This window comes from Candidatus Phytoplasma sp. AldY-WA1, from assembly GCF_020312115.2.
In the GTDB taxonomy this organism is placed as follows: Bacteria; Bacillota_I; Bacilli_A; order Acholeplasmatales; family Acholeplasmataceae; genus Phytoplasma; species Phytoplasma vitis.
Map to the genome: position 1 here is coordinate 1 of NZ_JAHRHX020000003.1, position 41,435 is coordinate 41,435.

A 41,435-nucleotide genomic window follows, 5' to 3' on the forward strand; every position below is an offset into this window, starting at 1 on the left:
ATTAAAATCTAGGATTTGCATTTTACTTTCTATATTATCTTCTTTGATTTCTTTTTTATTGTTATATGTGTCAATCCATTTTTGTTTTATTTTTTCCCATTCTTTTTCTTTTTTTATTCTTTTTGTCTTTTGTTTAATAAAACCATCATCTTTAAACCATCCTAAAAAAGTAGCATTTGTTTTGTTATGTGGAATACCTGATTCAAAAATTAAAATATTAGTAATCACTCCTGCTATTCCATGAAAAAGTTCCTTTGGACAAGAAAAACTTGCTAATAAAGTGTGATTTTTTAAAATTTCTTCTTTAACATTATTGACAGCTTTAGAATTACCAGTAGCAGAAGCTTGTACGATGGCGACCACTTTTCCCTTAGGAGTTATCAGTTCTAAAGATTTTTGAATAAATCTTAATTGTTCGGATGCTTCATTATAAGGAGGATTTAAAAAAGCTACAGTTGGTCTGTAATCTTTAAAATTCTCAGTTGTATATTCAAAACAATTTCCTTGATGAATATTAGTATGGCCATCACCGTGCATCATCATATTAACAGTTGCGTGTAACCACATATCATTTCTTTTTTCAATTCCTAATAATTGTTTTGTTTTAATTTTTTTTATTTCTTCTTCGTTTTGGGATTTTTGACACATATATTTCATAGCTGCAATTAAAAAACCACCTGTGCCACAACACGGATCTAAAACGATATCCGTATTTTGAATATTAATTAATTCACAAAAAAAATCAGTAATATGAGTTGGAGTCAAAACTAATCCAGTTTTCTTATCTTCGGTGGCATATTTAATAAATTCACGATAAAATTCACCCATAATATCCCAGTTATCATTTATCAAAGGTATAATTTTCTCATTTAATTCTTTCAAAAAATAATTTAAATTAGTATTTTTTTGTATAATTCCATAACTATCTACTTCGTCTTCGGATATCCAAACATTATTAGAAAGTAATCTATCATAATAAGAACAAATAGTTTCAACTTTATTTGAATCAAATTTTGACTTTAAATTATATTTAACGCGATCAATAATATATTCTTTTAAACATTCATTATTACCATTACCATTATAATTTTCCGAATTAATACTTTTTTCTGAAAGTGCTATCAAAAAACAACCAATTAAAACTGGTCTTTCTGATTCAGGGATTGACATTTGATGTAATTTATCATTAAACGATTTAATAATACATTTTAAATTATTGTCAACTTTAATATTAGTTGATTTAGATATCAATTTTTTCATATTTTGATATGTTAATAATTTAGTATATATCTTAGGGAATGGCTTTTTATGATTTTTAATCCACAAACGACCTTCAATTAAAATTCTTTGAGGATTTTGTCCTGATATACCATAATAAAAAACATTAAATGATTCTTTTAATTTAAAAGCATATTTTTTTTCTGCAACTTCTAAAGCTTGTGTTTGTTTTTTAGAATCGGCTTTGCATTCAATAACAATAATAATATTGTCAGTGTTATTTTTAAAATAAATAATAAAATCAGCTCTAACATTTCCTAATATTTTTTTAATTAATTTGTCACTACTAATTTGTTCATCAACATAAACTTTGTCTTTATCAAAAGTTTTATTAATTAAATCTCTAGTAATTTTTTCAGTCAATCTTTCATTCACTTTTTTATTTTCCTTTATTTATCATAAGTTTTTTTAATAATATGTTTATTATGATGATTAAGTAATTTTAGTATAATAACTTCAGATTCATCTTTAAAAGAGTTACCTTGAGGTTCAACTATTTCACAATCACAAACTAAATCTAATTAAAGTTTTTTTGTCAATGATGTCATTATCTTCAATAAATTTTTATTTGTTTAATGATAATATTAAAAGACGCATTTTTTCATCATTAGAATTAAAAGTCAATTCAGATATTGTAAATATATCATTATAATACCTCTATTAATTATTTTTCATACGTTTGACTGTTTGAATGCATATTGTTAAATATTCATTTAGTTTTTTAAAAGTATTTTTAGTGTAATAAGAATATTTTATTTTAAAAATAAATGAGTTGAAATATCCATTCCATTTGAGTTAACTTTTGCTTCATATGAAATATTAATCAAATGGTCATATTTATTTGGATCAAAGTTAGGGTATAAAATTGTTAAAAGAATTTTATTTGCGTTATTACCGTCATATCTATCTACTGTAAAAACAGGCATTTTATCTATTAATTGAAATTTGTATATTCTTTGTTTTACAAAATATTTACTTGCGACATAAATAGATACGATGACAACGGATAAACAAATAAAAATATTAGAAATAGTCATAATTTTTTTTATTTTGTATTTTTCATTTCAAAAATTTTATCTTTTATTTTTTTATTTTATCTTCTATAATTGATAATATTTTTTTTATACAATTACAATTATTACAAAAAAAAAAAAAAAACAAATTTAATGAGATTGTCTCAATTTTGTTTGAAAATCACTTAAATTGTAAATTAAAATACTGTTTATAATAATTTTAAGAATAATTTTATAATATCTCCTTCAAATTTCATCCTTAAAGTGTCATCAACTTTCTCTCGAATTTTTTAAATAAATAAGTCCTTTTGATGATGAGGAGTTTACACCTTCTCTGCGATTATCTTAATCTTGAAATAGTTTCTTGACTAATTAATTCGTCTTAATCCGTTTTCATGACTGTTACAATTGGATAAATTGTATCATTATATTGTATCTTTTGCCCTCAAAAATTAAATATTTTTTTTAAAAAAGAAAAAACCCAGTCATTTAATGACTGGGTTTTATTATATTAAATAATTTTTTTTGATTTTAATAAGAATCAAAATTATAAAAGTCAGTTAATTGCTTAATAATTCTAATTATTTTCAAGGTTTTGATATCATTATGAAAATCTTTATTATAATTAAAATAATTTTGTAATTCTTTTTCATCAAAATTACTACTAAAAAAAATTGGCAAGTTATGTTCATAACGATAATATAAAAGAGGCAAAAAAATATCATCTCTAAAAAAAATATTCATATTTTCAGAACCAAAATCATCTAAAATTAAACAAGGAATATTTTTTAAATAATTAAATTTACTTTCTAAAATATCGCTATTATTCCAAGTATTTTTAAATTGTCTTGTTAGATCAGGCATAAAAATAAATAATACAGGAATATTTTTTTTAATTAAATTTTTAGCTAAACCTTTAAGAAGAAAAGTTTTCCCTGTACCAAATTTTCCGTGAAAATAACATCCTTTTTTGATATTATAGAAATTTTTAATTATATTTTTTATTTGCATCAAAGCTTTTTCTTTATTTGGAAAATTTTGTGTTTCAAAATTTTTTAATTCAATATTATTTAAATTTAAATTTTGATGAAATAAAATATTTTTTTGGTATAAATTATTTTCTAAATTAATTTGTTTAGATTTGGAAGTTTCTTTGTAAATAATTGAAATATAAGGTTTTGTTTTTAAAATCATTTGATAACCAAAATAATTTTTTTGATCTTTGTTTTGTAAATAATTATAAACTGTAATAACATCTTCATCATTTATTTTTAAATTTTTAGTTTCTTCATGTTGTTTAACGAATGCTTTAATTTTTTGAAAATCTAATTTTTCGAAAGTAGACATTATATTTAAACACCTTTTTAATCATCCAAACCTAATTCTTTTTCTACTTCATCTAACCATTTAGGACGATTTTGTTTATAGGTTTGTGTATTTTGAAATTTATTATCTTCCATTAAAAAATCATATGCTGTTTCTGCCGAAATAATTCCTTTTTTAGACCATGAATTTAAAATAGTTTTAAAATAATTAAAAGTAGGAATAAAGTTTTTATTTGTATTTTTTTTTATTTTTAAAACATACATAAGTAAAGCATTAATAACTCCAATATCGGTATTTGTTTGTTCTATTAATTTAAAAGCTATATCAATTAAATCAGAATAAATATGAGCACTTGTAGCAAAATTTTTTATAATTCTATTTGGTTCTGTATTTTTTAAGTAAAGAATCATTTCATTTTCTTCATTTATACTAGGAACATTAGTTAATGTTATTTTTTTAAAATATTTTCTAGTTAAAATTATTTTTAAATCATTTAAATCTATATTTTCATTATTTTTATTAATAAAAGTTTTTTGATATAAAGATGCCATTTCTTCAGGTTTTAGACCATAAACAAAACTTAATTTCGTAATATATTCAATACTTTTCCATTCTAATAAAAAAGGTTTTTTGAAACGTTGTGGTAATTTTTCGATAAAAATTTCATAATTAAAATATTTTTGTAATGAAGAGGAGGATTTGTTATTTTTTAAATGTTGAAAATTATTAATTGTTTTTGGTAGATTTATTTTTTGAAAACAATAAATATCTGAAAAATTTTTACTTATATTTTCATAATTTTCTAATATTTTTGGTTCTTCTTCGCTAGCAAAAAAATTATTTAATTGCGAATAAAGTTCTTCTCCTATTTCACTTAATAAATATTGATTTAAAATCGGATCTTGAAAAAAATTAATATAGTTTAAAGGAGATTTTAAAAAATAAAGTTTTTCTTTTTCTTTATTTTCGAAAGTTTGTAATAAATTAATTGCTTCAAGTTTTTCTTTATATTTAATAAAAGTATCTTCATCAATATTTAATAAATCAAATAAAAATTGGTGATTATAATTAAATTTTGATTTATGATTTTGATTTAAAAAATAAAAAGTATTATAAAGACTTAAAGCTCCTAAACCTATTAAAGGTTGATAAAGTAAATGTAAAATTTTTTGTTCCTCATTATTCAAAGTATAATTGTTTTTGATATTAAATTTTTGTAATGTAAACAAAAAAACACCTCTTTTTATTTATAATAGTTGTTAATTGTGTTTTTGGCATTGAGAACAAAAATAAGAACTTCTTCCACCTATTTTTATTTTGTTAATTTTATTTTTGCATAAAGAACAATTTTCTTTATCTTTTTTATAAACTAAAAGTTGGTTTTGATAAGAACCTTTAACCCCTAAAGCTTCAAAACTACTAATAGAAGTACCACCATAAGAAATTGCATTTTTTAATATTTTTTTTGCTGTTGAGATAATGATTTCTACTTGTTTTAAAGTTAAAGAATCTGTTTTTGTTTCAGGATGAATTTTAGCCAAAAATAAAATTTCACTAGCATAAATATTACCAATTCCCGATATTACTCTTTGATCTAATAAAATTTTTTTAATCACTGTTTTCTTTTTATGAATTTTGTTAAAAAGAGTTAAAGCTTCTATTGAAAACGGATCTTGAGCTAATTGATTTAATCCACTTTCTTCTAAATATGTTTCTTTTTTGTATAAATGAAAACGGCCAAATTTTCTAAAATCATAATATCGGAAGATTTTATTATTATTTAAAAATATTCGAAAATTTTCATATTTGTGGATTGTCTTACATTCTTCTAAAGTATGAATATATATCTTACCCTCCATCCGAAAATGTCCTACTAAAACCCAATCGGAGCTTAAAAAAAATAATAAAAATTTACCTTTTCTTTGAATATCTAAAAAAGTTTTTTGTTCGAGATTATCCAAATTATGAATACTTTGTAATGAAGGTTGGTGAAAAATTTCTATTTTTTCTATTCGAGAATCAATTATTTTTTTTCTTAAATTACGAATTGTAATTTCTACTTCTGGTAATTCTGGCATTTTTTCACTTATTTTCATCAATTTTTTATAATATTAAATTTTTTTAATAAAAAAAGAAAACCATCTATAAATGAGATAGTTTACAATATAAATTAAAAATTAAAGCAGAAAACTAAAAATTTTTTATTTTTCTGCTGCTTGTCTAAATTTATAAACTGTTAAAATATATTTATTTCCAGAAGATTCTTCCATTTCTAATTTACTTTTAATAATTTGAATAATTTGTTCTGGTTGCAAAAAAAACTCTGGATTATCTTCATCAATATGATCAAATTTAATTAATACTTCTGGTAAATAATAATCTTTGTTTTCAAAATTAAATTGAAAATTTTCAAAAAACCATTCTCTTTTTTTATTTTTATTGTTTTGCGCAATATATCTATTCTGAATTTCGATATTAAAACTATTTAAAAAAATAGGTTTTTTGAACTTATTATATCTTTCCTTAACATCCATAATCAAAAATATAAACTCTCTTCATTTTAGTTTTCTAAAAAAATAAATCAATATATGAATATTATATAAAAATATATAAATTATTTTAAATATAAAATAAAAGTAATTTTATATTTTTTATACTGTTAAAATAATAGGAATTATAATTGGGTTTCTCAAAGTTAAGTCATAAATTTTAGGAGTTATAAAATCAACAATAATCTTTTTTAATTGATTTTTATTTATTTTGTCATTTTTATATAAATAATCTTCTATTATTTTTTTAATTTCAAAAGAAAATTTTTTCATTAATTCTTTGTTGCTTTTCATGTAAATAAAACCACGTGAAAAAATAATTGGGAAATTTAATATTTTATTATATTTTAAATTAATGCTTGCAATAATAGAAAATAAACCCTCTTCGCTCAAAATTTTTCTTTCTTTTAATACACAATTACTAAGATCGTCTGTTCCTGATTCATCAATAAAAATATTATTTGCTACAATTTGATTATCTAATTTTTTAACAGATTGTTCATTTATACCAACTACATCTCCGTTATCTAAAATAAAAATATTTTCGGATTTAATACCACAATCAATAGCTAATTTTTTATGAGTCATTAACATTATATGCGATCCGTGTACAGGAATAAAAAATTTAGGTTTAACTAAATTTAATAATAATTTTAAATCGTTTTGGCTCGCATGTCCTGAGGCATGAGTATTAACAACGTCTCCATGAACAATAACATCTACATCCATTTTAAAAAGTAAATCTAAAACTTTATTTATACTATCTTGATTACCAGGGATTGGAGAAGAAGAGAAAATAACTGTGTCTTTTTTAAATAATCTAATTTGTCTATGAATTCCATGCGCCATTCTACTAAGAGCAGCCAATGGTTCTCCTTGTGATCCAGTACAAATTAAGGTAATATTGTGATATTGTTCTATATTATTTCCATTTACAATTGTATCTTTTGGAATATTTAAATAACCATTTTTAATTCCGTTTTCAACAGCTTTTTCCATACTACGTCCGAAAATAGCAATTTTTCTTTTTGTTAAAATACTAGCTTCAATAATTTGTTTAATACGATAAAAATTAGAAGCAAAAGTAACGATTATAATTCTTCCTTTAATTTTATAAAATAGTTGATCGATAGTTTTTCTTATTTCGTTTTCTGAAGGAATACTTTCTTTATTTTGTGCATTTGTAGAATCAGACAAAAGACATAAAATATTTTTTTTATTTAATTCGACAAGTTTATCATATTCTGCTAAAGGTCCAACAGGTGTATTATCAATTTTAAAATCTCCTGTATAAAAAATAATTCTATCTTTATTATTGAATACTATACCAAAAGTATCAGGAATAGAGTGATTCATTCTTATGAAAGAAATTTCTGTATTTCCAAATTTAAATTTAGAATCATTATTGTATTTTGTCATGATGCGTATATATTTATGTAATTTATGTTCGATTAATTTGGATTCAATTAAATTGAATGCTATACCACAAACAAATATATTATTAATTTTAATTTTTTTTAATAAAAAAGGAATACCGCCAATATGATCTTCGTGGCCATGTGTAATAAAAAGACCCACAATTCTATGTTCGTTTTGCAATAAATATTCATAATTAGGAATAACATAATTAATACCTAAAAAAGAATCTCCAAAAAAAGAAATACCTGAATCAATGATAAATATTTTTTGTTCGATTTCTAGAATATACATATTTTTTCCGACTTCACCTAGACCTCCTAGAGCGTAAAAAAATATATCAAAATTTTCTAATTCAGGATTTTTATTTAATAAATCCATTTGTTTATTTCCTTTGTAAATTTTATGAGTTTTGATTTTAAATTTATGAATTAATAGTTATTAAAATAGGTATGATAATTGGTTTTTTTTGTGTTTTTTTAAAAATTAATTTTGATAATTCTTCTTTTAAATAATTTTTAAAATCACTCCATTTGGTTTGTTTATTTTTTGTTAAAAAATCTTCAATTAATTTAGAGAAAAAAAATTTTAATTCTGATACTAATGAAGTAATTTTCATTTTATCTAAAAAACCTTTATGAATTAATTCTATATTATTACCTACATTTTTTTTAAATCTTAAATCTAAATTACAAGCTATTATAATAACACCATCATTAGCTAATAATTCACGATCCTTTATAATGTAATCGTTGCCTTCTAATACTGGTGTTCCATCAATTAAAAATTCTCCTAATTTGTTAAAGAAATTTTTATTAATATAAGGAGCATTTTTAAAATTAAAAGTCCAATTATCAGAATTTTCAAGCATAAAAATTTTATTTTCAGGAAAATCAAAATTTTTAGCAATTTTTTTCATTTGGTATTGGTGACGATATTCTCCTGAAATTGGCAAAAGATATTTAGGTTTTAATAAATGTAAAATTAACTTGAAATTTTCTTCATAATTATAAGAAGCTGTTAATAAATCTTTTACTAATAAGTCAACAACAAAACCATTACGAGCTAAAGAATCTAGGGTTTTAGTTTGAATTTTATCAATACCAGTTATTTCAATCGATAATAATAAAATTTTATCTTGAGGATGTAATACCATTAATCGATCTGTTTTTTTGGACATTCTTTGTAAGCGATAAAGAGGTTCAAAACGTTTTCCGACTATAATTACTACTAAATTTTTATATTTTAAATAATCTTGCATTCCTTTTAAATTTACTAAAAAACCGTTAGGAATTTTTAAATATCCTTTTTGAATAGCAATATCTACAATTTTTTCATTTTTTCTTCCTAATAAAGCTATTTTTAAATTAAATTCTACTGCGATATCAATAATTAATTGAATTTTTAGTAAATCTGGAATTAAAAAAGAAATAATAATATTATTTTGGATACTTGCAAAATAACTACTTAGAGAATATTCTAAAACTTCGCTTTTGTCTTGTTTTGCAATATGGAAAGCTCCTTGAGAAGCGATCATTAATGCTAGAACTTTTTTAGAATTTAATTTAGATAAAGCTAAAAAATTAGTTTGAAATTTTGGATTTTTAGATTGTAAAAAGTGCATTTCACTAATATATACTAGATAACCTTCAGATGTTTCAAAAGATAAACCTAAAGTTTCTGGTAAAAAATCAGCTACTCCGAAAAAATTTACTTTTGTATCTATGAAATCAATTTCAGAATTTTCATTTACTGTTTTAAAATCTAATTTTGATACATCTAAATTTTTATGATTTTCTAAATTAGATTTTATAATATTTATAACAAAATCAGAAGCATAAATAGGAGCTTGTAAATATTCAATTAAATAAGGAAGAGAACCAGAATGAGTTTCAAAAGCGGACGTTACAAAAACACCTTTAATTTTTTTTTTTATTTTTTCTAAAGCGGTATACTCAGGAATTATAGAATCTATCCCGCTCATAGAAATATTAGGATATTTTAATCCTGAGTCTAAAACAAAATAAGAGGAATCGATTCTTAATAAATATAAATTTTTTCCATTTTCGCCTATTCCTCCTAATACAGAAAAACCAATTTCTTGCATATGCAATAAAACTCCTAATAAAAAATTTTTTATAATATAAAATATTATTAGTTTGTTATGAATAAAAAAACTGACAATATTTTAAAAAAATATAGAGAAAGTAAAATATAAAAATGCTAAAATATCCTTTTCAGAAAAAAAACATAAATAAAGCTAATTTAGGTAGTAATTTAGAAAGAGATATTAATTTAACTAATCTTTTTTATCAAGACAAAAAAATTGCTTTAATTTATAAAAACGAAATACCGATCAAAGTCGTTAAAGTTGATTATTCTTCTAGACAAAGAGCTAAAATTATTGAAGCTTATTATCATTCAAAATCTTTACCTGATTATCAAGGGCTTTATCGTGGAAAATATTTATGTTTTGATGTTAAAGAAACTAATAATAAAACTAATTTTTCTTTATCTAATATACCTCAACATCAAATACAAAAATTACAACTTATAGAACAATTTAATGGAATCGCTTTTTTTATTATTCATTTTAAAGTTAAAAATAAATATTTTTATCTTCCAATTAATTTTTTGAATAATTATATCAAAAATTCTAAAATGAAAAGTATTAATTATAAAATTTTTGAAGAAAATTTATATCAAATTCCTTTAGCTTATTCACCTAGAATAAATTATTTGAAAATAGTAGATAATTTCATATAATAATTTACAAATTAATAAAATTTATAAATTAAAATAAAAAAATTTCATTTTCTTTAACAAATTTTTTTATAAAAAAAATACAAATACTAATAATTAAATTAGTTATTATAATTGAAAAAAAGAAATATAAAAAAATAGCTATATTGCCCCTGTCATCATGACCATGGAAAATATGTTCTAAAATAGGATTAGAATTTGTTTTGGGGTAAAATATAAAACTAAATACAGCATAAGAAATAATTTGAATAACTGTAATCAATAACAAACTATTTACAATATCTTTATTTTTACATAAATTATTAGAATTACTTGATCGAAACAAACCTGTTAAAGAGCAAGCAATATAAGGAATTATAAATAAAAATAATAAAATGCTTATTATTAGTGTTTTATCATGACTTATTGCTTTTAATAAACTATATTCCTGAAAAATATGTGAACTTTCTAAAATAATATGTATAAGAACAAATAACAAATTAGACAAAATACTATATTTAAAACCAAAAAAAAACCCTATTAATAAAAGCGGTAATAATTCTAATTTTATTAAAGAGTTTTGACAATTAATACCAATGGGTTTAGTTATTATAAACTCCATAATTAAAGACATGGATATAAGAAAGGAAATTATAATTATTTTTCTTAATGAAATTTTATTCATTTTTTTAATTATTTCCTTTCTTAAATGTATAAAGTACTTATTAATATTTTTTATTACAGTTTAAAAAATTCAACTTATATTATTAAATTAAAACAGAATCATATATTTAAATTCAATAAATAATTTATTATTATTTTTTGAATTTAAATATTATTCTTTTATATTATTTTTTACTAAAAAATTAAAATAATTTCATAAATTTTTTAAAAAAAATTATATTTTATAAGATAGAATTATATTTTTCAATTTCTTAAATATTATAACAAATATAATGATAAATATAAAATAAATCGCTAATTTATTTATTTTTTATAAATGATGAATTAAATTTTAAAAGTTTTTTATGTTTCGGCCATTTTGAATTTAGAATTAATCTATATATTCAATTTTTTTCATATAGATAATATTAATAGTTTTTTTATTTCCATAGTGTTTTAAAAAAATGTAAATGTTTTTTTAATTTATTTTTAATGACTAATTCTTGTTTTTGATTTTATTTTTATTATAATCCGTAGTGTTTCAAAAAGTTAAGGTTTATTCTTTTTTCATGATAAAAATAATTCGCCCTACAATATATAGACCGCCGAAATCGAAAAGACTAGTTAAAACAAACTAGTTTTTTTTATTTATAAAAATAAATTTTTGACCTTATTTTATTTTTATTATCATATTTAAGATAATTATAATTAATCAATTTAATATGTGATTTTTTATAATATTATAAAAAAAAGACCCTCTGACGGGTCTTAATTTTATAATAAAATTATTAATTTTTAATTACTTAATAATAAATTTAGAAATTTTATTTTTTTATTTAATGATATTATTGTAAATTTAAAACAATTTTATTAATTCTTTTTCGAATAGCGGTTGTTTTAGTTGCTAAAGTTACTAATTTTGGAAATAAATCAGAATCCCTTAAAGAATAAAGAATGGGTTTATTAAATAATTTATAATCTAAAGCTTCTTGTGATAAAAAAGGCATTTTACGATGGTATTGAATAAAATTATTTGGTCTATTGCTTTCATTATAAATATCTTTACTGTCTTCTAGTTTTTGATAGTTTAAATGAAGTTCCATTAATTCTTGACCTAAAATTAATAAATCTTTTTGATTTTTTTTTGTTAAATATGGGATAGTTGGCAAATTTCTTTTTAAAAAATTTTTTGCTTTTTCTTTATAATCTGTGTGATGGAATAAAGCATATAAAATGGCCATCCATTCTTTTCGATTATAAGGTTCTTTAGGGATTAAATCAGTCATAGCATAACATTTAATATTATAAAGTAAACCTCTATCAGGAATTCTATTAACCACTAAACATTCAAAAAAATCTAAATTATAACTAATACAAAGTGAAATATTTTCTTCTTGATAATATTGATCTTGTTTATCAATTTTATAAATTATTAAAGGTTCTAAATATAAATATTTTTCTTCGAAAGGTCTTCTCATAGCTGTTGTAATTTTATTTTCATCAAATGAAATAGGTTTATTTTTTAAACAGTTATCTTTTAATTTGTAATGCCACTTAATAACATCGGGATTATCAATTATTTTTTTTTCTAGACGACATTTTTCATAAAAATCAATAAATTTTTTAATTTTTGATTTTAATATATTCAAATTTTTGTCATAAACAAATTCAGTGCAACCACTTTCTAAGCCATTTTTTCTTGTTTCAAAATAAAAACCTTTTTCATTTTCATTTTTGGTTTTTATATCTTTTACAGTTAAAGCTTGCCATGTTTGAGGTACTATTTCTGGTTTATTAAACCACATACCATTTTGATCTAATTCAATTTCTTCAAAAAAATCATCGACTTTAAAATCGTTTTTAAAGTTTTTAAAATGGTTTTTTAAATGTTCATATTTTTGTTCACTAGTTTTTAAACCATCAGGAACTTCGTGATAATAAGTTTTTGATTCTTCTTTTTGATTATCTATATCTTTAAAACACAATAATAAAACTACTCCTTGTGTGTTACCTTTTTGAGTTTCAGTTACGAAAATATTGGCACCTTCTTTTTCAGGGAAAGATACTCTTATTCCTTTAGCTCCTTTTAAATTTACAAGATAAATTTTTTGACATTCTTTAGTTAAACTGCGGCGAAATCCTTCTACACTTTCAGTTAAAAAAGAATTAGGTAAAACCATCGCTATCCAACCTCTGTCAATATGGTCTAAGCTCCAACGAACGAATCGACGATACATATTATATAAACTTTGTATACTTCTTCCTTTTTCACTTTGTTTAATAAAAGTTTCTTTTATCTCATCATCAACCCAATATTCTTGTTTATCATAATCTAAATTTGGATAATCTTTTTTTCTATACGATATTTTTGTTTTTCCTTCGTCCTTTTGTTGGCTTGTTTTCCAAGGAGGATTAGTTATAATAATAGTAAATTCTTCATTTCCTTTGCTTTGTTCTGCTATAAAATTTGAGCTTTTACTTTCGTTTTTTAAAGTATCACCCCAATGAATATATTTCGGTGGTTCATCTTTTTTAGCTGCGATAGTTATTTTAAAAACACTAATCATAAAAGCAAGAAAATGAATTTCGCGCATATGAAGATAATCATCATAAAATTTATTAATTGTTTCTTTTTCTTTTAATATTTTTTGAATAAAATGAACAATAAAAGAAGCTGTGCCAGAAGAAGGATCAATCACGTGATAAGGATCATTTTTAGGGTTTCTAGGGTCTAAGTTAGGGTCTAATTTAAGTAAAAGATCCCATAAAAACTCTACTACCCAAACAGGAGTATACCACATGCCATTTTCTAAAGTTAGTTTAGGATCAGTTTCTTTTAAAAGATCATTATAAATTTGATTAAAAATATGTCCTTTATCATCGATACTTTTATATTCAAAATTTAAAGTTTTATAAAAAGAATCAATCGTTGGTTTTACTTTTTCTTTAACTTGTTCATAAACAACTAATTTTTTTAAAAGAACATCTAATTCTGTAAATAAAGAACATTTCACTTCATAAATTTTTTGTAAAATAGGATAAAATAAAATATATTGTGATAAAATATCTACAGTTTGATTATCTTCTAACTGTTTTTCATCAATGTTTAAAATAGTACCAAACATTTCTTTTATTTCGGCCAAAATATTATCTTGATTGTCTTTTTGAATAATATCTTTAATATTTTTTAAAGTATTTTTAATTTCTAAAACTAAATTATGCCAAGAAAAACCATTGTATTTAACCACTTCAGAAATCAAATATTTGTATACAAAATCAATATTTGCTTGATCTTTTGTGTTATCATTGGTTTTGTTTTTTGATACCGATAAAGAACTATTAGTTAATTCATTTGGTGAGTTATCAATTTTCTTTTTTAGTTTGTCTAGATTATTACGAACACTACTATCACCAATAAAAATATATTTTAAAATCTTTAAAAAATTCTTATTATTTTCAAAAGAAATATTTCTCATAAAAGAACTGTCATCATTATTTTCAAAGGGCAATAAAATAATGTTTGCTTTTTTATTAGGATTATGAGGATCTTTTCTTAAAATACGTCCTATGGCTTGAGTAATTTCTAAAGCAGAATTTTTATGATCAAAAAAAACAACAGTATTACAACCAGGAATATCTACCCCTTCAGTTAAACAACGACAATTCCATAATACAAATGATTTTTCACCAATTAATTTATCTAATTTCTCTTTTCTTTCGCAAGGCGTCATTGATCCTGCAATATAATCAGTTTCAATAATAACATTTGAATCACTTTTAGATCGGTTTTTTAAATTATTTATAATGTTTTCCATAAATAAAGATGCTTTTTTAGCTTTATTTTTTATATTGCTATTTACAAAAGCGATAACAGAATTTTTTTGATCTGAATTATTTTCAATAGTTTTAATAATACCTACTATTTTAGCGATATTTCTTAATCTTTCTTGCTTGAAAAATTTTTCTTTACGATATAAATAATCTTCTTCTGTTTCCTTTGCATTTTTTTTAAGCAAACTATTATCAATCAATTCATTCATTATATTTTTATCTTCGTCTTTTAAATTTTCTTCAATTTCTTTTAATTCATCGATATCTGGTAATCTAGAAATATTAATGTCATAATCGCATAAAATATTTTTTTTAATAGCAGTACCTAAATCTAAAGAATAAAAGATCTCTCCGAAAATGTCTTTATTACTCATATCAATGAATTCATCTTTATTTTTTTTGTTACTCAACAAAATTTTAACAGTAGCAGTCATAAACAAAGCTTTTTTGTTTTTTATATTTTCGTGTAAATTTTGAAATAAATTTTTTTCTTTTTCATTTATTTTGGATTCATAAGTCATATGATGAGCTTCATCACAAATAATTAAATCAGCTTCAGGTAAAAATCCTTTTTTTTGACTATCTGCCAATCTATCATGAGATTGATAAGTACAAAAAAACATAATATATTTATAATTTTTTTGAATATCTGAATTAAGGGGATTATCTAAAAAATTGCTAAAATCCATTATATCAGTTGTAAAAAGATCTTCTTGTTCGGCTTTTTTAATAATTTTGTCCTCTTGACTACAAATAGGAATAATTAAAATATCAGAATCATTAAAATAAAGAGCGCTTTGTTCTAATAAATTAATCCAAGGAACAAAATAAAAAACAATACCTCCGTCTGGTAATAATGATTTCATAATATGTTTAGAAACAAAAGTTTTCCCAGTACCACAAGCCATTTCTAATAATCCACGATTATTATTTTTATAATGTTCCTTTGCTTCTGTGACAGCTTCTTCTTGATAATCACGTAGTTTGTGCTTATTTAAATTAGATAATTCATCATTAATAACAACATTGTTAAAAATATGTACGTTTTTTTCTTTTAATTTTTTTTCAGCTTCATCCGTTAAAGAACCTGTACCAAAATTAAGAAAAATACCACCATTGTATTGTGGTTTATCTAAAATTTCTAAAAAAGTACATAAAGAAGGCGTATCAATTTTTGTGTCTTTGTTTTTAACTTGAATGGCTATTTTTTTCGAACCCAAATCAGCTTCAAAATCAATTCCTTTTGCTCCTGTTTTAGCTTGTTTAATATTTGTTAAAAATCTTAGTAAAGGATTTTGTTGTAACCATTTTAGACAATCTTGTTCACCACTAAAACCTTTTATATTATTATAATTTTTTAATTTTGTCATATATTTATGTTCCTTTTAATAGCGTATCGCACTGTTATAAATTTTTGTAAATAAATTCATTTTTAATACCGAAAAGACTAGTTAAAACAAACTAGTCTTTTTTTATTAGAATTTTTAAAAATATGCATAGCTCAAAAAAAATTTACATTTTTTTATAACACTGCGACTATTAATTAATTATTAATTAATAACTAATTGTAATTATAGACAAAAAAAAAAAAAAACAATTTTTACATTCAGTTTTTTTGTTTATAAGGTATCGAATTAATTTTTATAATGATAAAATAATCTTTTTTATAAAAAAAATATCTTAATTATAATAATTTTTAATTATTATAATTTAAAGTTATTTATTTATATTTTCGCTTGATAATAAAAAGATATATTAATAATAATAAAAATAATTCAAAATAACATGATTCAATTTTGAATAAACGCTGCCTAAAATTACTAATTTTAAAAATTCTTTTGACTAAAAACAAAAAAAGACTAATTAAAACAAACTAGTCTTTTTGTTTTGAGTAAAACGAGGTTTTAAAAATATGCATAGTTAAAAAAACATTTACATTTTTTTTAGAACAGTGCGTAGTACACAAATTTATAATCTGCGGATTTTTATAAATAACAATAACAATAAAAATAAAATAGACTATTCGAAAGATAATTTATTTTTTTATTTGAAAATTAATTTTCAATTATGGGACATATTTTTAATAAAAAGTATTGTTTTTTATTAATTTATTTATTATAAAATATAAACATTGTTTTGAATATTTTTTTAATTTGAATTTGATTCTATATACGATATTTGATTAATTTAGCTCAAAAAATATTTATTTTAAAATTATATATAGTAGTTTTGAATTAGAAAAAATAATATTATTTTAAAAAAATGTTTAAATTATATAAAAAACATTTATAATATTTTTGGTGGTTTTTAATAAAATCACTTTATAGTTAAAATAAAAAAATAAAAAATAAAAAAATAAAAAAATAAAAAAATAAAAAAATAAAAAAATAAAAAAATAAAAAAATAAAAAAATAAATTAGTAAATGAGGTTTATATAATAATTAATAAAAATTATAATTTTATAAAATTTGGTTCTAAATTGTTTATTGTTGCATTTGTATTTACGTTTTTGATTTTTTATGCTTCTGTTTTTGCTTTGACTAAAACATATTCAAATTCTCCAATTACGAATTCTAATGATATTATCCCAACTAATAATGTTATTTCTGAAAACGACAAATTAAATGAAGAAGAAAATAACAAATTACATGAAGAAAATCGTTCATATGAAAATGAAAATTTATCTGAAAGTTCATCTGAAGAAGAAATAGAAAAAGATAAACCGTTATTAAATAACAAAAATACACAAAATAATAAAATCGGATTAAAACAAATATTCAAAAAATTCAAAACAAAAAAAGATCCAAAATAAATATAAATTATAAAAGAATATTAAATTAAAATATAGAATTTATTTTAATCGTTCTTGTTTTATCTTCTCAAGAAAATAAATAATAAAATAAAATTTAATTTTTTTAAAAAAAAGAATTTCTAAAAGAGGTTCTTTTTTTTAAAAAAATTAATAATTTTAATAAATTTTTAATTTCAAATGTTATAAAAAAATATTTTAATTGATTATATTATTAAAAATATTTTTTAGTTGTGGTCATAATGCTTTTTAATTTAAAAAAATGATTTTAAATATTTGATTAATAATCGTAAATAAACTATAATATGAGTAGAATAAAGTATTGATTTTAAATAAGTGTTTGAATTTGTAAATTTATTTTTTAAAATTATTTTTTATTCTCAGTGTTTATTAAATTTTTTTAAAAAAATTTAATTTTTGTAATTATTTTATTTTAATATTAATAATAAAGAAATATTATTTTAATTATATTTTATGTTAAATTATGTTAGAATTGTTTATGTAATAATTACAAAATTATATTTTTATTATTTATTTATTTTGGTAGCATTTCAAAAAAACACAAAATGTTTTTTTATATTTTTGTATTTATAAATCAAGATTAGGCCCGTTGGAGAAACGGTTAACTCACATGCCTTTCACGCATGCATTCACGGGTTCGAATCCCGTACGGGTCACCAATAATAATATACTAAAAAAAACACCCATAGCTTAATTGGATAGAGCATCTGACTACGGATCAGAAGATTAGGGGTTCGAATCCTCTTGGGTGTGCCATTTGTTTGCTTAATTTTTTATATAATTATTAAGCGGGAAGTAGCTTAGCTTGGTATAGCGCCTGGTTTGGGACCAGGAGGTCGCGGGTTCAAATCCTGTCTTCCCGACCATTATATAAAATAAGCGAATGTCGTATAATGGCCATTACCTTAGCCTTCCAAGCTAAAGATGTGGGTTCGATTCCCATCATTCGCTCCATAAAAATTTAAATATATTAAATTTTTTAAAAATAAATATAAGTATATTCAAATTTTGATTTTAATAAAAAAAAATATAATTCAAATAAATAAAATATTATATTTTTATTTTAATTATATTTTTTTTTATGAATTAGATTATAAATTATATTGACATTTTAATGTTATTTTTATATAATTATATTATAAATTTTAAGATTATTTTTTAAAATGATGTTAATATTATTTTGTTTTTTTATATAAAAAAATAGGTTTAATTGAAAGTTATTAAATTAATTATAGATACAAAATTATCTAGGTAGGGAAGAGTTATATATTTATGGCTGATACTATAAATCAAAATGAAGAGTTAAAATTCAATAATAAAACTTTTTCTATTAATAAAAAACAAGTAGTTCAAAAATGGTATTTAGTTGATGTCAAAGGAAAAGTTTTAGGTAGATGTGCCACTAAAATTGCTAGTATTTTAAAAGGCAAAGCTAAAACTCATTACACTCCGAATGTTGATAACGGTGACTATGTTGCTGTTATTAACGCGTCTAAAATTCATTTAACAGGGAAAAAATGGCAAAAAAAAGTCTATTATAGACATTCAAATTATCCAGGTGGATTGTCTAAAATAACTGCTGGTGAAATGATGAAAAAATTTCCTACTCGTGTTGTTGAAAAAGCTATTTTCGGAATGTTACCACATACTAAATTAGGAAATCAAATGCGTAAGAAATTGTTTGTTTATCCTAATGAATCACATAGACATGAATCACAAAAACCAAAAATTTTAGAGGTATAATTTGTAATGAATAAAAATCAATATTTTGGCTTAGGAAGACGTAAAAGTTCGGTTGCAAGAGTAATTTTAGTTTCAGGTTCTGGGAATATTAAGATAAATAAAAGAGATTTTGTTGATTATATTCCTTCTAAGGACATTCGTCTTGAAACTATTAAGCCTTTAAAATTAACTAAAACTTTAGAAAAATATGATATTGTCGCTAATGTTTATGGCGGAGGAATAACATCTCAAGCGGGAGCGATTCTTTTAGGGATAGCTAGATCTTTAGTCGAAGCAGAACCTAGTTTAAGAGTTATTTTGAAAAAATCTGGATTATTAACTAGAGATTCTCGTTGTGTAGAACGTAAAAAATATGGTTTAAAAAAAGCTCGTCGTGCTCCTCAATTTTCAAAACGTTAATTTTTTATTTATATTTTTCAACTTTGAAAGAGTTTTTTTTACTATAAAAAAGACTCTTTTTTTTATTTAAATATATGCTTGGTATTTTTAAAATATTCAATTTTTTCAGGTTAAGGATTCTATAAATATGAAAGAAATAAGATTACGTTACGCCCCGAGTCCTACTGGTTTTTTACATATTGGAAATGCTAGAACAGCTTTGTTTAATTATTTATTTGCCTGTCGTTATAAAGGTAAATTTATTATTAGGATCGAAGATACTGATTTAAAACGTAATATAAAAGAAAGTGAATCAGATCAATTAGAACAATTAAAATGGTTAGGTTTAGTTTGGGATGAAGGACCAGATTTAAAAGGGCCATTGGGGCCTTATAGACAATCAGAAAGAATATCTATTTATCAAAAATATACTCAGATTTTATTAGATAAAAAGTTAGCTTACAAAGAATATCAAGGAAATAATGATAAATTTGTAGTCCGTTTTAAAGTTCCTTCGAATACTTTATATGAATTTAATGATATCATAAGAGGCAAATTATCTTTTGAAAGTGATCAAATAGAAGATTGGATTATAATTAAGGAAAACGGATTCCCTACTTATAATTATGCTGTTGTTATAGATGATTATTTAATGAAAATATCTCATGTTTTAAGAGGAGAAGAACATATTACCAATACTCCTAAGCAAATAATGATTTATGAAGCTTTTGGATGGGATATTCCTATTTTCGGTCATATATCTTTGATTTTAAATAAAAATAAAAAAAAATTAAGCAAAAGAGATGTTGATATAGTTCAATTTATTAAAAAGTATATTGATTTAGGTTTTTTACCTAAAGCTTTATTTAATTTTTTATTTTTTTTAGGTTTCGCTCCGAAAACTAATAAAACTGTTCTTTCGACTGAAGAAATGATTTCTCTTTTTGATAATACAAGATTCGTTAAAGCGCCAGCCGTTTTCGATGATCAAAAATTATTTTTTATTAATAATCAATATTTAAAAAAAATGTCTTTAAAGTATATAGTTGAAAAAAGTAAAATTTTTTTTGAAGAGAAAAAAATTTTTTTAGAAGATGAATATTTAGAGAAAATAATTATTTTATTCAGAGATAGAATGAATTATATTCAAGAAATTGTAAATTTATATTTAGAATTTTTTGAAGAAAACAAACAAATAGATAATGAAATTATACCTATGATAAAAGAAATAGAAGATTTTTCTGTAATTAAAATTTTAAAAGATTTATTTGTAAAATTAGAAATTTTTCAATCATCTTTTATAGAACAGCTTATTAATAAATTCAGCGACTTAACTAATTTAAAAGGAAAAAAACTTTTTTTAACTTTGAGAATAGCTTGTACTGGAAAGCTACATGGTCCTCACTTGTTAACGTATTTAGAATTGTTAGGTAAACAAAATATTTTAAATAATATTCAAAAATTATTAAATTTCAATTATTAAATATAAATAGAATAAAAAGGATTTTATCTTGAAAATTTATAATTCTTTAACTAATCAAAAAGAAAAATTTTATTCATTAGAAAAAAAAAAAATAAATATTTATGTTTGTGGCCCTACAGTATATGAACATTTGCATATAGGAAATATAAGGTCTTTGATTTTTTTTGATCTTGTTAAAAAATATTTTTCTATTTTAGGTTATGAAGTTCGTTTAATAGTAAATATTACGGATATTGATGATAAAATTATTCAAAAAGCAATAGATAATGAAGTTTCTGAAACACAGATATCTCAAAAATATACAAAACATTTTTTAAATTTATTATCGAAATTAGAAATTACAACAATAGATCAACATCCTTTAGTAACTGATTATATTCCAGAAATAATATCATATATAGAGAAATTAACTCAAAAAGGATATACATATATTATAAATGAAGGAATTTATTTTAAATCGAACTTAATTCCTCATTATAGTTTATTAAGTGATCAAAATTTAACAAAATTAAAAAAAAATTCTAGAAATATAATATTAGATTTTCAAAAAAAAAATAAAGAAGATTTTATTTTATGGAAAAAAACTAAAGTCGGAATTAAATATGATAGTCCTTGGTTTCCTGGAAGACCAGGATGGCACACAGAATGTGTTGTAATGATTAATAGTATCTTTAAAAATACTATAGATATTCATGGTGGAGGAATTGATTTAAAATTTCCACATCATACTAATGAACAAGCTCAATTTTGGGCTATAGAACAAAAAAAATTAGCTAATTTTTTTATTCATATAGGATATGTCGAATATAATAAAAATAAAATGAGTAAATCTTTAGGAAATGTTATTTTAGCGAAAGATTTATTAAATAAATTTGATCCAAATGTTATTAAAATGTTTTTTTTATCTTATCATTATTTACAACCTATTCATTATAATAATAATTTAATAAAAGAAATTAAAGTAAAATATGATAAAATATTTTATACTTTAAATAAGAATAATTTTCAATTAATTTTAAATAAAATTTTTATTAAAGGTGTTGATTCGTTTTATATTGATAAATTTCATTCTTTAATGTCAAATGATTTTGATACTCCTAACATTTTAACTTTAATTGAGGAATTATTAAAAAAAATAAATAAAACCACTGAATTAGAATATTTAGCTAGATTGCAAAATACATTAATTTATTTATTTAAAAGTTTAAATATTAATATTGTTTTAAAAAATGTTACCGAACAACAAATTAAAATTTATTATTTATGGATTGAAAAACATAAAAAAAAGGATTTTTCTGAATCTGATGTTTTAAGAAATATTTTAAAAAAAGATATGCTAATTTAAAAAAATATATTTTTTAAATTTTTCTTATTATACAATAAGTATATAGTTAAAGATGGTATATATAATATGATTAATCAAAAGAAAGATAATCAAATGGAAAGAAATAATTTTTTATTTGGTATCAAAGGACTCAGTTCAGAAGAAGTAGAACAAAAAATAAAAAATAAACAAAATAATGTATTAATAAAAAATATTAATAAAAGTATTTTAGGAATTATTTTAAGCAATGTCTTTACTTTTTTTAATTTTTTATTATTTATAATTACTTGTCTTATTATTCATATAGGACATTATGAACAATTATTTTTTTTGTTTATCAATATGTTAAATGTTTCTATAAATATTTTTCAAGAAGTTAAGGCTAAAAAAACTTTAGATAAAATTTCTATATTAAAATTTAACCATACCAAGGTTATTAGAAATGGTTTTTTAACCGAAACATTAATTGAAAATGTTGTTATTGATGATGTTCTTTTTTTGGAATTAGGTTCTCAAATTGTTGCCGATTCTAAAATAACAAAAGGATTTTTAGAAGTTGATGAATCCCTTTTAACAGGAGAATCTGGTTCTATTTTTAAAAAAGAAGGAGATGTTTTATATTCTGGAAGTTATGTTTTAAGTGGAAATGCTTGTGCTAAAGTTTTTTGTGTAGGTCCTGAAATGTATATTTCTAAATTAACAAAAGAAGCGAAAAAATATAAAAAAATTAAAACACCTTTAATTCAAAATTTATCTTTATTAATTTTGTTTATTTTTTGTTTATTGATTCCGATGTCTTCGATTTTATATTTTTTTCCTAAAACAATTCTTATCAACGAAGAGTCATTTGTTTTAGGTTTATGTGGTTTTGTTTTAGGTACACTTCCTTCTGGATTGTTTCTTTTAACTAGTACTACTTTATTTGTTAGTTTCATTAAATTAGCTAAAAAACAAGCTTATATGAAAGAACTTTTTGGGATTGAAATGTTAGCTAGAATAGATGTCCTTTGTTTAGATAAAACAGGAACTATTACAGATGGCACTATGAAAGTAAAAAATGTTTTAAAATGCAAAGATTCTAATTTATTTCCTGAAGATTTGTTTTTTAATATTATTAATGCTTTTCCTCAAAATAATCCGACTCAAAAAGCTTTATATCAAGCATTTTGTTCTTTGCCGATAAAAAATCAAAAAAAAAATATTTATAAAATTCTAAAAACCAAACCTTTTTCTAGTATTAATAAATATAGCGCGGTAGAGATAGATAAAATGGGTACTTTTGTTTTAGGCGCTCCTGAATTTATTTTAAAAAAACAATTTAGTGAAATTAAAAATGATTTTCAAAAAGAAACTAAATTAGGATATCGAGTTTTACTTTTGGCTCAAACTGATACTTTATTAGATAATATTAATGATAATACTAATTATAAAATTATGTTTTTGATTTCTTTAGAAGAACAAATTAAAGAAGATGCTTTTGATATTATTAATTATTTTATTCAAAACGGTATTAGTGTAAAAATTATTTCAGGAGATAATTTGGAGACAATATCTTATATTGCTAAGAAATTGAATATTATTAAAACCTCAAAACAATCGATTAATTTAATTAATTTAGAATCAAATGAATTAGATGATGTTTCTTCGAAATATAATGTATTTGGAAGATCTACTCCAACACAAAAAAAAATAATTATTCAAAATTTAAAAAAACAAAATCATAAAGTAGCGATGATAGGCGACGGTGTTAATGATATTTTAGCCTTTAAAGAAGCAGATGTATCAATTGCTATGGCTTCAGGAAATGAAGCTTGTAAAAATACTGCTAATTTAATTTTGCTTGATTCTCAATTTCATTCTTTAACTCAAGTAGTTACTGAAGGAAGAAGAGTTATTAATAATTTACAAAAAATTTCTATTTTGTTTTTGACTAAAACAATTGTATCTTTTTTATTAGCGTTTGTCGTTATATTTTGGAACTTTTATTATTGGTATACTAGCAATGAAATGATTCTTCCTTTTCCTTTAAAACCATTACAATTTAATTTAGTTGATACTTTTTTTATTGGCATTCCATCTTTCTTTTTAGCTTTAGAAATGAATAATAAAAAAGTAAATAAATCTTTTTTTAGAATTATTTTGCGACAAGCTTTTCCTTATTCTTTATTAATGGCTTTGTTTTATTTTTCTTTAATATATGTAGTTCCATTAGAAAAATATGAAATAGTTAACATTTCGTCTTTATTAAATATATTTATCGCTTGCGTCTTTTTTAATTTGTTAATATATAGTTGTATTCCTTTTAATAAATGGAAAAAAATATTAATTTGTATAGTTTTTTCTGGTTTTATTTTGAGTTTTTTATTTCTTAAATTTTATTTAAAATGTATATAATTAATTTAATTTTTTATCTAAAGAAAGATTTATAAAAAATGATAGTTTATGGAAAAAATGTAATTAAAGAAGTTATCAAAAACAAAAGGTTCATTCATGAATTATATGTAAATTATAAAATGAAAGATAAATTTTTTTTAGATTTTTTAAATCAAAATAATATTGAATATAAATTTGTAGATAAACATCAATTAAATGAAAAAGCAAATAGTTTTGAACATCAAGGTGTGGTAGCAAAAGTTGAAGATTATAAATATCATAATTTATTTTCTTTTTTAGATTCTGATTCTTTTTATTCTAATAAATTTAAAAGATTTTTAATTTTAGATGAAATTCATGATCCACATAATTTTGGTGCTATTTTAAGAACTATGGAAGCGTTACAATTTGATGGCATTATTATATCTCAAAAAAATCAGGTTCTTTTAAACGGAGCTGTAGCTAAAGCATCTAGCGGAGCATTAGAATATGTTAATATTTTTTTAGTAGATAATTTATTTAAAACTATTATTTATTTACAAAGTAAAGATATTGTTGTTATCGGTACTGATTCAAAAGCTGATTTAAATTTAAATAAATTAAACACAAATTGTTCTCTTGCTATTGTTTTAGGAAACGAAGGGAAAGGAATACGTCCTTTATTAAAACAAAAATGTAATTTTTTAATGAAGATACCTATGAAAGGTCGTATTAATTCTCTTAATGTAAGTGTAGCTGCCGCTTTGATAATGTATACATTACAAAATAAAAATTAATTTGTTAATTTTATAAATAATTTATATGTTAAAATATTTAAAGTTAATAATTTATTTTATTATCATTTTTTGAAGGAAGATTGATTAATTTAGAGATAATGAAAAAAAATATTTTAATTTGTAATTTTTGTTTAAGTCGTAATTATCATGTTACTGTAGCTAACCGTAGTAATCGTTTGATTTTAAAAAAATATTGTCCCCAGTGCAAAAAACATGTTTTGCATGAAGAATCAAAATAATCGATTAAGAAAAGGAAATTTTTATAATGGTATTAAAAAAAAATAAAACAGAAGAATTAATTGTTAATCCTTTATACGATATTATTAAAAACGAATATGGTTTTAAGAATGTTTTTTTTCTAATTTGTTCTATTATTTCTATGGGTTTGTTAAAAACTTTATTTAAACTAGAACATTTTGGAGAAAAAATGTTTTACTCTTTTTTCACTTTATCTTTTTTTGTTTTTTTAATCAGTATTTATCCTTTTATTAAAAAAAGTATAAAAGATATTAATTTGATCGTTTGGCCTTTGTTTCATGAAATTATATTTAAAATAATAAATGTTATTTGTTTTAGTTTGGTTTTGATAGGTATGTTTCAGTTTTTTAATTTTTTATATTCTTCATATATTGATCCATTATCTCCGAAAATATCTTAAAATAACAGAATAGATGTTTAGAAAATGAAAAAAAAAGAGCAAATAAATGATAAAGAATATATTTTAGAAACTGAAAACAAATCAAAAAATGAAGAAGCGAAATGGTATATTGTCCAAACTTATTCAGGTTATGAGAATTCTGTAAGAGAAGACTTATTAAAACTGGTTAATAGCGGATTACCAATTGCTAAATTTATTTTTGAGGCTATTTGCCCTAAAGAAAAATATTTTAAAATAAAATCTGATGGTACTAAACAAGAAAAAGAAAGAAAGATGTTTTCTGGTTACGTTTTTGTTAAAATGATTATAACTGAACATACATGGTTTGTAGTTCGTAATCTACCACAAGTAACTAATTTTTTAGGTTCTATAAAAGGTAGTAATGCTAAACCGGTTCCTTTGAGTGACTCTGAAATAAAACCTATTTTAATTAAAATAGGGCTTATAAAAAAACCGAGTTACGAACATTTAATTAATAAAAAAGTAGAAATTACTAGTGGTTCTTTTGTAGGAAAAATAGGTACAGTATCTTTTATAGATAATAGTAAAAATATAATGATAGTAGAGGTCGATTTATTCGGTAGAAACACTCCTATTGAGATTTCTCTTTCTTCTTTTAAAGAAATTACATAATAATATAATTATTTGAAGTTATACTATTGTTTTTTATTATAAATTATGTTATAATTTTGAGAATTTGTTTTTCTTTATAAAATTTTTATATATAGTTTTATTTTTTATAAAATTTATAAATTTTATAAATTAACAATTTTAATAAACTAATATTAATAAATGAGGTTTTATTACTATAATGGCAAAAACAGTTATTAAAACTATTAAATTACAAATTAATGCAGGAAAAGCTAATCCTGCTCCACCGGTAGGACCAGTTTTAGGTCAAGCACAAGTTAATATACCTTTATTTTGTTCTAGATTTAACGAAGTTACTAAGGACAAAATGGGTTTTACAATTCCTGTTGTTATTTATGTTTATGATGATAGAACTTTTGATTTTGTTACTAAAACTCCTCCTGCTAGCGACCTTTTAAAAAAAGCTGCTAATATTGAAAAAGGATCATCTAATTCTAAAAAAAATAAAGTAGCTACTTTAACGAATAAACAAATAGAAGAAATTGCTCAAAACAAATCTTCTAATTTAAATTCTTATGATTTAAAACAGGCTTGCAAAATAATAAAAGGTACTGCTGTTAGTATGGGTATTGATATAGTTGAATGATTTTTAATATTTTTTAGAAAGAATTTATGTTTGGTAATAAAGTGTTTTGATTATGAAAAGAAGTAAAAAATATTTAAATATTAGTAAGTTGATAGATTTTAGTAAGTTATATTCTATCGATGAGGCTATAAAATTAGTAAAACAAACTAAAGTTACTAAATTTGATTCTACTGTAGAATGTAATTTATCTTTGCAGTTGGATCCTAAAAAAGTAGATCAAAATTTGCGTGGAGCTTTGGTTTTACCTCATGGAAGCGGTAAAAAACTAAAAATTGCTGTATTAGCAAAAGGTTCTAAAGTTAAAGAAGCTGAAGAGGCAGGCGCTGATTATGTCGGTGATCAAGATTTAATCGAACGTATTTCTAAAAATTGGTTAGGTTTCGATGTTTTGATAGCTACACCAGATATGATGCCTTCGATTTCTAAATTGGGGAGTATTTTAGGTCCTCGTCGTTTAATGCCTAATTTAAAATTAGGAACTGTAACAGATAATGTTTTTAAAATAGTTCAAGAAATTAAAAAAGGTAGAATAGAATATAGATTGGATAAAAATGGCAATTTGCATACCATTTTAGGAAAAATTTCTTTTAAAGAAGAAGATTTATTAGATAATTTTAAATTTTTATATGAACATTTAATGTCTATTAAACCTAAGACAGCAAAAAGTAATTTTATTAAATCAATAACTATTTCTACAACGATGGCACCAGGCATTAAAATTGATTTCGCTTCTGTTTAAAAATATAAATTTAAAAATGTAAAAATTTATTTTTAAATTTAGTATTTTTAAAAATTAAGAATAAAAAATAATAAGGATTATTATTGTTATGACAAATCTGGCTATTATTGAGCAAAAAAGAGCTGATGTAGATTTATTAATTCAAAATATTAAAAAATCTGAAATAATTATTTTGTTTGAGTATCAAGGAATAAAAGTAAGTGATTTAACTGAATTACGTGTTGAATTACAAAAACAAAATAGTATGATTAGAGTATATTCTAATAATATATTAAAAAGAGCTTTTAAATCAACTGATTATAATGAATTAGTGGATTTATCTAAATATTCTAAAGCTTTATTATTGAGTTCTGGAGATTCTATTGAACCTATCAAAATTTTATTCAATTTTGTTCAAAAAAATAAATTTTTAAAAATTGTTAAAGGTATTATTGATAATAAAGTATATTCTTGCAATGTTATTAATGAGATAGCAGTTTTACCTTCTAAAGAATATGTATTAGCTATGTTATCATCAGGAATGATGTTCGCTTTAAGAGAATTAACAATTAGTTTGAATATATTATCAAATAAATAATTTGTTTAATTTTATAAAATTTAAATATGATAAAGGAGTTTGGCACAATGGCTAAATTAACTAAAGAAGTTTTTATAGAAGCTTTAAAAAGCATGACTTTGTTAGAAATTAAAGAATTAGTAGACGGTATAAAAGAAGAGTTCGGAGTTGATCCTTCTAATTTGGTATCTTCTGTTTCGAATACTTCTGATTCACAAGGAGAAAAGGTAGAAAAAACTAAAGCTACAGTTATTCTAAAAACTTTTGGAGATGCTAGTAAGAAAATTCCAATTATTAAAGAAATTCGTGAAATAACTGGCTTAGGAATACTTGATGCTAAAAAATTAGCAGAAACACCTAACGCTATTATTAAAAAAGATCTTGAAAAAGCAGAAGCTGAAGAAATAAAGAATAAATTAGAAAAATTAGGCGCTACAGTTGAATTGGAATAATTTTTTAAAATGAGCTATTTTTTTTAATTTAAAACCTAAGATATAGTTTTTCTTAGGTTTTTGTTTTCTTATATTTTATTTATATTTTATTTTTTTAGATTTTTGTTTTTTAAAAGAATAGTTTTATTATATTGGGTTGGAGTTTAAATAAATGAAGAAATATTGTAATATAAAATACGGTACTAAAGCGGAACGTCGTAATTATTCTAAAATTAATTATGATTTTGAATTACCTAATTTAATAAAAACACAAATGGATTCTTTTGATTTATTTTTAAAAAAAGGAATTCAAGAGGCTTTAAATGATATTTCTCCTATACAAAGTTATAACGGTAATTTAAAATTATATTTTGATGATTTTTATTTAAATGAACCTAAATTAGATATTAAAGAAGCTAAAAAAAGAGATTTTAGTTATTTTTCCGAATTATTTGTTAATGTAAGATTAGAAAATGTTTCGACTGGAGAAATTAAAAAAAGTCGAGTTTTAATGACAGAACTACCTTTAATGACTCCTTCGGGAACTTTTATAATTAACGGAACAGAAAGAGTAATTATATCTCAAATTATACGTTCTTCAGGTACCTATTTTACTGAAAAATTTGATTCTAAATTAAATAAAGTTCGTTATGAAGCTCAAATTATTCCTACAAGAGGAGCTTGGATTGAATATGAACAAAGCAATAAAGACATTCTTTATGCTAAATTAGATCATTCCAAAAAAATTCCTTTAACTAAATTTATTAATGTTTTAGGTTTTAATAGTAAAGAAGAAATAAAATCTGTTTTTGGAGGAAATCCTCTTTTAGAATTAAGTTTTAATAAAAATGATGAGTTAAACACAGATGATTCTATTATAGAATTATATTCTAAATTAAATCAAGGTGAAAAAGTTTCTGTTAAATCTGCTCGTGAATTTATTAGTAAAAGATTATTTGATCGTAAAAAATATGATTTATCTTTTGTAGGTAGATATAAACTTAATAAAAAATTAGATGTTTTAAATAGAATTGAAAAAACTTTTTTAGCATATGATTTAAAAGATATTGATACTGGAGAAGTTTTATTTCCTAAAGATACTTTATTAACAAAGGATATTATTGAGGAATTAAAAAATAAAAGACATCATTTTAGAAAAGAATTAATTAATTCTAAGATTAATTTAGAAAATGAAGTTGATGAAGAAGAAAATATTTTTACTTATAAAAAAGATGATTCTGCAGAAAACATTTATATAAAAGAAAATATTTTTCATATTTTAACAGGAGAGATTTTAGTCGAAGCAGACACTTTATTAAACGATGAAGTAAAAGAAATTTTGCAGCAAAATAGAGATAATTTAGAAGAATCTGTTATAGATTTTTTTCTAGAAAATAATAATTTTTATGAAAATGAAAAAGAAACTCAAAGTAAAAATATTTTAAATGAAGTTTTAGTTATTTATGTTTTAGATGATAATGATAATAAACGTTATATTAAAGTAATAGGTAATAATCAAGATGAAAAAGCAAAAAATATTTTTTTATCTGATATTATCGCTAGTATTAGTTATTATTTGAATTTATATGAAAATATAGGTAAAAAAGACGATATTGACTACTTAGGCAACAGAAGATTAAGATTAGTAGGAGAATTATTACAAAATCAATTTCGTATTGGTTTGTCTAGATCTGAAAAAAATATTAAGGATAGAATGTCAACTAGTAAATTTGAAACAACGACAACTAGTGGATTAGTTAATTTTTCTTCTTTAGCGATAGTTATTAAAAGGTTTTTTGGCAGTTCACGTTTATCTCATTTCATGGATCAAATTAATCCTCTAGCTGAATTAACTCAAAAAAGAAAAATTTCTTCTTTAGAAACTGGTGGTATCGATCGTGATCGTGCAGGTCTCGAATTAAGAGCTATACATAATTCTTATTATGGAAGATTATGTCCTATAGAAACACCAGAAGGACCTTCTATTGGTTTGATTTCTTCTTTATCTACTTATGCTCAAGTAGATCAATATGGTTTTATTAAAACTCCTTTTTTTAAAGTGATTCATACTGATGGTTTACATAGGGTATCTAAAGATTTCAAATATTTAACTTCTATTCAGGAAGAAGGACAAATTATTGCTTCAGCAGATACTATTTTAAACGAAGATAATACTTTTAAACAAAATAAAATTATCGCTAGAAAAAATGGAGAAATAGGTCTTTATGATGTTTCAAAAGTTAATTATATTGATGTTTCTCCTAAACAAATAGTTTCTGTAGCAACTTCTACTATTCCTTTTTTAGAACATAATGATGCTTCTAGAGCTTTAATGGGAACAAATATGCAACGCCAAGCTTTGCCTTTATTGATTACAGATTCTCCTATTGTAGGTACAGGAACCGAGCATAGAGTAGTAAAAGATTCTGGTTGTTTGATTTTAGCTGAAAAAGATGGTTTTGTTTCTTATGTTGATTCTAAAAAAATTATCATTAAGTCTGATGACGAAACAGAAAAAGTTTATAAATTAACTTCTTTTGCTAAATCAAATCAAAATACTTTGATTTTACATAAACCTATTGTTAAGAAAAATGAATTCGTGAATAAAAACGATATTATAGCTGATGGCCCAGCCACTGATAAAGGTGAATTAGCTTTAGGAAAAAATATAACTGCAGCTTTTATGACTTGGGATGGTTATAATTACGAAGATGCTATTATTATGTCAGAAGATTTAGTTCGTAATGATGTTTATACTTCTGTTCATATCACTAAATATGAAATTTATGCAAGAGAATTAAAAAAAGGTTCTGGTAAAGAAGAGATTACTCGTGAAGTTCCTAATGTAAGTGCCGAAGCTATTAAAAATCTAGATCACAGAGGAATTATTATTCCAGGGTCAGAAGTTAAAGAAGGCGATATTTTAGTAGGTAAAATAATTCCTCAAGGAACTTTTGAACCTTTACCTCATGAAAAATTAATTTACACTATTATAGGAGAAAAAGCACGCGATTATAAAGATGCTTCTTTAAGAGTTCCTTTTGGAAAGTCAGGAGTCGTTCAAAGCGTCGAATATTTATCTGTTTCTAATGGTGATGTTTTGTCTACACCAGGTGTAAATCAAAGTGTTAAAGTTTATATTGCTCAAAAAAGAAAAATTAAAGAAGGCGATAAAATAGCAGGGCGACACGGTAATAAAGGTGTAGTTTCTCGTATTTTACCTAAAGAAGATTTACCTTATATGGCTGATGGTACAACTATTGATATTATGTTAAATCCTTTAGGTGTTCCGAGTAGAATGAATATTGGACAAATTTTAGAAATGCATTTAGGTTTAGCTGCTAAAAAATTAGGTATTAAAGTAGCTACTCCAGTTTTTGATGGCGTTGATAATGAAGATTTGAAAGATATTATGAAAGAAGCTAATTTATCTTTAGATGGTAAAATGACTTTATACGATGGTAGAACTGGTGAACCTTTTGATAATCCTATTTCTGTAGGTATATTATATATGATTAAATTATCACATATGGTAGATGATAAGTTACATGCTAGAAATGTAGGCCCTTATACTTTAATAACAAATCAAGCTACTCGTGGTCAAGGAAGTAGTGGTCCAGGTGGACAAAGAATTGGGGAAATGGAAGTATGGAGTTTATATGGTTACGGTGCAGCTTATACCTTAAGAGAGTTTTTAACTGTCAAAAGTGATGATATAATAGGACGTAATAAAACTTATAACGCTATAGTTAAGGGATTGCCTTTGCCTAAACCTTCTATTCCTGAAAGTTTTAGAGTATTTTCTAAAGAATTACAATCTTTAGGTTTACATGTAGAGCTTATTGAAGCTAATACTAAGGAGAATAAAGTTCATCATTCTTTAGTTAATAAAAACAAGGAGTGAAAGCTATCAACTAATTATGGAAATAAATGATAAAATCGAAAATTGTAATGTTTCTGAATCAACTGTAGAATCATTAAAATCAATCGGAATTAATTTTTTGGAAGATTTTAATTCTTATACTTTATTAGATTTACAATCTTTATTAAATGAAGATTGTTTTTTTGACATTATTCCTATTTTAAAAAAAAATTTTTTACCTGAAAATTTAGAAAATTTAAATTTAATAAATGATATTATTGTAATTTTATATAATAATAAAATTAAGACATGTCGTGATCTTTTAACAGCTGATCCTAATTTTATATATCATTTATTTGAAAAAGAAAATTCTTCTTATTTCGAAGATATTAAAAAATTTTTTTCTTTATATAAACATAATTTTGAAACAAAAATAAATGTCGAAAACGAAAAATCTGATGAACCAGTTTCTTTTGAAAAAAAATATGGAAGTCGTGAATACGATTATTTTAAAATTCGTTTAGCGTCTCCTGATGAAATTAGAAAATGGTCTTATGGCGAAATTGTTAATTATGAAACTATTAATTATCGTACTTCTAAACCAGAAATGGGAGGACTTTTTTGTCCAAAAATTTTCGGTCCTTATAAAGATTTTCAATGTGCTTGTTTAAAAAAAAAAATATCAAAAACTTTTAAAATTTGTCCTAAATGTGGTGTTGAAATAACAGAACAAAAAGTACGTCGTGAAAGAATGGGGCATATAGAATTAGCTTCTTGCGTTGTACACACTTGGTACTTAAATAGTTCTCCGAGTAGATTAGCTATTATTTTAGGAATGAAAGCCAAAGAATTATTAGAAATAGTTTACTATGTTTCTTATATTGTTATGTCTCCTGGAAATACAAATTTAGAAAAAGGACAGTTGATATCAGAAATTCAATACGGTCATTATTTAGAAAATAGCAACAACTTTGTCGCTTTAACAGGTGCAACAGCTGTCAAAGAATTGTTAAAGGAACTAGATTTAAATGCTAAAATAGAAGAATTAAAAAATCTTTTAAAACATATTTCGAAACAAAAAAGAGATAATATTATTAAGAGATTAGAAATTCTTATATCTTTACAACAATCTGATAATAAACCTGAATGGATGGTTTTAGATGTTTTACCAATTCTTCCTGCTGATTTAAGACCAATTGTTCCTTTAGATGCAGGACGTTTTGCGACTACTGATATAAATGATTTATATAGAAGAATTTTAAATCGTAATAATCGTTTAAAAAAACAAATTAAACAAAAAGCTCCTAGATTAATTATTAAAAATGAAAAAAGAATGTTACAAGAAGCTGTAGATGTTTTATTTGATAATGTTAAAGTTAATAAAAAAAATAACTCTAATATGGAAAAAAATAAAACATTAAAATCTTTATCAGAAATGTTAAGAGGGAAACAAGGACGTTTTCGTCAAAATCTTTTAGGAAAAAGGGTTGATTATTCAGGAAGATCAGTTATTATTGTTGGCCCAGAATTAAAAATTCATCAATGTGGACTTCCGAGAAAAATGGCTGTTATTTTATTTAAACCTTTTATTCTGAATAAATTACAAGAAGTTAAAGGAATTGATAGAAGAAGTGCAACAGCTTTATATGAAAAAATGAATGAATATGTTTTCGAAGTTTTAGAAGAAGTTGTTAAAGAACATCCTGTTTTATTAAATAGAGCACCTACTTTGCATCGTTTAGGGATTCAAGCTTTTGAACCGAAATTAATTGATGGTAAAGCTATTAAATTACATCCTTTAGTAACACCAGCTTTTAATGCTGATTTCGATGGTGATCAAATGGCCGTTTATTTACCTCTTTCTTTAGAAGCGCAAGCAGAAGCTCGTTTGTTGATGTTAGTTTCTAATAATATTTTAGATCCTAAAAATGGTAATCCGGTTTTATCTCCTTCACAAGATATGGTTTTAGGTAATTATTATTTAACCATTGAGGAAAAAAAAGATCGTGTTATAAATGGTTTTGAATCAGAAAAAAGAACAAAAGAACACAAATATAAACATCGTAATGAAGGAAAAATTTTCTTTGATTTAAAAGAAGCAGAATTAGCATTTTATAATAAAGAAATTCATTTGCATACAAAAATTTTAGTTAAAACAAAAAATATTAATTCTTATTTTACTCCTGAGCAAAAAGAAAAATATTTAATAACTACTTTAGGAAAATTAATTTTTAATAGTATCTTACCTTCTAATTTTAATTATATTCAAGAACCAACTCTTTTTAATTTAGAAGTTAAAACTCCAGAATGTTATTTTATTTCGAAAGGCATAAATCCTCAAAAGGTTTTAGCCGAATCATTATATATCGAACCTTTCAAAAAAAGATTTGTATCTTTGATTATAGATTCTGTTTTCAAAAAAAGCAATATTACTGAAACATCTAAAATGTTAGATAATATTAAAGATTTAGGATTTAAATATTCTACTATTTCCGGAATTACTATTTCTCATAATGATATTAATGTTTATTCTCAAAAAGAAAAATTATTAGATTTAACTGAAAATAAAATAATAGAAATAGAAAAATTTTATGATAATGGTTTTTTAACAATTTCAGAGAAGAAAAATTTAGTTATTCAAGAATGGAAAGTCGTTCGTGATAAAATACAAGAAGGATTAATGAAAGAATTTGATAAAGATAATAATTTATTCATGATAAGTGATAGTGGCGCTCGTGGAAATACTTCAAATTTTTCTCAATTATCAGGAATGAGAGGATTAATGAATAGTCCTAAAGGAGAAATTTTAGAAATTCCTGTAAAAACTTCTTTTAAAGAAGGATTGACAGTTTCTGAATTTTTCATTTCTACAAATGGTGCTCGTAAAGTTTCTACTGATACTGCTTTAAAAACAGCAGAATCAGGATATTTAACACGTAGATTAGTTGATGTAGCTCAAGATAATATTATTACTATAGAAGATTGTGGAAGTGATAAAGGTTTATTTATTGAATCTATTAAAAATGATAAAGAGATTATTTCTTTAGGACAACGTATTTTTAGTCGTTTTGCCGCTGAAGATATTTTAGATGTTAAAACAGGACAAATTATAATTAAAAAGAATGAGATGATTGATAAAGAAATTGTCGCTAAAATTAACTCGTTAGGTATAGAAAAAGTTAAAATTCGAAGTGTTTTAACTTGTAATGCAGAATATGGTATTTGTGCTAAATGTTATGGTTTAAACTTAGCTAGTAATAAAAATGTCGAAATAGGAGAAGCTGTCGGAGTAATAGCAGCTCAGTCTATTGGTGAACCGGGTACACAATTAACAATGAGAACTTTCCATACAGGAGGAGTTTTAGCGGTTTCTGATATTACTCAAGGTTTACCAAGGATTCAAGAATTATTTGAAGTTAGAATACCTAAAGGAAAAGCTGTTATCAGTGAATATGATGGGTTTGTAAAAGAAATTAAAAATATAAATTCTTATTCATCGCAAATTATTATTATTCCTGATTATGATAAAGACATAACATATGTTTATGATGTTTTTTCTAATTCAGAAATTTTAATCCAAAAGGACATGCGTGTTTATGCTGGTCAAAAGTTAACAACAGGTTCTATTGATTTAAAAGAATTATTAAGAGTTACTAGTGTAGAAGAAACGCAAAAATATATTTTAGAAGAAGTTCAAAAAGTATATCAATCTCAAAGTGTTACCATTAGTGATAAACATATAGAAATTATTATATATCAAATGTTTAAACAAATTTTAGTTATTTATGAAGGAGACACTGATTTTTTACCAGGAACTGAAGTTTCTATCAAAAAATTTAAAAAAGTTAACTTAGAAATGTTACGTCAAAATAAATCGTTAGCCGTAGGTCGACCTGTTTTATTAGGAATTACAAGATCTTCTTTAAAAAGTGATTCTTTCCTTTCTGCCGCTTCTTTCCAAGAAACAACTAAGATTTTAATTGATGCTGCTATTAAAGGTCAATCAGATTATTTATATGGTTTAAAAGAAAATGTTATTGTAGGAGGATTAATTCCTGCAGGTACAGGTATTTTAGAGCATCATAATTTTAAATATCCTTATGAAAAGATAAAAAATGATACGGATTCATAATTATATTGTTTTTTGTTTTAAAAAAAGTTATAATTATAGTATAAAAAATTTCGTTTATAATTATTAAAAAAAACTTAATATTAATAAAAAAATGTATTATTAATTTTAAAAAAATATTATTTTAAAAAGGAGATGTTATATTAAGATGCCTACTATTGCTCAGTTAATTAAAAAAGGAAGGATTGATAAAACTTATAAAAGTAAATCACCATCTTTAAGATATAGTTTTAATAATTTAAAGAAAAAAATTAAAAAATATAATTCTCCTCAAAAATCAGGAGTTTGTATTAAAGTGTCGACTATGACACCAAAAAAACCTAATTCTGCTTCAAGAAAATTTGCTAGAGTTAGATTAAGTAATGGTACTGAGGTTAATGCTTATATTCCAGGAATAGATCATTCTTTGCAAGAACATAGTGTTGTTTTAGTTCGTGGTGGAAGAGTCAAAGATTTACCTGGAGTACGTTATCATATAGTTAGAGGAGCTTTAGATGCTACTGGCGTTGCTAATAGAAAACAAGGTCGTTCTAAATATGGTTCTAAAAGAGTTGTTAATAAAAAGTAAAAAAATATAATTAATAAAAATTTTAAAAAGGCAAGGTTTTTTTAAATGTCACGTAAAAAACGTATTTATAGAAAAAATTTAACACCGGATCCTGTTTATAATTCTAAGTTGGTAACTAAAATTATAAATACTATTATGAAAGATGGTAAAAAAGAAGTTGCCAAATCTATTTTATATGGCGCTTTTGATAGAGTAAAAGAAATAACTAAAAGAGATCCAATAGATGTTTTTAATGAAGCTTTGAGTAATATTATGCCTATTTTAGAAGTACGTACGCGTACTATAGGAAGTCAAAATTATCAAGTTCCTTCAGAAGTTCGTCCTGAAAGACGTCAGTCTTTAGGATTAAGATGGTTGATTCAATATTCTCAAAAAAGAAATGAAAAAACTATGAAAGAGAAATTAGCAAAAGAAATTATTGATGCTTCTTCTAAAACAGGAATAACAGTTAAAAAACGAGAAGATACTCATCGTATGGCCGAAGCTAATAAAGCTTTTGCGCATCATCGTTGGTAAGATAGACGAGAATATTAAGGAGTAATATTTTATGGGACGCCAATTCAAAATTGATAAAATACGTAATATTGGCATTATGGCACATATTGATGCTGGAAAAACAACTACAACAGAAAGAATTTTATTTCATACTGGTAAAATACATAAAATAGGTGAAACTCACGAAGGTGCTTCACAAATGGATTGGATGGAACAAGAGCAAGAAAGAGGAATTACAATTACTTCGGCAGCTACTACTATTTTTTGGAAAGAACATAAAATTCAAATTATTGATACTCCTGGACACGTAGATTTTACAGTTGAAGTTTCTCGTTCTTTAAGAGTTTTAGATGGAGCAGTAGTTGTTATAGACGCTCAAGCAGGAGTTGAACCTCAAACAGAAACCGTTTGGCGACAAGCAACAGAATATAAAGTTCCTAGAATTGTTTTTGTCAATAAGATGGACAAAGTAGGAGCAGATTTTGAATACGCTATTAGTACTTTAAAACAAAGATTAGGTGTAAAAGTAGCTGCTATTCAATGGCCTATCGGAAAAGAAAGTAATTTTATTGGTATTATTGATTTATTAGAAATGACTGCTTTTAAATATAATAATAATTCTTTCTCAGAAGATGGTGAATTTATAGATATACCTCAAGATTTATTAGAAATAGCCGCTCAAAAAAGACAAGAATTAATAGAATTATTATCTGAATTTGATGATGATTTGATGGAACTTTTTTTTCAAAATAAAGAAATTAGTGCTGATGTTTTGAAAAAAGTTATTAGAAAAGCAACTTTAACTGTTGATTTTTTTCCTGTTTTATGTGGTTCTGCTTTTAAAAATAAGGGAGTTTTGAAAATCTTAGATGCTATGATTGATTATCTTCCTTCTCCTATTGATATTCCAGCCATAATAGGTTTAGATATTGATAATAATGAAGTAATTCGCAAAGCTTCTGATGATGAACCTTTTACTGCTTTAGTTTTTAAAATTATGACTGATCCATTTGTAGGACGTTTAACTTGTTTAAGAATTTATTCTGGTGTTTTAAAAACTGGAACTTATGTTAAAAATGCATCAAAAAATGTTAAAGAACGTATAGGACGTTTATTACAAATGCATGCCAACAAAAGAGAAGAAATTCAGGAAGCTAATGCTGGAGATATCGTGGCTGTTATAGGATTGAAAAATGTTACTACTGGAAACACTTTAACTTCAGAAAATGATTTTGTTATTTTAGAATCCATGAATTTCCCTGAACCAGTTATAGAAATCGCTTTAGAACCTAAAACTAAAAATGATCAAGATAAAATTTCTGTCGCTTTAAGTAAATTAGCGGAAGAAGATCCTACTTTTAAGGTTTATATCAACCATGAAACAGGACAAACTATTATTGCTGGAATGGGCGAGTTACATCTTGATATTATTATGGATCGTTTAAAAAGAGAATTCAAAATAGAAACCAATGTAGCTAAACCACAGGTAGCTTATAGAGAAACTTTAACTCAAGTTACAGAGACAGAAGGAAAATTTATACGTCAGTCTGGAGGACGAGGACAATACGGTCATGTTTGTATGCGCTTCGAACCTAACGAAGGTAAGGGATTTGAATTTGTAAATAAAATTGTTGGTGGTTCTGTTCCTCGTGAATATATTCCTGCCGTAAAAAAAGGTTTAGAAGAATCTTTAAGTAATGGTATTATTGCTGGGTTTCCTTTTATAGATGTAAAAGCGATTTTATTTGATGGTTCTTATCATGATGTTGATTCATCAGAAATTGCTTTTAAAATTGCAGCTTCTATTGCTTTAAAAGAAACAAAAAAAAATGGCGGTTTAGTTCTTTTAGAACCTATTATGGATGTAGAAGTAATAACTCCAGATAATTATGTAGGGAATGTTATTGGCGATTTAACATCTAGAAGAGGGAAATTAGAAAATCAAGAAAATCGTGGAAACGCGGTTGTGATTAGAGCTTTTGTTCCTTTATCTGAAATGTTTGGATATGTGACTAATTTACGTTCTAATACACAAGGCAGAGCAAGTTTTGTTATGCAATTTGCTAGATATGCTAAAACGCCAAATAATATTACCGAAAATATTATTAAAGAGCGTAATTAATATATAATATTTATGTAAAAGATAAAAAAATAAAACAAAGGAGGCCTTTTAAAATGGCTGAAATATTTTTAAAAGACAAGTTAAATTTAAACGTAGGAACTATTGGTCATGTAGATCATGGTAAAACCACTTTAACTTCTGCGATAACTAATTATTTGTCAGAACAAGGATTAGCGAAAAAACAAAATTACGAACAAATAGATAAATCTCCTGAAGAAAAAGAACGTGGTATCACAATTAATTCTACATGCATAGAATATCAAACAGCTAAAAGACATTATTCTCACATAGATTGTCCTGGACATGCTGATTATATTAAGAACATGATCGCAGGAGCTTCGCAAATGGATGCAGGTATTTTAGTAGTTTCTGCTGTAGACGGAGTAATGCCTCAAACAAAAGAACATATTTTACTTGCTAAACAAGTAGGAGTTCCTAAATTAGTAGTTTTTTTAAATAAATGTGATTTGGTAGAAGATAAAGATATTTTTGAATTAATAGAATTAGAAATTAGAGATATTTTAACTTCTAATGGTTTTGATGGCGAAAACACACCTATTGTTAGAGGTTCTGCTTTACGTGTTGAAGGTATAAAAGAATTACTTGATACTTTAGACACATATGTTGAAGATCCAATACGTGATTTAGATAAATCTTTTTTAATGCCTATTGAAGGTGTTATTAACGTAAAAGGAAGAGGAACTGTTGCTACAGGACGTGTCGAAAGAGGACAAATAAAACTTTCTGAAGAAGTTGAAATCATAGGTATTAAAGAAACTAAAAAATCTACAGTAACTGGTTTACAAATGTTTCATAAAAATTTAGATAAAGAAGGCGCTTTGGCTGGTGATAATATTGGTATTTTGTTACGTGGTGTTAATTATAAAGATATTCAACGTGGACAAGTTATATC

At 23.4% G+C, this 41,435-nt stretch carries 31 protein-coding genes and 4 tRNA genes; 25 read left to right on the forward strand and 10 right to left on the reverse strand.

Features of this window, described 5'->3' with window-relative positions; translation table 11 throughout:
* From KTO59_RS00380 to KTO59_RS00415, 8 genes are all read right to left on the reverse strand, one after another.
* A partial coding sequence (locus tag KTO59_RS00380) for a restriction endonuclease subunit M (RefSeq protein WP_284928154.1) occupies positions 1-1,653 on the reverse strand: 1,653 nt, incomplete at its 3' end.
* Positions 1,654-2,030: 377 nt separating this feature from the next.
* The gene (locus KTO59_RS00385) at positions 2,031-2,315 is read right to left on the reverse strand and encodes a hypothetical protein (protein ID WP_284928155.1); all 285 of its coding nucleotides are present in this window, start codon (positions 2,313-2,315) and stop codon (positions 2,031-2,033) included.
* 507 nt (positions 2,316-2,822) lie between these two features.
* Positions 2,823-3,638 carry an ATP-binding protein gene (locus KTO59_RS00390; protein ID WP_284928156.1) on the reverse strand — a complete coding sequence of 272 codons (816 nt, stop codon included), beginning with the start codon at positions 3,636-3,638 and terminating at the stop codon, positions 2,823-2,825.
* 17 nt (positions 3,639-3,655) lie between these two features.
* Complete coding sequence (locus tag KTO59_RS00395; protein WP_284928157.1) at positions 3,656-4,846, reverse strand: DnaD domain protein; 1,191 nt, start codon at positions 4,844-4,846, stop codon at positions 3,656-3,658.
* Between the two features lie 30 nt (positions 4,847-4,876).
* On the reverse strand, positions 4,877-5,695 hold the full coding sequence (mutM, locus tag KTO59_RS00400; RefSeq protein WP_284928158.1) for a DNA-formamidopyrimidine glycosylase: 819 nt from the start codon (positions 5,693-5,695) through the stop codon (positions 4,877-4,879).
* Between the two features lie 123 nt (positions 5,696-5,818).
* Positions 5,819-6,151, reverse strand: coding sequence for a hypothetical protein (locus KTO59_RS00405; RefSeq protein WP_284928159.1), 333 nt, complete (start codon positions 6,149-6,151; stop codon positions 5,819-5,821).
* Positions 6,152-6,268: 117 nt separating this feature from the next.
* Positions 6,269-7,963, reverse strand: a complete 1,695-nt coding sequence (locus KTO59_RS00410; protein WP_284928160.1) for a ribonuclease J — start codon at positions 7,961-7,963, stop codon at positions 6,269-6,271.
* A gap of 43 nt (positions 7,964-8,006) precedes the next feature.
* Positions 8,007-9,689 carry a ribonuclease J gene (locus KTO59_RS00415; protein ID WP_284928161.1) on the reverse strand — a complete coding sequence of 561 codons (1,683 nt, stop codon included), beginning with the start codon at positions 9,687-9,689 and terminating at the stop codon, positions 8,007-8,009.
* A 113-nt stretch (positions 9,690-9,802) separates the two neighbouring features.
* Here KTO59_RS00415 and recU point away from each other — a divergent pair, with 113 nt between their 5' ends.
* On the forward strand, positions 9,803-10,348 hold the full coding sequence (gene recU, locus KTO59_RS00420; protein WP_225695955.1) for a Holliday junction resolvase RecU: 546 nt from the start codon (positions 9,803-9,805) through the stop codon (positions 10,346-10,348).
* Positions 10,349-10,376: 28 nt separating this feature from the next.
* Here the strand turns inward: recU and KTO59_RS00425 are convergent, their stop codons facing one another.
* On the reverse strand, positions 10,377-11,009 hold the full coding sequence (locus tag KTO59_RS00425) for a hypothetical protein (protein WP_225695954.1): 633 nt from the start codon (positions 11,007-11,009) through the stop codon (positions 10,377-10,379).
* Between the two features lie 823 nt (positions 11,010-11,832).
* Positions 11,833-16,188, reverse strand: coding sequence for a type ISP restriction/modification enzyme (locus tag KTO59_RS00430; protein ID WP_284928163.1), 4,356 nt, complete (start codon positions 16,186-16,188; stop codon positions 11,833-11,835).
* 1,109 nt (positions 16,189-17,297) lie between these two features.
* Between KTO59_RS00430 and KTO59_RS00435 the strand changes: the two genes are divergently transcribed.
* From KTO59_RS00435 to KTO59_RS00550, 24 genes are all read left to right on the forward strand, one after another.
* Entirely contained in the window at positions 17,298-17,630 is a 333-nt protein-coding gene (locus KTO59_RS00435; protein WP_284928165.1) for a hypothetical protein, read from the forward strand.
* 601 nt (positions 17,631-18,231) lie between these two features.
* Positions 18,232-18,307, forward strand: a tRNA-Glu gene (locus KTO59_RS00440).
* A 20-nt stretch (positions 18,308-18,327) separates the two neighbouring features.
* A tRNA-Arg gene (locus KTO59_RS00445) sits at positions 18,328-18,404 on the forward strand.
* Between the two features lie 33 nt (positions 18,405-18,437).
* Positions 18,438-18,514 (forward strand) — tRNA-Pro (locus KTO59_RS00450).
* Between the two features lie 13 nt (positions 18,515-18,527).
* Positions 18,528-18,602 (forward strand) — tRNA-Gly (locus tag KTO59_RS00455).
* Between the two features lie 318 nt (positions 18,603-18,920).
* Positions 18,921-19,391, forward strand: coding sequence for a 50S ribosomal protein L13 (gene rplM / locus KTO59_RS00460; RefSeq protein ID WP_284928166.1), 471 nt, complete (start codon positions 18,921-18,923; stop codon positions 19,389-19,391).
* A gap of 6 nt (positions 19,392-19,397) precedes the next feature.
* Positions 19,398-19,790: a 30S ribosomal protein S9 gene (gene rpsI / locus KTO59_RS00465; protein ID WP_225696174.1), complete on the forward strand. Its 393-nt coding sequence runs from the start codon at positions 19,398-19,400 to the stop codon at positions 19,788-19,790.
* 127 nt (positions 19,791-19,917) lie between these two features.
* On the forward strand, positions 19,918-21,252 hold the full coding sequence (gene gltX, locus KTO59_RS00470; RefSeq protein WP_284928167.1) for a glutamate--tRNA ligase: 1,335 nt from the start codon (positions 19,918-19,920) through the stop codon (positions 21,250-21,252).
* Positions 21,253-21,280: 28 nt separating this feature from the next.
* Positions 21,281-22,597 (forward strand): cysteine--tRNA ligase, encoded by a 1,317-nt coding sequence (gene cysS / locus KTO59_RS00475; protein ID WP_284928168.1) that lies wholly within the window; start codon positions 21,281-21,283, stop codon positions 22,595-22,597.
* Between the two features lie 66 nt (positions 22,598-22,663).
* Positions 22,664-24,970 carry an HAD-IC family P-type ATPase gene (locus KTO59_RS00480; protein ID WP_284928169.1) on the forward strand — a complete coding sequence of 769 codons (2,307 nt, stop codon included), beginning with the start codon at positions 22,664-22,666 and terminating at the stop codon, positions 24,968-24,970.
* A 38-nt stretch (positions 24,971-25,008) separates the two neighbouring features.
* Positions 25,009-25,725, forward strand: coding sequence for a 23S rRNA (guanosine(2251)-2'-O)-methyltransferase RlmB (gene rlmB, locus KTO59_RS00485; protein ID WP_284928170.1), 717 nt, complete (start codon positions 25,009-25,011; stop codon positions 25,723-25,725).
* A gap of 98 nt (positions 25,726-25,823) precedes the next feature.
* Positions 25,824-25,964: a 50S ribosomal protein L33 gene (rpmG, locus tag KTO59_RS00490; RefSeq protein ID WP_225696169.1), complete on the forward strand. Its 141-nt coding sequence runs from the start codon at positions 25,824-25,826 to the stop codon at positions 25,962-25,964.
* Between the two features lie 26 nt (positions 25,965-25,990).
* On the forward strand, positions 25,991-26,383 hold the full coding sequence (gene secE / locus KTO59_RS00495) for a preprotein translocase subunit SecE (RefSeq protein WP_225696168.1): 393 nt from the start codon (positions 25,991-25,993) through the stop codon (positions 26,381-26,383).
* Between the two features lie 24 nt (positions 26,384-26,407).
* Positions 26,408-27,016, forward strand: a complete 609-nt coding sequence (gene nusG, locus KTO59_RS00500; RefSeq protein WP_225696167.1) for a transcription termination/antitermination protein NusG — start codon at positions 26,408-26,410, stop codon at positions 27,014-27,016.
* Between the two features lie 178 nt (positions 27,017-27,194).
* The gene (gene rplK, locus KTO59_RS00505) at positions 27,195-27,620 is read left to right on the forward strand and encodes a 50S ribosomal protein L11 (protein WP_225696166.1); all 426 of its coding nucleotides are present in this window, start codon (positions 27,195-27,197) and stop codon (positions 27,618-27,620) included.
* A 52-nt stretch (positions 27,621-27,672) separates the two neighbouring features.
* On the forward strand, positions 27,673-28,359 hold the full coding sequence (gene rplA, locus KTO59_RS00510; RefSeq protein WP_263864481.1) for a 50S ribosomal protein L1: 687 nt from the start codon (positions 27,673-27,675) through the stop codon (positions 28,357-28,359).
* A gap of 88 nt (positions 28,360-28,447) precedes the next feature.
* Complete coding sequence (gene rplJ, locus KTO59_RS00515) at positions 28,448-28,936, forward strand: 50S ribosomal protein L10 (protein ID WP_225696165.1); 489 nt, start codon at positions 28,448-28,450, stop codon at positions 28,934-28,936.
* Positions 28,937-28,983: 47 nt separating this feature from the next.
* Complete coding sequence (rplL, locus tag KTO59_RS00520; protein ID WP_225696164.1) at positions 28,984-29,367, forward strand: 50S ribosomal protein L7/L12; 384 nt, start codon at positions 28,984-28,986, stop codon at positions 29,365-29,367.
* 151 nt (positions 29,368-29,518) lie between these two features.
* A complete protein-coding gene (gene rpoB, locus KTO59_RS00525; protein WP_284928171.1) occupies positions 29,519-33,250 on the forward strand; it encodes a DNA-directed RNA polymerase subunit beta in 3,732 nt (1,243 codons plus the stop codon).
* A gap of 16 nt (positions 33,251-33,266) precedes the next feature.
* Positions 33,267-37,340, forward strand: a complete 4,074-nt coding sequence (gene rpoC / locus KTO59_RS00530; RefSeq protein WP_284928172.1) for a DNA-directed RNA polymerase subunit beta' — start codon at positions 33,267-33,269, stop codon at positions 37,338-37,340.
* Between the two features lie 145 nt (positions 37,341-37,485).
* Positions 37,486-37,905 (forward strand): 30S ribosomal protein S12, encoded by a 420-nt coding sequence (gene rpsL, locus KTO59_RS00535; protein WP_225696161.1) that lies wholly within the window; start codon positions 37,486-37,488, stop codon positions 37,903-37,905.
* A gap of 45 nt (positions 37,906-37,950) precedes the next feature.
* Positions 37,951-38,421 (forward strand): 30S ribosomal protein S7, encoded by a 471-nt coding sequence (gene rpsG, locus KTO59_RS00540; protein ID WP_225696160.1) that lies wholly within the window; start codon positions 37,951-37,953, stop codon positions 38,419-38,421.
* Between the two features lie 31 nt (positions 38,422-38,452).
* Complete coding sequence (fusA, locus tag KTO59_RS00545; protein WP_284928174.1) at positions 38,453-40,522, forward strand: elongation factor G; 2,070 nt, start codon at positions 38,453-38,455, stop codon at positions 40,520-40,522.
* Between the two features lie 53 nt (positions 40,523-40,575).
* Positions 40,576-41,435, forward strand: an 860-nt coding sequence (locus KTO59_RS00550; RefSeq protein ID WP_284928175.1) for a GTP-binding protein, incomplete at its 3' end; no start/stop codon positions are given.

What these genes read in the sequence shown, in the direction of transcription:
- KTO59_RS00385 (WP_284928155.1), bottom strand. Translation starts at nt 2,315, where the DNA reads ATGACTATTTCTAATATTTTTATTTGTTTATCCGTTGTCATCGTATCT.
- KTO59_RS00390 (WP_284928156.1), bottom strand. Translation starts at nt 3,638, where the DNA reads ATGTCTACTTTCGAAAAATTAGATTTTCAAAAAATTAAAGCATTCGTT.
- mutM (WP_284928158.1), bottom strand. Translation starts at nt 5,695, where the DNA reads ATGCCAGAATTACCAGAAGTAGAAATTACAATTCGTAATTTAAGAAAA.
- KTO59_RS00405 (WP_284928159.1), bottom strand. Translation starts at nt 6,151, where the DNA reads ATGGATGTTAAGGAAAGATATAATAAGTTCAAAAAACCTATTTTTTTA.
- KTO59_RS00410 (WP_284928160.1), bottom strand. Translation starts at nt 7,963, where the DNA reads ATGGATTTATTAAATAAAAATCCTGAATTAGAAAATTTTGATATATTT.
- KTO59_RS00415 (WP_284928161.1), bottom strand. Translation starts at nt 9,689, where the DNA reads ATGCAAGAAATTGGTTTTTCTGTATTAGGAGGAATAGGCGAAAATGGA.
- recU (WP_225695955.1), top strand. Translation starts at nt 9,803, where the DNA reads ATGCTAAAATATCCTTTTCAGAAAAAAAACATAAATAAAGCTAATTTA.
- KTO59_RS00425 (WP_225695954.1), bottom strand. Translation starts at nt 11,009, where the DNA reads ATGAATAAAATTTCATTAAGAAAAATAATTATAATTTCCTTTCTTATA.
- KTO59_RS00430 (WP_284928163.1), bottom strand. Translation starts at nt 16,188, where the DNA reads ATGACAAAATTAAAAAATTATAATAATATAAAAGGTTTTAGTGGTGAA.
- rplM (WP_284928166.1), top strand. Translation starts at nt 18,921, where the DNA reads ATGGCTGATACTATAAATCAAAATGAAGAGTTAAAATTCAATAATAAA.
- rpsI (WP_225696174.1), top strand. Translation starts at nt 19,398, where the DNA reads ATGAATAAAAATCAATATTTTGGCTTAGGAAGACGTAAAAGTTCGGTT.
- gltX (WP_284928167.1), top strand. Translation starts at nt 19,918, where the DNA reads ATGAAAGAAATAAGATTACGTTACGCCCCGAGTCCTACTGGTTTTTTA.
- KTO59_RS00480 (WP_284928169.1), top strand. Translation starts at nt 22,664, where the DNA reads ATGATTAATCAAAAGAAAGATAATCAAATGGAAAGAAATAATTTTTTA.
- rlmB (WP_284928170.1), top strand. Translation starts at nt 25,009, where the DNA reads ATGATAGTTTATGGAAAAAATGTAATTAAAGAAGTTATCAAAAACAAA.
- rpmG (WP_225696169.1), top strand. Translation starts at nt 25,824, where the DNA reads ATGAAAAAAAATATTTTAATTTGTAATTTTTGTTTAAGTCGTAATTAT.
- secE (WP_225696168.1), top strand. Translation starts at nt 25,991, where the DNA reads ATGGTATTAAAAAAAAATAAAACAGAAGAATTAATTGTTAATCCTTTA.
- nusG (WP_225696167.1), top strand. Translation starts at nt 26,408, where the DNA reads ATGAAAAAAAAAGAGCAAATAAATGATAAAGAATATATTTTAGAAACT.
- rplK (WP_225696166.1), top strand. Translation starts at nt 27,195, where the DNA reads ATGGCAAAAACAGTTATTAAAACTATTAAATTACAAATTAATGCAGGA.
- rplA (WP_263864481.1), top strand. Translation starts at nt 27,673, where the DNA reads ATGAAAAGAAGTAAAAAATATTTAAATATTAGTAAGTTGATAGATTTT.
- rplJ (WP_225696165.1), top strand. Translation starts at nt 28,448, where the DNA reads ATGACAAATCTGGCTATTATTGAGCAAAAAAGAGCTGATGTAGATTTA.
- rplL (WP_225696164.1), top strand. Translation starts at nt 28,984, where the DNA reads ATGGCTAAATTAACTAAAGAAGTTTTTATAGAAGCTTTAAAAAGCATG.
- rpoB (WP_284928171.1), top strand. Translation starts at nt 29,519, where the DNA reads ATGAAGAAATATTGTAATATAAAATACGGTACTAAAGCGGAACGTCGT.
- rpoC (WP_284928172.1), top strand. Translation starts at nt 33,267, where the DNA reads ATGGAAATAAATGATAAAATCGAAAATTGTAATGTTTCTGAATCAACT.
- rpsL (WP_225696161.1), top strand. Translation starts at nt 37,486, where the DNA reads ATGCCTACTATTGCTCAGTTAATTAAAAAAGGAAGGATTGATAAAACT.
- rpsG (WP_225696160.1), top strand. Translation starts at nt 37,951, where the DNA reads ATGTCACGTAAAAAACGTATTTATAGAAAAAATTTAACACCGGATCCT.
- fusA (WP_284928174.1), top strand. Translation starts at nt 38,453, where the DNA reads ATGGGACGCCAATTCAAAATTGATAAAATACGTAATATTGGCATTATG.